This window comes from Moellerella wisconsensis (assembly GCF_022592395.1).
Classification (GTDB): Bacteria; Pseudomonadota; Gammaproteobacteria; order Enterobacterales; family Enterobacteriaceae; genus Moellerella; species Moellerella wisconsensis.
The window spans coordinates 3,344,941-3,402,611 of record NZ_CP093242.1; the positions used below are offsets into that span (position 1 = coordinate 3,344,941).

Genomic DNA, 57,671 nt, shown 5'->3' on the forward strand with positions numbered 1-57,671 from the left:
ATCACGTTCTGGGTCTAATCCGGTCATTTCCAGATCGATCCAAATTAAATTGTTCTCATTTTTGTGCATGATATATCCTAACTTCACTCAGGCTAGTTTAGTGTATGATAACGCTTTTAACATCGCTCTGCGATAAGCCAAGAAACGAATCAACTCAACCAATAATTTATTCAACAATATTTATTCAACAATAGAAGAGAGATCAGGTGGCTAAACAGAAACTGTCAAAAGGCCAGCAGCGCCGAGTGCAGGCCAACCATCAACGTCGATTAAAGAAACCGAAGAATATCGAGATTGATGATAACCAACTCGGTGAAGCACAGGAAGGACTGGTTATTAGTCGTTTCGGGCAACACGCTGATATTGAGGCAGAAGATGGTAGCATACAGCGTTGTAACCTGCGCCGAACAATTTCATCATTAGTGACTGGTGACCGCGTTGTCTGGCGCCCAGCATTGCAAGTACAAGAAGATCGTCGCGCCTATGGCGTCGTCGAAGCTGTCCATGAACGTCATTCCGTTTTAACTCGCCCAGATTATTATGATGGGTTAAAACCTATTGCCGCCAATATCGACCAAATTGTTATTGTGTCAGCAATTTTACCCGAATTATCGTTAAATATCATCGATCGCTATCTTGTTGCCTGTGAAACGTTAAATGTCGAGCCGATTATTGTGCTCAACAAAATTGACTTATTAGACGCAGAAAATCGTCAATGGGTTGGCGACTTAATGGATATTTATCGAGAAATTGGCTATCAAGTGATCGAGGTTTCTAGTCATACTGGCGAAGGAATGGAAGCACTCACTAACACATTAGTAGACAAAATATCGGTTTTTGTCGGCCAATCTGGTGTCGGTAAATCAAGTTTGCTCAATACACTGCTGCCCCAAAATGAAAAACCAATTGTGGTCAATGATGTCTCTGATAATTCAGGATTAGGCCAACACACGACCACCACCGCGCGTTTATATCACTTTACCCAAGGTGGACAGGTTATAGATTCACCGGGTGTGCGTGAATTTGGGTTATGGCACTTAACCACGGAACAAGTCACCAAAGGATTTGTCGAATTTAGAGATTATCTGGGCAGTTGTAAATTCCGTGACTGTAAACATCTTGACGATCCGGGCTGTGCTCTTCAGTTAGCGGTGGAACAAGAGAAAATTTCTGAATCACGCTTTGAAAACTATCATCGAATACTCGAAAGTATGGAAGCTGTTAAGCCGCGTCGTAACTTCACCAGTACCGAGAAATAATTTATTTAAAAAAATAGTTAATTAAATTAAAGGGTTACTTCCAAAAATTATGACTTAAACAGTTATAAACAAAGTAGGTAAGTAATCACTATATTTTAAGCTAATGACTTAAAATAAGGGCAAGTATTACTCTGAAATTAGCCATAAACGGTGAACTTATTATTGAAACTAGCCCCAACAACTGATGTTATTGTCATAGCGATAACATCAGTTTTTATATGATAATTTAGATTATTTAAACACCATAGCCTAATACCGAAAGCGCAGGTACAATGTGTGCCTTTTTCCTGATTTCCACCCTAATTATCTGAGGTTAACGTGCTGGACAAATTGAAGATACGCTTACAGTATTTATTACCAAAACAAGGACTTACTAGCTTAGCTGGCTGGTTCGCGAGTAAACATGCAGGAAGCATCACTCAATTAGCGATCAAACTGTTTGCCAAAGTTTATAAAGTTGACATGAAGGAAGCGCAAAACAGCGAATTTAGTGCCTATCGCAGCTTTAATGAGTTTTTTGTTCGTCCGTTAAAATCCGACGTAAGACCAATTATCGCCGGTGAAAATACATTAGCCCAGCCTGCCGATGGCGCAGTTAGCCAATTTGGTCGTATTAATGACGATCAAATTTTTCAGGCCAAAGGTCATTATTACAGTACCGAAGCTTTGTTAGCGGGTAATTACTTACTTGCTGAGCATTTCCGTGGCGGTGAGTTTATTACCACCTATCTTTCACCTCGCGACTATCACCGAGTCCATATGCCTTGTGATGGTGTATTGACTGAAATGATTTATGTTCCGGGAGATCTCTTTTCAGTTAATCCGCTCACTGCAGCTAATGTTCCCAATTTATTTGCCCGTAATGAACGACTAATTTGTGTCTTTAATACTGAATTTGGTCGAATGGTACAAATTTTAGTCGGCGCAACTATTGTAGGCAGTATTGAAACCGTATGGAGTGGCTGCGTGAATAATACCCGCGAAGGGATTATTAAACGCTGGGTTTATCCAGATAAAGGTGCTGAAGATGCTGTTTGCCTGAAAAAAGGACAAGAGATGGGACGCTTTAAATTAGGCTCGACCGTCATTAACCTGTTTGAAGCGGATAAAATTACCTTTAATTCCGCATTAATGCCCGGCTATGCCACTCGTATGGGTGAATTATTAGCTGAAGCCAAGCATCCCATAGCTCAAACTGAGTTTGAAACCACTAAATTGGTTCAAGAATAGTCTGGCTAATTTGTCAAGGAGCTCCTTATTGTGCGTTTGATTATCAGTGTTTTTATCAGCCTGTTGATCGTCTTCTCGTCTAATGCGGCGACTAATTCTGCTCTAGACGAAAACCTGCTCAAGCAGGAGCTCAAATCGCTTGAATCGAGTAAAAACCCCAAAGATATTGAAACGGCTCAAGCGATACAAGGCGCCTTAAATTGGCTGTCTGACGCCAAAGAATATGATGCCAAAGCCAAAACATATCAGGAAGCAATTGATAACTTTCCTACTATCGTCAAAACCCTCAGAAAAAATATTCTGAATGAACCTGATCAGCCGCCACGTATTGCTGAAAATATCAGCTTAAGCGAACTGGATCAGCGAATTATACGCATTAGCAGCCAACTTCTCGATCAAAGCCGACAAATACAGCAAGAACAAGATAGAGGCCGAGAAATCAGCGAATCGCTCGGCTTACTTCCACAGCAATTATCAGAAGCTCGTAGGCTATTATCTGACGCTACAAATCGCGCACAGGGACTCAGTTCTTCAGGCACTCCACTATCCGAAGCACAGTCTTCAATGGCTCAAGCCGAAGTAAGCGCTCGCAAATCAAAAGTTAATGAATTAGAAATGGCGCAACTTTCTGCCAATAATAGGCAGGAAATTTCACGCATGTCGCTTGAGCTGTATAAAAAACGTTATCAGTTACTTGAATTAGAATTACAGCAATTACGCGATTATCAGAATAATCAGCGCCAGCAAAAAGCCTTTTTAGCCCTCGAACATACCGATATGCTCGCAGAACAAGGTGAATTAACGCCTTTTCTGAAAAAACAGCTTGAAATCAATCGTACGCTGTCTCAGGATTTGACAGAGCAAGCCAAACGAATGAGCAGCATTACTAAGCAGCAAACTGTTGCCTCTGCCAATATTCAACAAGTCAAACAAGCGCTCAGTACTATCAAAGAACAGGCGCAATGGCTAAATGGTTCCACCACATTAGGCGAAGCATTAAGAACTCAATTATCTCGCTTACCAGAGATGCCCAAGGCACAGCAATTAGATAAAAATATCATCGACTTACGGGTTGAACGATTAAAGTTCGAAGATATGCTAGAAGGCATAGATAAATATGATATTGCCCAAAAAGAACAAGAAAGCGCCTTAAATCCAGACCAAATTCAGGTATATAAAGATTTACTAAATACTCGCAAAGAGTTACTTGGATCATTAATCTCAGGTTACGATGCTGAAATATTAGAACTCACTAAACTCAAAGTCGCGACCAGTCAATTAACTGATGCACTAACTGAAGTCAAAGATGCAACTCATCGTTATATGTTCTGGGTGCCCGATGTTTCGCCGGTTTCACTCAATTATCCACTATTATTTGCCAAAAATATCACTCAGCTGTTGTCGTTAGACACACTTTCGCAATTAACCAGTGCGATTAAGGTCATGCTGACCACTCAAAATACGTTTCTCTATTTACTGGGCTCACTGATCCTCGTTATTTTCAGCATCAGTACTCGCAAACATTACCAGTCATTCTTAGACCGCTCGAGCATGCGGATTGGGAAAGTGACACAAGATTATTTTTATTTAACCGTCAGAACCGTCTTTTGGTCAATCATTGTCGCCTTGCCTTTACCCATGCTGTGGTCGGCTGTTGGCTATGGTTTACAAAGTGCATGGCAAGACCCGATGGCTACCGCTATTGGTTATGGTGTCAGTGCGACAACACCCGTTTTATGGTTATTTATGATCAGCGCCACTTTTTCGCGCCCGAACGGGCTATTCATCGCACATTTTGGTTGGTCAAAAGAGAGCGTAAAACGCGCCATGCGCTATTACCGCTTAGCTATCTTCATGATTGTGCCATTAATGATGGCGCTAATTACCTTTGAATATTATAGCGACCGTGAATTTGCGCCGACGATTGGGCGTTTCTGCTTTATTCTCCTTTGCGTTGCATTAAGCTTAATTACCAATAACTTGAAACGGGCTGGTGTGCCTCTTTATCTTGATAGGCATGGTTCCGGCGAAAACTTTATTAATAGCGCCTTATGGGGCATGTTGTTGGTTGCGCCTATATTGGCAGCCTTTTTCTCTATACTGGGCTACTATTCAACGTCTCAGGCACTATTAGGCCGCTTAGAAACCTCGGTAGCTATCTGGTTTGTGCTGTTAATTATTTACCATATCATTCGTCGATGGATGTCGATTCAGCGACGAAAACTAGCTTTTGACCGTGCCAAACAACGACGTGCCGATATGTTGGCCAACCGCGCCAAAGGTGATGAAGACAATATTCATAGCGCCAGCGGAGAAGGCTCTATCGATATTGAAGAAACCGTAATTGATTTAGATACCATCAGCGCGCAGTCGCTGGGATTAGTACGTTCTATTTTAACGATGATAGCGCTGGTTTCATTAATCTGGTTATGGTCTGAATTACACTCCGCATTTTCCTTCCTTGAAAATATCCGCCTATGGGATGTAACATCCAGTGCCAACGGCGTGGATACCATTCAATCGATTACCATGGGTTCTATTTTTATCGCTATATTGGTAATAATTATTACCGCTCAGCTAGTCAGAAATTTACCGGCACTGCTCGAATTAGTCTTACTGCAACATTTAGACCTCACTCCGGGGACAGGCTATGCCATTACCACGTTAACCAAATACAGCATTACGCTGATAGGTAGCATTGTCGGTTTCTCATTACTCGGAATAGATTGGTCTAAATTACAATGGCTTATTGCTGCAATGGGGGTCGGGTTAGGCTTTGGTTTGCAAGAAATATTTGCCAATATTATTTCTGGATTAATGATCTTATTCGAGAAACCGATTCGTATCGGCGATACTGTGACTATCCGTAATTTGACCGGCAGCATCACTAAAATTAATACCCGAGCGACAACCCTAACCGACTGGGATAGAAAAGAAATCATTGTTCCTAATAAGGCTTTTATTACCGAACAATTTATTAACTGGTCGTTGTCCGACAATATTACCCGTATAGTCATGACTATTCCTGCGCCGGTAGAGGCGAATAGCGCACAAGTCACAGAAGTGCTGCTTACTGCCGCTAAACGTTCGACGATGATTTTAGATAACCCGACGCCTGAAGTGTATTTGGTCGACTTGCAACAAGGGATCCAAATCTTTGAATTACGTGTATTTGCATCAGAAATGGGACACCGTTTACCCGCCCGCCATGAGATCCATCAAAACATTTTAGCTGCCTTTGCCGAACAAGGTATTCCATTACCATTCCCGCCATTCCAAGCCCGAGTGGATGTGACTGAAAATAATAGTCATACGAGCATGAATATCTCAGCGAGATCAGCGCCACGTAAGAGCGGAGATCTATAATTTTAGTTATAACTATAAAAATAAAAGACTAAATAGAAAAATAGATAGAAAAATAAAGATATCAGTGGTTCAGATTAAAGATGAGTAAATATTCTGAACCACTCGATATATAACGTAAATATAGCTAAAAATAAAAATAATTGGACATAACCCAGTGAATGAATTAGATCAGACAATAAAATTACGTATTATTCAATTAGAACGAATCGCTTCTATTTTATTCTTTTTACTTCCACTGGTTATTTTATTGATTATAGGGAAAATATTTGCTAACTATATTTTATATTTATGGCAGGGATATTGTCTTCTTTATATTTTACTTTATAGATATACAATCAGAAAACTTTCAAATCATCATGAAAAGATAATGATTCGGAGATATAGAGAATATAATCGATTTTATCGTCTTAGTTGGGGATATATTATTTTATCAGTGCTTTTTATGATGGGATATTACTTTTACTCTAACTAGTATCCAGATTTAAATTGGACTAGCAAATTTATAAATTAACTCAGGCAGAGGTCTATTTTAGATTGCCTGAGTTATAAATTTATTTATCCATTTTTCCATAAGAATTAATATAGCGTGTAGCAAGAGCTTGAGCTTTATTTAATTCACTGGCAGTCAGTTGTTTTTCTATTTTTTTCTGTAATCGACTACTTTCTTTATTTCCATTATCTATTGCTACGGCTAACCACGCATAAGCCTGAACTAAATTTTTCGTTACACCTTTACCTTCAGCATACATACCGCCGAGACGATCTTGTGCTTTACCATCATGCTGTTTTGCCGCTTTACGGTACCAAAAAACAGCTTTTGTATAATCTTGATCAACGCCACTGCCGGTTGAATACAGTTGCCCCATTTGAAACTGAGCAAGATCATAGCCACCTTGAGCCGCTAATTTAAACCAATAAGCCGCTTTTTTAAGATCTTGAGTGACACCTAATCCTTGAGCGTACATCATCGCCATATTGCTTTGTGCACGAGTATTGCCCTGTGCCGCTGCTTTCTCGTACCAACTGATAGCCTGCTCATAATCCCTACGGACACCAAATCCATTCACATACATAGTACCTAATTTAAACTGAGCTTCAGCATTTCCTTGCTCACCGGCTTTTAAATACCATTCGGCAGCTTGTTTAGTATCTTGAGAGACCCCTGTACCCGAGAAATAGTTTTCACCGAGCTGAAATTGCGCCTGAATATTACCTTGTTCCGCCGCTTGTTTTAATTGTTCTATCGTCTGTTCGGGTTTAGGTGGAACTGCAATAGCATTGAATGAAAATGAACTAAAACAAATCGAGCCAACAAATAACGCTAAACATAACTTTTTCATTCAGTAAAAACTCCATCAATAAATCAAAACGACCACCTAAATGACAATCTGCAGCTAACTCCTGAAATAGACTAAGCCTAAATTTAATTCTTTAATAGTCAAATTTCATTTCAATACATTACGAATAAGAAAATTTACTTTATTTAGTTTTCTACTATTTGTAATAACGCCTATTTTTACCGCTATAATCCATAAAAATGAATTTTATTATTCCGTAAAGAGTTAGATATCTGCAGCTATCAACCATTAAACACGATTCTCTGAATAAATAACAATCGATAAATCCTAAATATTACTTACTTTTGTTATTCTAGCAGCTAATACACAGGAAATTATTCAATAAACCTGTGTATTAGCCTATTATCGGCTCAGTTAAGTTACACCTTAACGTGATAAAGTTTTTGCAGATAATCAGCGACTGCGTCATCTCGATTTGAGCCTATCACTTCCATATGTGGCAGAATATCTTTCAGCATTTGATGAGCATTTTCCATGATACAGCCTTTACCTGCCATTTCTAGCATTTCACGGTCGTTCATACCGTCACCAAACGCAATACAATCAGATAATTGATAACCTTCTAATTCAGCCACTTGCTTTAATGCACGCCCTTTAGAGACCCCTCCTGCCATAATTTCTAGACAGTTTCGCAAAGAGAACGTCACATTGACTCTCTCTTGCCAACGCTCTTCGATCCGTTGCTGCAATGCCACTAAAAGATCATGATCTTCACTGGTAAAATAAACTTTGCATACTTCAGAGGTATCAAAATCACGAGGATCGAATAACTTATAATTAAATACCGATTCTTTAAAAAACTCTTTTTGTTCAGGACTTTCGCGATTGATCAACCACTCATCACCTCGATAGTAATTAGTCAAAATCTCAGGATGTTCAAATTCAATTAAACACAGATCTTGGACAATCTCAGGCTCGACATTATGGCTAAAGATCAATTCACCTTGTGCATTATGTACTCTCGCACCATTGGATGTGATCATATACGCGTCAATTTCTAACCCATCTCTAATTTGCCCGACATCTATATGATGACGCCCTGTAGCAAAAACAAAGTGAATACCTTGTTTTGTCAATAATTTCAGGGTTTGTTTAGTCAAAGGGGTTAGGTCATGGTTCGGTGATAACAATGTACCATCTAAATCTGAAGCAACTACTGGATATTTCATGCATTTTTCCTAGCTAACTTAAAACTGATCAAAAAAATCACAGATTGAATTGAGAGCCATCGCACGCAATGCGTCACTTTCAAACAAGATTTCATGATGAGCCCCTTCAATAACTAAAGGCATTTTTTCATCTCTTCCTGTTTGAGCCGCCCGTCTCGCATCACAAAAAGCCATCAGCTCACGGTTACTGACGACTTTATCTTCACTCGCTAGCAAGACCATGAGCGGCAGATCAATCTCTCCGGCTTTAGCTATCAACTGCTTACCAATCGCAAAACTTTCGCGGATCCAATGGTATGTGGGACCGCCTAAACGTAACTCAGGATAATCTGCGTAATAGCGTAAATAGCGCCGATAACGCTCATAACTGTGGGTTAACACATTAATCAAGTAGGGTAATGGCTGCCATTTGCCGGTAGAAACCGCATAATCGTTACGAATAGCTGACCGCGGTTCTGCTCTTTCAACAATAAAATTAGCCAGCCAGCCTGGTAGTGGCAAATTAATCCCAATCATTGGTGCACACAATGCAGCCGCATCAAAAGTAATACTATCACGCAGCAAATAGCCGCTGAGAATAGCCCCCCCCATTGAATGCGCAACGGCAAAGCATTTGAGGTAATGCCGACATTTAACTTCTAACTCAATAAAAGTCTGAAAATCATCAATATAGTCACTAAATTTTTCAACGTGCCCTTTTTGCGGATCTGCGAGCATACGACCAGATCGCCCTTGCCCACGATGATCAATAATAAAAATATCGTAACCAAGATGGAAAAAATCGTAGGCTACTTCTGGATATTTAATATAGCTTTCGCTTCTACCAGGGGAGATTACAATGGCTTTATTATGCGATGAATTAATAAAACGGACATAACGGATGGGTATATTATCAATGCCAAGAAATTGGTCTTCTTCGCGTTGATTCCAAAAGTCTAAAAGAGAACCATTAGTAAAAGCAGAAAATTGCGTTTCTCGGGTTAACCAACTCTCTTTTAAACTTTCTGCATTCATTCTATCTTCCTTTATTCATCATGCCCTGCTAAATGATCACGGATTAACACCATAAATGAATCACCGAAGCGCTCTAATTTACGCTCTCCAACGCCATTTATTAATAATAATTCAGCTGAAGTTGTTGGACAATGCTCTGCCATTTCAATCAGTGTCGCATCATTAAATACAACAAACGGCGGAATATTATCTTCATCGGCTATCGACTTTCTGAGTTTACGCAGTTTCGCAAATAATTTCTTATCATAATTACCTTGATAGGTTTTATTATTCTGATTACGCGTTTTGACCGATAATACTCGAGGTACTGCCAGTTGCAATGGAACTTCACCCCGCAAAACAGGCCTCGCTGATTCAGTCAGTTGTAACGCAGAAAAGCGCGATATATTTTGAATAATCATGCCACGATGAATTAATTGGCGTAAAATACTTACCCAATATTCATTGGTTTGCTCTCGACCAATGCCATATACCGGTAATTTATCATGACCTAATTCTCGAATACGTTGGTTATTTGAACCCCGTAATACTTCAACGATATAACCGATACCAAAACGCTGCCCAACACGATAAATGCAGGAAAGTGCTTTTTGTGCATCCACTAAACCATCATATTGTTTCGGCGGATCAAGGCAGATATCGCAGTTATTACAGGCTGTTTGTCGATTTTCACCGAAGTAATTTAATAAAACTAAGCGGCGACAAGTTTGAGCCTCAGCAAAAGCAGTGATTGCATTTAATTTATGCCGCTCAATATCTTGCTGCATCCCCGGTGTTTTTTCTTCTAAACAACGACGTAACCAAGCTAAATCAGCAGGATCATAAAATAATATAGCCTCTGCAGGTAGGCCATCTCGCCCCGCTCTGCCCGTTTCTTGATAATAGGATTCTATATTGCGAGGAATATCAAAATGAGCCACAAAACGCACGTTAGATTTATTAATACCCATACCAAAAGCCACAGTAGCAACTACCACCTGCAAATCATCTTTTTGAAATGCATCTTGTACCCATTCACGCTGCTGAGTTTCTAATCCCGCATGATAGGCGGCAGCACTCAAGCCGCGTTTCTGTAAACGCCCGGCAATTTCTTCTACTTTGTTGCGGCTATTGCAATAAACAATACCTGATTTACCTTTTTGCCCTTTAATAAAAAACCAAAGTTGATCTAAAGGTTTATATTTTTCTACTAAGGTGTAACGAATATTAGGGCGATCAAAACTACTGATATGAACCAAGGGCGAGCGCATTTCTAACAAGCGAATAATATCACTGCGTGTTGTATCATCAGCGGTAGCGGTTAATGCTATCACTGGCAAATTAGTGAAACGGCGTCTTAATTGACCTAAAGCACGGTATTCAGGTCTAAAATCATGCCCCCACTGGGAAATACAGTGGGCTTCGTCCACCGCCAATAAGCCTAAATTCCAGCTTTCGAGCTGATCTAAAAAATTGTCTGTCAATAATCGTTCAGGGGCGACATACAATAAACGTATCTTTCCACTACGGCAATTATCTAAAATTTCACGTTGCTGTAGCGATGTTTGTGTTGAATTAAGATAGGCTGCATCAACGCCTTGAAGCGTTAACTGATCCACTTGATCTTTCATCAAAGAAATTAACGGAGAAACCACCAGCGTCAACCCTTCTCGTACCAACGCCGGAATTTGATAACACAGAGATTTACCGCCCCCCGTTGGCATGATGACGAGACAATCCTGATTATCCAAAATAGTTCGAATAACGTCTTCTTGTCCGGGTCTGAAATGTTGATAACCAAAAGTACTATTTAGTACACTTTCCGCTAACAACAGAGAGTCAATAACTTCTGCGGTCGACACGCGATTCCTCGAATTACACCAGTGTTTATGCCCTATCGGCAAAAGAAAGAAAACTAGCAGATATCTTGCTCAGCCAATAAGATTGTTCAGGCTATCATGGCTAAATACCACGCAAGTATTTATATTGATTAGCTATATTGCTTAGATATATTTATTAAATATATTTCTTAAATATATTGTACAGCACCATTATTCAGCGCTTAAAGTGAATCAATTAAGATGAATTAAGCCAGATAAAAATATCACAATGAATAAATAACACCCCAAAACAACCACTTTATTGCCTGCTAATATGATAGCGGCTGAGCACTTATCAGTTTGATACAAAAATGCTACGCGCCTATATAAGCATCAACGCCCATAATAGCCTCGGTTACCTCACTAATGAGGTTGAATCTAACACAAAAATCCCGCCTATTCACATCTTAATCCCCGCCAATCCCCAACCTATACAGTTGGAGATTAAGCGGATTTTTACTTACATTATATCATTCAACATGATGCCGAGGCCGATTCGGGTTTGACGAAAATTGTAATCAATCATCGATTCGCCATAACCGCTGAATAACTGGCTATATAAGCGCACATGTTTAGTCAGCGGATAGCTCCACCCTAACTCTGCTGCCCCATAACCGGTATTCCAGTTATACCGGCTGGTAACGGTAATGACGTTCTTATCATCCAATGCATAGCCGACTTTTAAACGATAATAACCCATGTATTTATTAATATCGGGATTATCATCACTACCACGGCTCTCGTTCAATCGATACCATGGTTTTAAATCGACCTGCCAATCACCCTTTTGGGCCATAAAACGCGCATAAATACGATTCCAGCTACGAGAGGTAGGATCTGATCGACCATTTGATTCATGGTTAAAACCTGTTTCAATTTCACGGAAAGTCCAACCAGCAAATTGATAATCCGTTAACCAGCCAATAAATAATTGTGGTTCATAATTGGTTTCACGGAACGGCGATGACTCTTTTTTATTACTGAGCTGCCACCAAGAACGCTGTGTATAGGATGCTGCTAATACAGAGTTATCCCCCGCAATACCACGCCACAGAGGAAATGCCAGGCTCAGTTGAAATTTAACTTCATCATCGAGGGCATCTTTGCCCCAATCATAACTCTTAATCGCCTGTTTATTTAAATCTGAGGTATAGGTATAAATAATATAATTCGACTCATAAGGATATAAAACAAATGGATTATCATAGTTTTGCATTAATCCTGAAAGAATACTTCCTCTGATCATTGTCGAATTATTAGACGTTTGGGGTTGATCAGTCTCCTGATCAGGGTTTTGTGCAGCAAAGAGGACAATCGGCCAAAACAGTGCAACACTGATTAAATTCCGTAACGCATGCATCCTTCACATTCCTATTCATCACAAAAATAACACTTGTATATGCATTCATTTTACACATAAACATTGAGATATATCGAATATTTATTATCCAAAGAAAATTAAGTTTAATCATACAAAGACAAAAAGATTATCAAATGCTAGGTTTATGTTAATAATTGCTACCAAAGGTTAACAAACATGCACAAAAAAATTTATACGTTAGAACAAGCTACCCAACTGATGAGCGATGCCTTTATCTATAAAATGCCATTTAATCAGCTAATTGGCATAAAACTTATGCGACTAGAAATGGATTTTGTTCAATTAGCGCTGGATAATAAAGCCGAATTAATTGGCAATTTTAGTCAGCAAATATTACATGGAGGCGTTATTGCTGCCATTTTAGATGTTGCCGGAGGAATGGTATGTATTAATCAACTGCTAACACGCATTGAACCGTTATCTCACGAGATGATTATTGACCGTATGTCACGTATGGGAACGATTGATTTGCGTGTTGATTATTTGCGTCCTGGCCGTGGGAATAAATTTATCGCAAGCGCCAATATTTTACGTAATGGCAATAAAATATCCGTTACCCGCTCTGAACTACATAATGATAAAAATCAACATATTGCTAGTGCAACAGCCACTTATTTAGTCGGATAACAGTAAATTTATACTTATAACTTGAATAATAGTATGAGACTAAATAAGCACTAATAAATATAAAATAGAAATAGTCACTAGCGTAATTAAAACACTTGTAAATTTAACTGCCCAATGTCACATTATCAACTCATTAACTGGGGTTTATCGCAGCCCATCTTTCAGCGATCAATCAATATTTGGTCTTTCGGACTTTTTCTAATTATCAGAGTTAATAATGAGCCAGCAAAACACAACCAAAGGCGTATTATGTGCTTTAGGTGCCTATTTTATCTGGGGTATTGCCCCGATTTATTTTAAAAGTATCCAACAAGTTCCCGCAGAAGAAATCCTGACTCATCGTATTATTTGGTCATTCTTTTTTATGCTGGCATTACTCACCGTGACGAAACATTGGTGTTATGTTCGTCAGGTTATTAAACAACCTAAAAAATTACTTGTTTTAGTCATTACCGCAGTAACTATTGCTACTAACTGGTTGATTTATATCTGGGCGGTGAATAATGGGTATATGTTACAAGCCAGCTTAGGTTATTTTATTAACCCGTTGGTCAATGTATTATTTGGTATGTTATTTTTGCATGAACGTTTTCGTCGTATGCAATGGGTTGCCGTCTGTTTAGCCGTGACTGGTGTGTTAATCCAATTGTGGCAATTCGGCTCAGTGCCTATTATTGGCTTAAGCTTAGCATTCAGTTTTGCTCTTTACGGATTATTACGTAAAAAATTGGCGATTGATGCACAAACCGGCATGATGTTTGAAACTCTCTGGTTACTACCTATTGGTGTAATTTATCTGCTCTGTTTTGCCGACAGCCCAACCAGTAATATGTCACTCAATAGCTGGAATTTGAATCTATTACTCATTGCGGCGGGCATTATCACCACGGTTCCTTTACTATTATTTACGGAAGCGGCTAACCATCTACGCCTATCAACACTGGGATTCTTTCAGTATTTAGGTCCAACAATTATGTTTTTATTAGCCGTATTAGTATATGGCGAACATGTCACTACCGAATTGTTAGTCACCTTTGGATTTATCTGGTTTGCATTAATTCTATTTACTTTAGATGCTCTATATACCCAAAGAAAATTACGTAAAAAATAATCTTTATTATGTATCTCTCTCTCATTCTGTCGATTATTAATCCATTATGAGAGAGATTATATTAAAAACATCAATACTATTAATGTTTTAATATTTAATGTGTTTAATGGATTTAATTAAATAACAAATTGTATTAAATCTAATATCAGAGACTGATTCAAAATTAATCTTAAAATTTACAATGTATAATCAAAACAATAAGATAATTAATTTATCACTCTAAAAATATAATTAACTTAATAAATTAGTTTTTATATCTTAAGCTTACTCATAATTACGATATAAATAATTTACTTTCTTTTCATTTAGTTATAAAAAATAATGGCTAATTATCGACTAACTTCTATCTTATCCTATGATTTATAACATAAAGTTTTTTACTTGTTGTTATAAATAATTAATTGCTTAAATAGTATTAGGTCTTTATATTGTACGCCGATTGCATCCACCCCAGCGGATGGTGATGGTCCGTTTCATCACTGACGTTTCATTAAAGTGCGCACGAGGATTTATAACAAATTTCTGGTGCGAGGTTTTCTGAAATTGGTTGCAGTATCGGTTTTAACCTAGTGAATTTGAATCAAAATCAATAGGCAACCGTATCTATCTTTTAAACCATTGTGTGGTATTTATTGCTTAACGTTATATCGCTATAACGTTGGTTATATTGCTGCATTTTAGCTTCACTCCGCCTGTTTTATTCAGAAAGAGTTGATACGTTTTAAGGCTTTTGGGAAGGGCTTATAAATGCAACAGAATAACGTTCACATGAAGCGTGTACTCACCACGCCTGCATTAGTATTTTTCGGATTAGCCTATATGGTGCCACTCGGCATTTTTACAACCTATGGGCAAGTCACGGTACTAAGCGAAGGTCATCTACCTATCGCTTATATCATTACTCTCTCTGCGGTTCTATTTACCGCTCTCAGCTATTGCCGTATGACCCATGCATTGCCACTTTCTGGCTCCGCATATTCTTACGTACAAAAAACATTTGGCGGTAATCTCGGTTTTGTGGTTGGTTGGGCACAATTACTAGATTACTTATTTTTACCCATTATTAATTATATTGCTATTGGTATTTTCGTTCATGAAGCCTTTCCGGCAATACCAATGAGCGTTATTATTTGCTCAACGATACTGATTGTAAGTGGTTTAAATATTCTGGGGATCCGTCTCGTTAACTCAATGAATATGCTGATTATTTTTATGCAATTAGTATTCATCGGTATATTTTTATATTTAAGTTTTAAAACCTCATTTACCTTAGATACCGAGGCTTTACTGGCACCTATCACCGTGGCGTCAAATCAAATGTCTGGTGTCTTTGGCGGTGCCGCGATCCTCTGTTTAGCTTTCTTAGGATTTGATGCTATCTCAACCATGGCAGAAGAGACTAAAGATGCACGCCGAGCATTACCAAAAGCGATTCTATATACTGTATTTATCGCGGGTGCCCTATTTATTATTATTTCTTATAGCGCGCATTTAATTTATCCGCTATGGCAAGATTTTATTCCTAACCCAGATATTGCTAGCTTAGCGGTAATGGAAAAAGTTGGCGGCGCAATGATGGCTTCCAGTTTTATTACGGCCTATGTGATTGGTGTATTCGCCTCAGCAATGACATCTCAGGCTAGTATTGTGCGCATCCTGTATGCCATGGGTCGTGAAGGCGTATTACCTCGTCCTCTGTTTGCCTATTTGCATCCACGCCTTAATACCCCAGTATTCTCGATTATTTTTGTCGCGATAGCCTCATTATTATCATTGATTCTTTCATTAGGCATGGTTGCATCAATGATTAGCTTTGGTGCATTAATTGCCTTTACTTTTGTAAATCTGACGGTAATCAAACATTTCATTATCGATAGTAAAGAAAAACTTACTGCCAAACAGTATGTTACTTGCTTCATACTGCCTTCGATTGGTGTACTGCTGACTCTTTGGCTATGGACTAGCCTTGACCGCGAAGCCTTTACGGTTGGATTAATCTGGCTCGGAATTGGCGTGCTTTATCTTACATTACTCACACGAGGTTTTACTCGAACACCGCCGGCAATTTCTGATGATGAAGTTAATATGATTATTAATTAAACATATTATCAAGTTATTACTGCGGAAGAGCGCACCACTCTTCCGTTGTTTTTTCTCTCGGCATAACTATATAGCCTTTAGCATAACTATATAGATAATGATGCCGCTTATTATGGATTGGTTGCAAAATGAACAATAAAGTTGCAGATGTTATTTATTTCAATGGTTATATTTATACTGCTGACCAACAAAATACCGTTGTTGACTCTATCGCTGTTGCAGATGGTTATATCCTCGCTTGTGGCAGCGCAGAGCAATTACAGCGTTATGTCGGACCAGAAACCGAGAGTATTGATCTCGAAGGTAAAATGATGATGCCCGGTATCATTGATGGCCACATGCATCCCTTCTGGGGAGGTGTACAGTTATTTGGCTGTCATCTAAATTATGAATCGCTGACTATCGATGAAATATTGCAACGGGTTCAATCTCACTTAGATAAAGATCCACGTACTGGTGAAAATGACTGGCTCAAAGTTACGGCATGGTTGCGTCAAGGAATGCTACCAGCAGGTATTGATATGTATCGTGAAGATATGGATCGATTGAACACCAAACGCCCTGTCGTCCTATTTTCCAATGACTGCCATACTTTGTTAGCAAATAGTCGAGCTCTAGAATTACTTGGTATCACCAAAGAAACACCCACTCCACCGGATGGTAAAATTGGCAAGCATCCTAATGGAGAGTTAAACGGAATTTTAGAAGATGCTCCAGCTATGCGTGCAGCAGACAGCATTCCGTCTATTCGAGATGATCAGGCCGTAGAAGTCGCTGAGTTGGTTCAAAAAGTATTAAATCAGCAAGGTGTCACTACGGTCATGGATGCTCGTGTTTCAGAGCAGCAATTAGCCGCTTTTGCTGAATTACAACAACGCAACGATTTAACGGTTCGTTTTCAAGCCGCTCGGGAAATTACTCCTGATGAAACGCCGGATATAGCATCCGTAGCAGCAGCGGTCGATAAAGCCGTTGCATTCGCTAAACAATGGCACCAAGCAGAATGGACGCCAGCACCGGGTATTGGTCTGCGAAATATCAAGATGTTTGTCGATGGTGTTTTACAATATCCAACCATGACAGCCTCTTTATTGGCACCTTATCGCGTCAATAAAGGCTCAGAAACACAACCCGATTGGCAAGAAACTGACAACTATGGTGACCTTTATTTCACCGCTGAAATCTTAGATGAACTGTTAGAAAAAATTGCGGCCGCAGGCTACGATCCGCATTTGCATACTGTTGGCGAAGGAGCAATTTCGATTGTATTAGATGCGATTGAAAAAATGCGTATTGCACATCCAGAAAAAGATATTCGCCCTGGTCTCGCACATAATGAATTAGTTAATCCTAAAGATTATCAACGATTTGCTCGGTTAGGTACGATTGCTTGTCTATCATTTCAATGGGCCGCACCGACACCTGAGCTGTCTGAATTTGAGCGCAATATGGTTGGCGAAACCCGATTTCAAGACCTTGAGCCTATCGCCAAATTTATTGATGCCGGCGCAACAGTCGCTTTTGGTAGCGACTGGCCAATCGATGATTTCGATGAATGGTATGATTTGAAGGTAGCAGCAACACGTCGAGGTCATGATATCGATGGAAAAAAAGCGCCTCGGCTCGATACTGATCGCAATTTAACTGTGACGGAAGTTTTGCGTGCAGCAACCATTGATTCAGCTTATGCCCAACATCGAGAAGAGGTGATTGGTTCGTTAGAGCCAGGCAAATTTGCTGATATGATTATTTTGGACCGCAATGTGTTCCAAATTCTGCCTGATGATATCGCTAACGTTAAAGTACTTTGTACGATTGTCGGTGGTAAAACAGTACATATTGTTCATTAATTTGTTACTGATATAAATTAATTAAATCGGATGATGCTATTACGTAGATCATCCGATTTTTATGTATAAATCTAAAAAAACTTATTACTTAAATAATAGAGCTGAGAATAATAGCCCCTGTACTTCTCGCTGGCTCAAAACAAGAGATTGCTGGTTTGGAAAGATCCATTGAATGTTCTCCCTTCGATATATAACTCATTTGATCGACAGAAAAACCTGATATTTGATTTTTTAGCATCTCATTATGATCAGCGATATTATTTTTATTAATAATATTAGATAAATTATAAACTGTCTCTTGTATTAGATGTATAAGATTTTGTTTTGCTATTTTTTCAGCATCAAGCTCAGCTGAATAATTATCTTCAGAGATTTCCTCAATAAATTTAACTCGCTTTTCTAACTCAGGTAATTGGCTAATATAATCTTCAGTATCATTGTAATGTGCTAAATCGTTAGAAACACTTTGACTAAATTGCCGATATTTTTCATTATCGCCACTTCTTTCACTATAAATTGACATCAGTGCATCACTTTTAATCAATAAACGTTGAGAACGCAACTCTGTTGTACTTACCTGCCACTCATAAAGTTTTAATTCAAAACTATTTTGCTTATTATAAATATCTTCAAATAACGTAATTATATTTTTAGGGATTTGATCAATATTCATATCAGCGAATGATATGGTTTCATTCGCTTCGATCATCATTATTTTATTAAAATAACGTTGATCAATAAAGTTTTTATGAGCAACAACATCATTTAGCTCATTATTTATCACATTTATATTTTTCTCTAAATTAATTAGTTCCATTACTGTATATGGAGAGTTGCTCTCAGGAATTTTTGCTAATTCAGCTAATGGTATTCCTCTTTCAATATCTGCCTCCATATATTCTCTACTATTATTCACTCCATTCATTATGGCAATATCAATTGATTTCACTAACATGTCTACTAGATTAGTATATTCATCCGCATTAGCATTCTCAAAATAATTATTTTTTATATTATTTAATTCATTAATTGAATCCACTAATGTTTTTTTGTATTCAAAATATAAATCAGATAACACAGGAAATTGATGCTTAGCCGTAGAAACTCTAATTTGCATATCAATTTCTTGATTTATTTCATGATTATCTTTATTATTAATATCCATATTTATTATATATCCTTCTATAGTTAAATTTAATGAATAAGAAAAAGCGACATAAATAAAAAGAGTAATATATAATTAAACTAAAATCATAACCAGAATGGAAACTAATTATGTGTAAATTAAAGCCATAATCTATATTAAATAATAACTTATATTCTAATTATAAAAAATCAATATTATTAATACTGTTTGAAAATAAAATTAAAAATTAATAAATAGTAGATATTAAAAACAAAAATTATATGAAATTATAATTCAACATTTAAAACAAACAATCTATTGAGTATTATATTGGCATAGATATGATAAAAATTACACTATCAACACTCTGATTATCACAATAACTTATATTATTAATTAAATAATCAACACCAGAAGTATTTATTGCATCACTACTAAGAGTGAACTCATCATCCAAAATATTTGATTGCATATTATAAAGACTCATCTTTATTATCTCGTTTATAGATTTTTGACATAATACAATGATATAAGATTTCTATTATTAGATAGTCCATTACCTAAAATATCTCCAGTTTGTATACACTATTACTATAAGTTAGTTTCATAAGTTAATTGTTATTTAATCACTTTTATTATTTATATTAATTTATTAGTAATTTTCTAACAATAACTTACTCCTCATATAATACACATTTACTTCTCCGATAATCTCCTTCAATAAGGAGTTTGAACATTACTAGAGAATCAAAAATAAAACAATAAGCTTTAGCTGTAAATAGGCTGAATAAAAAGCCCACCTCTAAATAAGAGGTGGTAATAGGCTAATTAATTTATCTTGTTATAAATGAAAAATTAAAATACTTTTTGACTGAGGAACCAGCCCGCAATACTACAACGTTCTATATTTGTTGGCAGAACTTCATGAGGGAAATCTTCTGACATAAATATCACTAACCGGCCACCGATAGGATCGACGGTCGCTAATTGCTGATCATCATTATTGAACATGGCCAACTCACCACCATCACCCAGCTGCCAAAATTCATTTAGATACAGTACGGTAGTTACTTTACGTAGCCCTTTACCTTGAAAATTATCACAGTGTTTTTTATAAAATGCCCCCTGTGGATAACGGCAATAGTGCGTTTCGAAATCACGTAAACCGAGATACAACTGCCGATTAATGAGTTGCCTTAATTCTTCCATTTTATCCATATAAAGGGCTATTGGTTCACCCATCTCAGGCTCTAACCAAAGAGTTTGATCACCACGGATATTTTTATTCTCTTGTAACTTCTCACCATTACCAATACGTGCATCAGTAAGCTGCTGCGGAATAGCCAGCTTGATTTCCTGCACTTGTTTCAAACTCAAAAAATCGTCCCAGATATACCAGCCCTGAGTCGCTAAAGCGTCAATTAAATGTTCAGATTTCATGATAATTTAACCTTCAGTTAAATGGAGTGATTTTATACTTCACAAACTGGAAAATATAAAATTAAAAACTTAAATCGCAAGGATTAAATTAGCATATCAAGAATAAAGTTAAATCATAGGTCGGATTATAGGCATAGCTTAAGCTAAGAAATTATCAGCTAAAAATAGGTCAGTGAAATAAGAACAATATTAAATAGATAGCCTCAAAAAAAGCGTGAATAGAGCAGAGTGATAGATAAGATTCAACGAGAATTGATAAATATATTGAAAAAATTAATCTTGTTGTAAAGAAAAAATACAGGGATGCCACGGCGATGATAACCCTACCACCGCGGCATAATGCAGCATATACAAAAAAGAATAAATATATCTAACCGATAAGAGAATAGTTTAAACGATTTCTAATCTCGCATAAGCCGCCACCAGCCATTTAATCCCTTGTCCTTGAAAAGCGACTTGCAATCGGCAATGCTCACCGCTGCCTTCCAAATTAATAATTGTGCCCTCACCAAATTTAGCGTGCATAACGCGTTGTCCTAGCGCATACCCACTATCATTGCTGCTAATTGGTGTCCCTAAGCGCTGATGATTTACAGGGCGTGAAACCGTAGCGCGTAGGCGTACTTCCTCTATACAGGCTTCAGGCAATTCGCCAATAAAACGAGAAGGACGGTGATACACTTCTTTGCCATATAAGCGTCGACTTTCAGCATAAGTGATCGTCAATTTTTCCATCGCGCGAGTAATCCCAACATAAGCCAAACGACGTTCTTCTTCTAAGCGGCCACTTTCATCCAATGACATTTGGCTGGGGAACATTCCTTCTTCAACACCGACCATAAAGACCACCGGAAATTCAAGACCTTTAGCAGAGTGTAATGTCATTAACTGAACAGCATCTTGATTAGCATCTGCTTGGCTCTCGCCTGATTCTAATGCTGCATGGGATAAAAAGGCCTGTAATGGCATTAAATCTTGATCTTCATCTTGATAGCTGAAATCACGTGTTGCATTAACTAATTCTTCTAAGTTTTCAATACGAGCTTGAGCTTTCTCGCCTTTTTCTTGCTCATACATCGCGCGTAGCCCAGAATCGTTAATGACTCGATCTGCTTGTCCGTGCAGAGGCAGTTCTTGCGTTTCTGTAGCTAAGGCATCAATTAACTCAAGGAAACGTTCAATGGCTGCGGCGGCTCGGCCACCAAGTATTTGTTCCCTAATTAAATATTCGCAACTTTCCCATAATGTTAATTTTTGCGCTCTAGCTGTTTGTCGAACCGTATCTAATGTACGCTCACCAATCCCACGCGTTGGTGTATTAACAACACGCTCAAACGAAGCATCATCATTACGATTAGCGATTAAGCGCAAATAAGAGAGTGCATCTTTAATTTCTTGACGCTCAAAGAAACGTTGGCCGCCATAAATTCGGTACGCCATGGCCCCTTGGATTAAGGCTTCTTCCAGTACTCGGGACTGAGCATTACTGCGGTATAAAATCGCGCAATCACGCAATGCTCCACCATTTTCATGCCACTGGCGGATTCGGCTCACGACATAACGCGATTCGTCTAATTCATTAAAAGCGCAGTAGAGAGAAATCGGCTCGCCATCGCCGCCTTCGGTCCATAAATTTTTACCTAATCGATCGCTATTATTCGCAATCAAAGTATTAGCGGCTTTCAAAATATTATTGGTTGAACGATAGTTCTGTTCAAGGCGGATAGTCTCCGCTCCCGGAAAGTCTTTCAAAAAACGCTGAATATTTTCAACTTGCGCACCACGCCAACCATAAATAGATTGGTCGTCATCCCCCACTATCATTACTTTACCTGTATCACCCGCCAATACTCTAATCCAAGCATATTGAATACTGTTAGTATCTTGAAACTCATCTACCAAAATATTGGTAAAGCGTTCACGATAATGATTAAGAATATGTGGTTTATTCAGCCATAATTCGTGGGCACGTAATAATAATTCAGCGAAATCAACTAACCCAGCACGATCACAAGCTTCTTGATAGGCTTGATAAACTTTAAGCCATGTTGATTCGACTGGGTTTCCATAGCTTTCGATATGCTGCGGGCGCAGACCTTCATCTTTTTTCCCATTGATGTACCACATACCCTGACGTGGCGGCCATTGTTTCTCGTCGAGATTCATCGCTTTAAGCAATCTACGGATCAATCGATATTGATCATCGCTATCGAGAATTTGAAAATCTTGGGGTAATCCAGCATCCATATAATGCTGGCGCAATAAGCGGTGGGCAAGACCATGAAACGTCCCAATCCACATACCGCCTTCGCTACTGCCTATCAATTGATTGATACGATGACGCATTTCTGCGGCTGCTTTATTGGTGAACGTCACCGCCATGATTGAGAACGGCGAAGCATGCTCTACTGACATCAGCCAAGCAATACGGTGTACCAAAACACGGGTTTTACCACTGCCCGCCCCCGCCAATACTAGGAGATTAGTTCGTGCTGCAGCCACTGCATCACGCTGTTTATCATTTAGGCCTTCGAGCAGATTAGAGACGTCCATAATTACCATCAAAGCAGTACAGCAGTATAAAACCACTGTGGATTTATCCAGAGAAAAGAATTATAACAGCGTCAGCAGAGAAGCCAAATTTGAAATTTCAATATGCGGAACTAACCGGCTCTCTTTTTCTGCCATTAACGTTTTATTGTCCATATTTATCCAGCACGCTTGCATACCGCTGCGGATAGCACCTTCGATATCGGTCTGTAAATTATCCCCTATATGCAAAATATTGTTGGCAGGAATATTTAATTTATCTGCGGCAGAGCAATACATATCACAATATGGCTTAGAGCGACCATCTGGGCCGGCTTTCAGAACAAACTGAAAATAATCATTTAAACCGCAAGCGGCAGGTTCTGCATTACCGTTAGTTATCGCCACTAAAGGAAGTTTTTCTGCTAATGCCGCTAATGTGGTATGCGTCGATTCCGGCACATTAATCTGATTACGCCAATAAGCAAAGTGAGCCATGATGTCATCCGCGCCTTGAATTGCTTGTTCTCGAGAATAACCGTAATGACACAGCATCATTTTTGCGGCTTGCCAACGCCATTCCGTCACATCATGATAAATATTGGCGTCTTGCTCGAGCAAGATCTGTCGATACGCATCGAGATCGTCATGATTAAATTGAGCAAAACGTAGATCAAATTCACGAATAAATTGCAAAACTTGCCGCTCAGTTTTTTCAATCACGGGATGGTTATCATACAACGTATCATCCAGATCAAACGTCATCGCTTTGATGGGGGCCAATGGTCGATAAAAATGCATTAAGATTTCTCCCTCTTTGCTCTGGGGTGAGCGACATCATAGACATTGGCTAAATGTTGGAAATCAAGATGGGTATAAATCTGAGTTGTTGACAGATTTGCATGTCCCAATAATTCCTGCACACCCCGTAAGTTGCCACTCGATTCCAAAATGTGGGTCGCAAATGAGTGACGAAGTTTATGGGGATTAATATGGCTATTCACACCCTGCTTAATACCCCATAGTGCAAAACGTTTTTGTACATTTCGCGCTGACATTCGTCGCCCACTCTGAGTAGAGACAAATATCGCATCATCTTCTGGCTCATATAATTCACGCATTTCAAGCCACTGCGTTAACCAGTTAACCGCCGTCCGCCCCAAAGGAACTTTGCGCTCTTTGCTGCCTTTCCCCATCACCCGGACTTCACCCGTTGAAAGTGAAACATGCGAGATGTCTAAACCAACCAGTTCAGAGAGACGGAGTCCCGCACCATACATAACTTCCAGCATCGTGCGATCTCTAATCGATAAGGGATCGCCTTGATCAATATTGAGTAACTGAGCGATTTCATCAACATCCATATTTTTCGGTAACGGTTTTTTTGCTTTTGGAGCCCGTACCGCTTTTACTGGATTCGCGGTTAATTCGCCTTGCTGTACCATCCAATCACAAAAACTGCGCAATGCAGATAAACGCAATGCCATGCTGGCAGATTGTAATCCTGCTCGTCGACTTTTCGCCGCAATATTACGTACGATCGGGGTATCCATTTTTGCCCAATCGTCAATTTTCATCTCCACCAGCATTTGGATCACCGTTGCCAATTGACGGCGATAATTAGTAATCGTGACCGCACTTAAACGTCGTTCAACTCGCAAATATTGTAAATATATCTCTGTTTTTTCTGCTAATTGCTCATGTAGTTGGCTACTCATAATCGAGAGATCCATTTCGACAATAAACGCGGCAGTAATTGTGCCAGCTTTTCCAACATCACCGTCCCCATTCCTGCCTGATAGTGCTGTCTATCTCGGCTTGTAAAAATGAGTACGCCTAACTCACCACAAGGGCCGAGTAACGAAATAGACACTGAACCTACATGCATGGTATTTGGCAGTAGTAACAGTAATTCCGAGCCGTTTAAACTGCCTAAATACGTTTTCTGCTCACCAAACCGTTGCAGGCGAATAGCGTCAAATTGAGGTCGATGAAGAACTAAATCTTGGGCATCAAGCGGCGCAGATAAATTCCACCGATCACTAAATAGTCGTATCGATGCACTAGATAAACCTAAATATTTCGCCCAACGGTTTAATCGATTTAACATTTCACTCAAACTACCGGCTGTTGCCAACTCGATGATTAGCGCTAATAGTTGATCAAATAACTGCTGGTTTTCTCTCGCTTGCTCGACGATAAACAGAATATCTTGCTCTAGCTGCTGCAGCTGAATACGCTGCCGATTCATAATCCATTCAGGTAATGAAACTGCGCCAATCACCGGATGCGGTACCTTCATTTGTTCAACTTGCAGGGCATTACGGAGAAAAAACTCCGGATGGTTTTGTAAATACTCCGCTACCGTCTGATCATCAAGATCAGCGGACACGCTGAGCTTTACATCTATTTTATCCATCATCGACCTCTTATTAACGCGCAAACGCCAAATAAGCTAGCAACATCAACGTTAGAACGCGATTATTGGGCTTAAATTTGTATAACGCCATCATATACATGAGTCGCGGGTCCTGTCATAAACAATGGTGTCCCCGGCCCTTCCCAACGAATTTCTAGTGATCCACCGGGTAAATCGACCTGTACATTATCGCTGAGCAGCCCCTGCTGAATACCAATCGCGACAGCCGCACATGCACCACTGCCGCATGCTTGGGTTTCTCCGGCACCTCGCTCATAAACTCGTAGACGAATATGACTCGGATTAATCACTTCCATAAAACCAATATTTGCTCTTTCAGGGAAACGTTCATGGCTTTCAAGCGCTGGACCGATTATTTCAACTTCGGCGGTAGTAATACTTTCAACTTGCACTACACAATGTGGATTACCCATCGATACAACACCACATAATACGGTTCTTTCTTCTGCTCGAATAATATAGGTTTTTTCTACCTTTACCGCGCGAAATGGTACTTTTTGGGGTTCAAATTCGGGTTCCCCCATATTGACACAAACATTATCGTTATCAGTAATATTGAGGGTCATACGCCCTGACTGGGTACTAACTTTAATTTGACGCTTATTAGTCAAACCTTTTAAGCGAACAAAGCGAGCAAAACAGCGCGCACCATTCCCACACTGTGCGACCTCACTTCCATCCGCATTAAAAATACGGTAATGAAAATCAAGTTCAGGATCGTAAGGCGCTTCGACCAATAATAATTGATCAAAACCAATACCTGTATGTCTGTCGGCTAAACGACAAATTAATTCTGGTGAAAAATAAACGTTTTGAGTGACGCCATCGACCACCATAAAATCATTGCCTAAACCATGCATTTTGGAAAAGTGCATATTATATCGCTCCGTAGAAACAACGCATTGTTTGGACTAATTTTTTATATTGCTATCATCTGATAGGCTTTGAGACGACGTTGTCTGCGAGCTATCGGTAGCATGGGTCGTTTCTAACGATTCAGGCGGAGAATAAAGCGGCCCTTTTAAACCACAACCAGAGAGAGAAAGTACTGCCATAAGAGCTAAAAATCCGCACAATTGTTTTTTCATTGTCTTTTTGCCTGTAATACTTGCATCATTATCCCCTATAATCGCTACCATGCGGACGAAAAGCAAATAGGAATTTAACTGATGAACGATACTGAATTCCATCAATTGGCCGACCAGTTGATGCAACAACTCGAAGAACAGCTCGATAATTACCTGGGTGATGCGGATATTGACTGTGAAACTAATGGCGGTGTAATGACACTCAGCTTTGAAGATGGCAGCAAAATTATTATTAATCGCCAAGAACCATTCCATCAAATTTGGCTAGCAACTCGTCAAGGCGGCTATCATTTTAATTATCAACAGCAACAGTGGATATGTGATCGTTCAGCAGGAAATTTTTTAGATATGCTTTCTGAGGCGGTAAGTGCTCAATGTGGCGAGAAATTCACATTTAATCACTAATTCTAGTTTTACACATTCAGGAAGACATAATCATCCTCCTGAATGTGTTTATTTAATCGCGGTTATTCTTTAAATTAAATAATGACTTTGATACTAATTATGCATTGAGCATACATCGGAATAATGTTTGTTTAATCGCCCATCGTCGCTGTTTACCTGCTCAGTAACTAATGCCCAAGCACCGCCAGCAAACGGAATGACTTGATTATGCCCATTATTTTTAATGATTTGATAAAATTGCGGTAAATTAAAATTAATGAAATTAGCACCATAGGTAAAGCGATCGTGTGATGAGGAATAAAAACGACTGACATCACGGACCAGCTCTTCTTTACTGCCTTCACAATGCGAGTAAATTTCCACGCGATTAGCCTCATCAAGCACATAAATATTAAAACCTTTGCCATCGTCGGTATTCTCAAAAAAGAATTGAACAATCCCTTCACTGGCATAACCATCAACTACCGCCGGCAAATGATGCGTCTCTTTGGCATTTAATTTTATCGGTAAGCCATGCAATTTATTATGCGAAATTGCCCCATAAAACTCGACCGCATTTTCCAATTTTTGTACCGAAACATTAAGCCGCTCGAAAAATAATCCCCACATTTGCCCGGCGATACGTAACGGTTTAAAACGCCCTGGATCATGCCGATTACTGGATAAACGTAACTCAACACACTCTGAAATTAGCTGCTGTACACGAGTTCGGATCAATCCACGTAAATGCTGGCTATAACAAAAAACTTCAACCGAATCAGGCGGAGAAGCATCTTGATGCATTTTCCCTAAAATTGTTTTTAACGCCTCAAGCATCGATTGCTCTCCGCTAAAATGCAACGTCCTAACTTCATTCCATGAATTACGATATAACAAATCGATACTGCCAATAAGGCACTGCTGAGGGTCACCAAAACTAAAGATATCTAACTTACGGAAATCAAAATGTACCACTTGGTTAGAAAATTCTTGCGTCGGATCTTGCTCTAAATTGACGATAATCGCTAAATGTCGAATTTCACACGGGCTATACAATGCCTTCGGTGTCGGGGCAGGTAAACGGATTGGAAAATGGCTCGAAACATCATCGATGAGTTCCAGTAATTTTTGTTTATCGCACTGAGACTGCCCATGATGCATATATACCGTTGATGACTCGGTTAATAAGCCATTAAAATAAGTCCATGCCACCAGTTTATTTAAATAACGATTATATTCTAGCGGTTGATGCCCAATAATTGTCTCAATCCCCGGCGCCTGATTATATAAATACCATCCACTGCGATTAGCCCTACCCGGAGGCACATAAATAAAAGTAAGATGATTTTCAGACAGATCCGGTGATATTTGTGGATTTACTAATGTCACTTTGCCCGGTAATGCTTCGAAGGCAGCATACAGTTTACGGGTCAGCACGCCGATATCTTGCGGGCTAGCGCTCACACTTAAATTATTGCGACGAGCAAAACGGATCAAGTTACGATAACTCTGCATCATGGTATCAAGCAATTCATTATGCGCTTCACGCACCCGCTCTATTTTCCATTGATGACGTTCATCAAGAATATTTAGCCGCTCTTTATCCCAACCCCATGATTCGACAAGCTGGCTTAAAATATGGCGACGCCAACCTGAGCAAGCATTTTGTGTTTCTTTGGACAGTTTTTCACAAACTTTAAGATAAAAACAACGTCGAATCAGATCAAGGCGGGTAAAGTCATGAATTTCAGTAAGATAGCGTGTAACTCTATCAAGCATTAAACAATAAGAATCTAAGCCATAACAAACGATTTCTCCCGCATGTAAATGCTGCTTAAATTCTAATCCCAGTAATTTCCCGGTCGGATAATCCCAAGAATAAGATTCTAATAAAATACTTTTTAAAACGGCCTTATAAGGTGAATCTACACTCTTATAGAGTTGCCACAAGCTTGCGCCGAAGTATTCCTCCGCAGAAAGTTCACCTAATCCGCCTAAATCTAACCATTCATTAGGAGCCAATACGCCTTGTGCGTACAGCGACATAACGTATTCATCATAATTATTTTCTTCTTCGACCGGCACCATTGTCCATAATAAACGCTTACCCGCCATACGTACTGCGGTGCGATAAAATTCATCAAGTAATAATATATGCTGGGTTGAACCACAATCTTCACCACCAAGATGGCCGCTCGCATGATGACGAAAACGATTTTCATCAATCAAAAATATAGTCACTTCAATGCCTAAAGAGGCAGCCCATTGCTCAATTAAGCTACATTTTTGCTGTAGTCGCTGTTTTTCTTCATTATCGAGCCAGGAAGGATGACAAACCCAAATATCTAAATCGGAGCAAATACTTTGGCCTATAGATGAAGTGCTGCCCATAGAATAGATACCAGTAAGTGGTAACTCACCACTCTCTGTTTGATGAATAACTTCACACGGCAAATATTTTTCAAACTGATTAAGCCAACCAAGTTGATGTGCATCTGGAGAGAAGTAACAAACACCATGAGGTACATGCCCTTCAATATAGCCAGGAAGCATAGGATGGTGATAATGAAACAAGACAGGCAACAGGCTATAGACTTGTTGAAAAGCCTCACTCATTGAGGATGTCGCCCGCTCTAACCGAAGTTGGTTGATTGCATCCAGTCTCTGCTTTAATGTTTCAATATAGAGGTACAAGAGTCTCGCCTGATTTGAACCAATCGTTAATGAAAATACTGGGGATATCAATCTATTAGGGACCACCCCCAACATCTATTAGGGATACTACTCCCCCAGCTCCCAACAAATATATCCGCTATACTTTTCAAACTCACATTATAGATGTACTTGCTGACGCCTATTATACGAAGCTCATGATTAATCCTATAGATTAGCCGGTCTTCCAATTTTGCCTTGCAGCAACTCGAATGAATTTGGATATAATAGTTTTTAGAAGTTTTTCAAATGAATTGTCGGAAACGTGATCAATCTAACACCTTGCATCAAAAGGGTAAAGTAGATCACACTAATATTTAACGTTCATTTTTTAATCGGCATGGTTTTCAACATATTGTATAAAAAGACTTTTTATTTTTTAAATAAGCTAATACCCTTTGTTTTATAAGGGAAAGTTTAGCGGGTGTTGTGTTACACCACCGTAATCTTACTTATATCAAATTGACTGAAAAGCCGCGGGACACCATAGCTTGAACGATTCACTTATTTTTTAATCTGACTGCAATTAACGTCATAAAAAAATCGCACATTTGGCTAAAAAGATTACTCGTGAGCTAAATCGTGAGCTAAAATAATTACTGCTGACAACAAAATTAAACGATTTAATAAAAGACGAATAATTCCCTTTCGATAAATCATCATGTTGGCATAATAAAAAATTCAAACTACACCCAAACTACACCCAAACCACGCATTATCACGCACCAAACAGTGACTAAACACAAACTCACGCGCCTGTAACTAGAAAAATAGGCAGCAAAATGTTAAAAGTAATACTAATTTTACGGTTAATTCCTGGCTTAACTTGAGCCTGAGTATAAAAAAATGACATCAAACAATATAATTCGCATCGCTACTCGCCAAAGCCCACTTGCTATGTGGCAAGCGATATATGTAAAAACACAGTTAGAACAAGCTTATCCTGACTTAGTCGTGGAACTGGTTCCTATGGTGACAAAAGGCGATATCATTTTGGATACTCCGCTAGCCAAAGTAGGTGGCAAAGGATTATTTGTTAAAGAACTCGAATTAGCCTTACTTGAAGGACGGGCTGATATTGCCGTCCACTCGATGAAAGATGTCCCGGTCGAATTTCCTGAAGGGTTAGGATTAGTCACTATCTGTGAACGTGAAGATCCACGAGATGCGTTTGTTTCTAATCAATATTCATCACTTGAACAACTCCCCATTGGTAGTATCGTCGGCACATCCAGTTTACGCCGCCAATGCCAATTAAAAGAACAGCGCCCTGACCTTCAAATTCGTGATTTACGCGGTAATGTCGGTACTCGCTTGGGTAAACTAGATAATGGCGAATATGACGCTATTATCTTAGCGGTTGCCGGTCTTAAACGCTTAGGGCTAGAGGATCGTATTCGCCAAGCAATGGCGCCAGAAATCTCATTACCAGCGGTCGGGCAAGGTGCAGTTGGTATTGAATGTCGTCTGTCAGATAGTCGTACTCAAGCACTGCTTGCAGCCTTAAACCATTCAGCCACCGCTGTCTGTGTAGAAGCAGAGCGAGCCATGAATATGCGCTTAGAAGGCGGTTGCCAAGTTCCTATCGGTAGTTATGCTATCTGGCAAGGTCAACAACTTTGGTTGCGTGCGTTAGTTGGCGCGCCTGATGGCCGCACAATGATCCGTGGAGAACGCACATTTAGCCCAGATCAAGCTCAACAAGCTGGTATTTCGCTAGCAGAAGAATTACTCGATAAAGGCGCTCGTGAGATCCTTACCGAGGTCTACCAAGGAAATGCACCAAAATGAGCATCTTAGTGACCCGGCCTTCTCCCAATGGAGAGCAGCTGGTGGAACTATTAAAAACTCAGGGGCTAACAGCCTATCATGCCCCATTAATTGATATTATACCGGGAAGTGAACTGCCCAACTTACCCACAAAGCTTGACCAGTTAGAATCTACGGATTTAGTATTTCTTTTGTCCAAAAATGCTGTCTGGTACGCCAATTTAAGACTGCAGCAAGCGGGACTGAGTTGGCCAGATAAGCTATCCTACTATGGTATAGGCGGTTCGACAGGCAAGATGTTTCAGCAAATCACTGGCCGAACTATTGTTTGGCCTGAGAACGGCGAAACGAGTGAAATTCTGCTCGCCCTGCCAGAATTACAATTTCTGGAAGGTAAAAAAGTACTGTTATTACGGGGCAATGGCGGAAGAGAATTATTAGCTTCTACCTTGCGTTCGCGTGGAGCCTACATTGATTATTGTGAATGCTATTCACGCCAAGCGATCAGCTATGAAATATCGCTATTCAATGTCCAATGGCGAACAAAAAATATTTCAACCATTGTAGTAACCAGTGGGCAGCAGTTAAACCTACTGACACATTTAATTGCTGATAATTATCAAGATTGGTGGCATACACGCCACTTGTTAGTTGTCAGTCACAGAATCGCCAACATCGCCCATGATATGGGATGGAAAAATATAGATGTGGCTAACAGTGCAGATAATAATGCTTTATTAAACGCATTAATTTCAACCGACATGGGATGCTAATTTATGACGGAACACAATAAATCTACTGAGACGGATAATCACAAAGAGACAACGGATATCGCCAACGAGCATACCCAATCTACGTCTCGCACAAAAAAACGTTCTGGCTTAGTGGGTAGCGCTATCGCTATCGCAATTATTATCATTATTGGCGGTGGGCTTTATTATACTCACCAACAAAATATTCAGTTAGCTAATGAAAATAATGACCTCAAACAACAAATGAGTGATTTAATCGAGCAACAAAAAACTGAAAAAATGCGCTTAGATGATCTTCTCAGCGCTCATTCTGCATTGAATGATAAAACGAGCGAATATCAGAGACAGTTAGACCGACGTATGCAGGAACTACAAGCGCATGTCACCGCACTTTCTAGTTCTGACGTTAAAAACTGGCTGATTGCTCAAGCTGATTTCATGGTGAAAATGGCCGGTCGTAAACTGTGGAATGACCATGATCCCGTTACCGCGGCGGTATTATTAAAAAGTGCCGATTCAAGTTTAGCGGAGATGAATGACCCAAGTTTATTAGATATTAGAAAATCAATTAATAATGATATCAGTAAATTAGCCACTATTAATCAAGTTGACTACGACGGGATAATTCTGCGCCTAAATCAGCTAAGTAATGAAGTTGATAATTTACGTGTCGCAGATATTCACCGTGATGATGCCATGATGGATGAGGATAATGGCGAAGTTTCTGGCGATATTTCAGACTGGCAGCAGAACTTATCGCGTAGTTGGAAAAGCTTCACCAATAATTTTATTACGGTTCGTGCACGCGATGGCTCAGAAACCCCTCTGCTCGCACCAAATCAAGATATTTATCTGCGTGAAAATATCCGCTCACAATTATTAATTGCAGCTCAAGCTGTACCGCGTTATCAAGAACAAACCTATAAACAATCATTAGATCAAGTTTCTACTTGGATAAGAGCCTATTTTGATGTTGAGGATCCAGCGACTAAAGCCTTTCTTTCTGAAGTAGATACTCTTTTAAATCAGCATATTGCGGTAGAAATGCCAGATTCACTAGAGAGCCAACCAAAATTAGAGAAGGTGATGCAAACTCGCGTCCGTAGCCTACTAGCCCAAGCCTCAGAAAGCGTACTTCCTGAGACCAAACAGCCAGAAGCGCAACCGACAGAGCCTCAGCCTAGCGAAAAAACACCGATAGAGCCGTCTACAGAGAAAAGTACTGACCGACTAGCAAAACCTACTCACTCGGCCACACAGGAGAGCTAATTAATGATTAAAGTCCTGCTCCTTTTTATCATCCTGATTGCTGGCATTATTTTGGGACCTGTTTTATCAGGTCACCAAGGCTATGTGCTTATTCGAACTGATAATTACGATATCGTCACCAGTGTTACCAGCTTAGTTTTATGCTTTGTCCTACTGCAATTTATTTTGCTATTCATTGGCTGGTGCTATCGACGTTTTGTCAGCACAACCTCTCGTACTCGTGGTTGGATATCCGGGCGCAAATATCATAAAGCCCATGATCAAACACAAAAAGCACTACTGAAACTAGCAGAAGGTGATTTCAAACAAGTTGAAAAATTAATGAGTAAACATGCTGATTATTCACAACAGCCGGTCATTAACTATCTGCTTGCCGCCGAGGCCGCACAACAACGCGGGGATGAATATCGTACCCATCAATATCTTGATCGCGCTGCTGAAGTCGCCGGTAATGAACAATTACCCGTTGATATAACTCGGGTAAGGATTCAATTAGCTGAAGGCGAAATTTTTGCGGCCAGAACCGGAGTCGATAAACTGTTAGATAAAGCCCCTCGTCATCCTGAAGTTCTGCGCCTTGCTGAACAAGCATATCTGAAATCAGGAGCTTATCAGGCTTTAATTGAATTATTACCAATTATCGGTAAAGAAAAAATTCATACCGATGATGAGTTAGAAACGCTGCGCCTTAAAGCTTATAAAGGTTTAATGAATCAGTGTATGGCCGAAGATGGCAGTGAAGGATTAACTCGATGGTGGAAAGCACAAAGCCGTAAAGTCCGTCATGAAATAGCCCTGCAATCGTTTATCGCCGAGCATTTAATTGAATGTGGCGATCACGAGGGTGCACAAAAAATCATCCTCGATGGGCTAAAACAGCAATACGATGAACGTTTATTATTACTTGTTCCACGGATAAAAACCAACCACCCTGAAGCGCTGGAAAAAGTCTTATTACACTTAATTAAGCATTCAGGCGCAACACCATTATTAAACAGTACGCTGGGACAGATGGCATTACAACATGCTGAATGGGAGAAGGCAGAAAGCTACTTTAAAGCCGCGTTAGCACAGCGTACCGATCCGCATGATGCTGCTTGGCTAGCGGATGCTCTCGATAAACTGAAAAAACCAGAAGAAGCGGCAAAAGTACGTCAAGAAGCATTAATACATACCTTAAAGAAAGAACGTGAATAACCTCAACAATATATGTTGAGAGTATTTTTAGCTCTAACCCGTGACTTTCTACAAACGCTACATTGATATGTAGCGTTTTTTATTACAGCGCCCACAAAATAACCGCACAGATAAATCTTTCTAAAAATTAAAGAACAAAAAATAAAAATCTATTTAGTGATAACGTTCTCGAAAATAACTGTAAATAATCAGACGCACGTCAAAATAAGATGTTCCTTGAATAGTGACATTCACTTATTATTTCAATCAAAAATCAATTCAAACTAGAAAGATAGCAATACGATATTATTAATACTATTTGGAATAATGCCGATATCAAACAAGCTGTATTTCTTTATGTTATAAACGATTTATTTAGTGTAAAACTAACAGTATGATTTACAATCAACTATACCCAATATATTTAACTATCAGGATACCGGCATGAATGTAATTCGTACACTATGGCGATGGATAATCTCCTCAAAAGGCAGATTGCAGGCTTTCTTTGATCTGCTATTACTTATCCTCTCCCCAATTATTTTTGTCCCTTTAATTGCATCTAATTTAGATGCATTAGATAAAGGCTCATTTATTATTACTTTAGTTATCCTGTGTTACATTCAAATTACCCGTTGGTTTACCCACTGGTTTTGTAATCGTAAGCACAAAGTATAATATTCAAGATTATTATATAGCCAGCGAATAGAGAATTATCCGCTGGCATTATCTACTCTTTTTCCTACCAAGAATTATTACTCTAAAATTGTGCCGTATGTATTATTTTGTATAAAAAACTATTTTCTTCATTTATTTTTAACTAAAAATTAGGCAAAAAAAAACACCTACCAACAGGCAGGTGTATAAAAATACAATCAGGTCTACAGACGGGTGGTGCCTCACTCAACGTTACGTCCACTGGCTGATGAAAAGATGGCTAATCTTACTCATCTATATTGGACAATAGGCACCGATAATCGACTCTGCATCATCCCCGGCTTTATGAAGCATTGGCTGTCATAATAAATAGGATGAGCATCTACATCAATAATAATGCAGTAATCATGCCAACTTTCAAAAATAGAGAATATAAACCTTATTGATTAATTCTTATGCCTAATCCTAGCGCTGGCACTCTAGTTATGCGTTTATTCAGTACTCACATATTAACCCGCAAATAAAAATATTCTTTTCACGAAAGTATCAAGTAGATAAGTGTCTCAATATAGCGACGCTTAAATAACAATTAAAAAATACCCTTAAAAATCAATAGGTAAAGTGTCTCCAATTTGAGACAATTAATAATAAATATATAATAAAATAGCGACAATAATAATTATTCTTTTAATAACAGCATGTTACTTATGGCGCAATCATCAATCTTTTGCTCTCCTTTACTAAACATAAATAGACGACTTTTAGCCGTAAATCGTATTACAAATAAAAATAATTCCATCACAGAATAAGGTAAATACTTATTAGGAGAAAAGATTGGATCTAAGAAAGGGATAATGCGGGTTAATATGATTACACCCTTTGGATAGGATACAATCGAAATAAAGAAAAAATAATTCAATAACGTAAGCAGCTATAATGAATAGAATATAACGAATAGGATAACCACGGATGCAATTACTGAGTAATAACTAAATAGCAAAAACCCCGCTATAAGCAGGGTTCTTAAATTTGGTCGGCGAGAGAGGATTCGAACCTCCGACCCACTGGTCCCAAACCAGTTGCGCTACCAAGCTGCGCTACTCGCCGATTTATAGTGTTTTATTGGGAATAACACTTTACAACTTTATACTACACATGCGCTCAATTTTTTATGGTGCGAAGGGGGGGACTTGAACCCCCACGTCCGTAAGGACACTAACACCTGAAGCTAGCGCGTCTACCAATTCCGCCACCATCGCAAGGCATCATAAAAAATGGGGTGGCTAATGGGGCTCGAACCCACGACAACTGGAATCACAATCCAGGGCTCTACCAACTGAGCTATAGCCACCATAACTTTACTTTTAAAGCTTAGTTATCATTCTACTACATTTTACTGCATGCAACAACGATTTATCAGACCGTAGCTAGACACACTTCAAAAGTGGTGCGCCCGACAGGATTCGAACCTGAGACCTCTGCCTCCGGAGGGCAGCGCTCTATCCAGCTGAGCTACGGGCGCTTCACGCCGTTGCGGATGAGGATAGTACGGATTTATGCCCCTGCTGTCTAGTGCTTTTTAAAATAAAATTACTGTTTGCTCTAGTTTTGTTCATTTCGTCGATAAAGAGAGCAATTATGCCCTCTTTTCTCGCTTTAAACAGATTTGAGCAGACAAAATAATCGTAAAAATTTTAATTTTTTCGATTTATGCCGCGAGTAATAAAATACATGACTGAAACAATAGACAGAAAAATACCTCCCACTATCAATGATAGTCGAGTATCAGGATTTAATGCCATACCAACTAATACGCACACTAAGAAAAGTAACGTAAGGTAGTTAACCCAAGGGAAGGCTATTGATTTAAAAGGATGCCCGACTAATTGAGCTTTATTTTGCTGACGAAAACGTAATTGGCTGGTTAAAATAACAAACCACGGCACCATCCCCGGAAGAACACTGGCACTATAGACGTAAATAAATACCGACTGCGGATCAGGAATAATATAATTTAAGCTAGACCCTGCAATTAAACACAGAATCGTTATCCCTACACAACGCGCAGGCACTCCATTCGCTGTAACTTTTAATAATGAGGCGGGTAACTGTTTATTTTGAGCCAATGCGTAGAGCATCCGACCGCCGCTATACATCCCACTATTACATCCCGAGAGCGCGGCCGTTAATACCACAAAGTTAATCACAGCAGCCGCAGAGACAATCCCCACTTTAGCAAATGTCATAACGAATGGGCTGCCTTGATGGCCGACTTCCGTCCAAGGGAACAGCGTGACAACAATAAAAATAGCACCGACATAAAAAATCAGGATCCGCCACAAAATATTGCCAATGGCTTTACGTAAAGTAACTTGCGGATTTTTAGCCTCACCCGCAGTGATCCCAACTAGCTCAACGCCTTGATAAGAAGCCACAACAATACAAAGAGCAAATAAAAAACCTTTCCAGCCGCCGGCAAAAAATCCTCCGTGTTCGGTTAAATTTGCCAGCCCTATAGGCTCAAAATTATTCCCGATACCAAAGAATATTAATCCTAATCCAATCAATATCATCACAATGATGGTAGTGACTTTAATCATCGCAAACCAAAACTCTAATTCGCCATACAATCTTACTGCCGCTAAATTAGCCGCAGCAACTAACGCCACAGCGATAATAGCAAATATCCATTGTGGAACATCAGGGAACCACAATTCTGCATATACACCAATTGCTGTAATTTCGGAGATACCGACAGCTACCCACATAAACCAGTAGCCCCAAGCCGTTAAACATCCCCAAAATGGGCTGAGATATTTATGGCCAAACGATGCGAAGGATCCCGTCACTGGCTCTAGAAAAAGCATTTCGCCCATGGAGCGCATAATGAAAAAGACAAATAAGCCAGCAATAATATAGGCCAGTAATACTGATGGACCAGCCCATTTTAAGGTACTTGCTGACCCCATAAATAGACCTACACCAATAGTCCCTCCTAAGGCAATAAGCTCAATGTGTCGGGCTTCCAGCCCTCGTTGTAATCCCTGTTTTGGCGTCGTCATGATTTCCCCTGTCATTGATAACGATGGATCAAAAAATCGATTAATTAAAATAGTGTTATTTATCTAAAATTATTCAATATGCATACAGTAATCTGCAAAATAAATCTAACGGCATAATTAATATGCTCAGTGATTATTAGAGAGACACCTAAATATCAACATATTGATGTATAAAAGGTAAATAAAGAATAAAACATCTCTAACGCTGGCATTTCATGCTATCGGTATCTATTCAGTTGCTGGCATTATTTCGCGTCTATTTAAGCACAGATCAGTGTTAAATCTAAAAAATAGACATTTATACGATTATTATTGATATTAAAATGCCTTGAATAGACAAACATTAGTCAAAAATAGCAATCGCTAGAGACAGTTTTCAAGGATTATAAAAATATTTGCCGCAGGTGACCAGACATAATGCCAGCCACCTGGGTTAGAAAAGCCGATTACAGCTTACCGCTGTAATAATAACCGAGGAATTTTAATAGCTTCAATTGGCGGCGCAAACGACTTGGCTGTGAGAGTAGACGATATAACCATTCTAATCCCATATTTTGCCAAATTTTCGGCGCACGCTTAACATGTCCAGTAAACACATCGTAGGTTCCACCAACGCCCATATAAAGCGCATCAGGCTGCACAATACGGCAATCGCGCATTAACAGCTCCTGTTTAGGTGACCCCATCGCAACTGTAACAATTTTCGCCCCACTGTCCTTTATACGCACAAATAAGTCATCCCGCTGTTCTGGCGTAAAATATCCGTCTTGTGAGCCAACGATATTCACTTTCCACTGCGCCCGTAATTTGCGTTCAGTTTCAGCCAATATTTCAGGTTTTCCGCCGACTAAAAATACGGGGGTTCCTTCTTGCCCTGCGCGCTCCATCATCGCTTCCCATAAATCTGCACCCGCGACGCGAGAAACCTCAGCGGTCGGATATTTACGACGAATAGCGCGAACAATACTAATACCATCGGCATACAAATATTCAGCTTGACTCAATAAGGTGTTGAGCGCCGGATCATTTTCTGCGGTTAATACTTTTTCAGCATTGATAGCAACCAACGTTCCTGTTTTCACGCTGCCATCAGCAAATAAATAATCTAAAAAATGAGCCATGTCTCTGAATCCCCAGATATCATGACCACGGATCGTATATTTAGGGATATTTGACTGTTGCATAAAATTCCTTATCTATTCAAATAGCGCTGATTTTTCAAATAATTAACGGTATGCATCCGGATAAGCCCTGCACTTTCAAATAACCAATACAGCAGCTTTGCAATCACCAGACAAGCGCCAAAAACTAAGCAGAAAAATACCACTCGTGAAACAAAAGAGTCGACGCCTTCACGCGCCAGTACAATAATATTAAAGATAGCTCCAAAACAAAATGCCTGTAAAATCGCTGACTTATAGCGATTAGATTCATTCCGTCCCATTTCATAGAGCCAATCAAACCATTTAATAATTAATCCTACTGCTATCGCCCCCAACGGAATAAAAAATACGCCGCCCATCACGACTAAAGAGCCTATTAAGGTCGGTGAAATCGCTAAACCAGAGTGGTTATTTAACACTTCCCAAGTAAAATAATTAGCCGAATTGAGGACAATATCCGGACGTTCAGGCCATAACCAACTAGGAATAAAGACATAAAAGTCGCGGATAATCGGAGCTAATCCTTGAAAATCAATTTTGTCATAATTATCCAATAGTAAGCCCAAGTTCTCCCACGGTGAAAATGTATCCCGTGTCAGATAAAGGAAGGTATAAAAGGCTTCTGCACCGCTAACATCTAGTCCATAGCGTTTTAATGCTAACCAAAACATCCCGACAATCCCGGCGACTCCTGCCGCAGCCAGCATCCATAGCGTGATCCAACCTCTGACAATCCCAATAAACAAAAATAATGCAAAGGCGATAATAATATTTGCGCGCGTTCCCCCAACAATCACATAAGTCAGAAAACCAAAAGCGACCGTACTACACAGAAAAAATAACCAGCGCTGTTGGGTTGGGCGTAAGAAATAGATCACTAACATCGCGGGAATGAAAAAATAAAAAAAACGTTTTAAGGCAACGCCGGAAACCTGACTGGAAAATATCTGGCTATAAGATTTTAATTTAAAGAGTAAAAAACCGTTCTGCATAAAGAATATGCCGACCGTAATAATAGCCACCAGCGCCAATAATAAACACGTTAAATTGGTCTCCACTCGGTTCATTGTAAACAATGGCCGCCGGGTATGAACCGAGGCTTTGCATAGCCTAGTTTTATAAGTAACGTAATAAATGGCATAGAAACACGTCGATGCGAGCAATGCGTATAACAATGATTCAGAGGGAACTACTGCGACATCGAATTGAAATACCAAGGCACAAGTTAATGGAAATCCAAAATAGAATGTCAATAAATACAGCATAGAAAACAATACGTTGAAATTAAAACGAACGCGACGGAACTCCTGATAGGTCAGCACTCCAATGAAGATAATCGCGATTAAATAGACCAATGACAGACCACCAAGTTCAGCCAGCGTCATGCTGTCTCCTCCATCAACTGAAGCAGGTCTTTCCAGCCATCAATAAAGTTAGGCGCAAAAAAATCAATATGCTGTTTATCCAGCAGGTTCATCTGTCGCTGCGCTTCATTAATTAACGACTCAGACAGCTCATCGCCATAAAATAGTACGGGAACATTTTGAGCGGTAAGATCTTGCCAGAACGAATTTTTGCGGCTAATGACAAAAGGTACGCAAAATTGAATTAGCAGACACAATGTCCCCACGCCTTGCTGGCGATCAAAAATAAAATAGCCTAGTTGGCAGCGCTTTAATAATTCCAAATACTCAGAAAACGGCATTTTTTGTTGCAATATTTCAACATTTTCTGACGGAAATAATTCATGGGCAGCTTGTGTTACTTGCTCAATATAGGGCTGATTATTCTCCGGATATCCCATTGGGACAATCACATGCGCTTTATTGCCAAACTGAGTTTTTATCGCTTTTAAGGCTTCAATATGGCGATTTGAATGATCGCCTGAGTTACCTAATAATATAGTAATTTTGTCTTTATTCTCGCACACAGGAGCGGAATCTAAGGTTAATGCGGGGTCCATACGCGTCGGAAAATACAATACGCTCGACGGAATATTAGGATTACGCTGCATAAAATAACTGAGATCTCCGCGAGTCGCACAGACATGCCCCACACGTTTTTGCGCTAAACGTCGGATAAAATAGAATAATCGAAACTTCAAAGATTTCGACTCTTCATATAAATCAGCCCCCCAAATATGCCACCAAAACTGATGAGATCTGATTTTTCCGCATAGCAGCGCTATCCATATCAATGCGTTAAATTGACCATGAAAGAGAAAACGGCACGATTGATTCGATTGAGCTTGGGCAATGACAGCCTCCGCAATCGACTTTTTATCCTCAAATAATTCAATCTGCAAGGCAGGAAATGATTGTGCTAGCGTTTTATCGCGGCTCACAACCTTAAATATAGGCTTTTCTAACCCGGCTAATTGATGGCAAAGCACATCATTAAAATAGGTCAGTACCGTTTGATTATGATGCGGGATATTGGATCCCAAAACGTGAATTAAGGTTGTCATGCTCGCCTACGATAAATCAAAAATACGCTACAACAGAGAAGGAAATAAATGATATAAGTCGCCATATAGGCCTGCGCTGCACCGAGTGCCCCATGCGCGGGAATTAACCAATGCGAAAACGCCGTCAATAAAATAAATTGGCTAACTTCAGCCATGACATAAAAACGTAATGCCGCCTTGGCTATCACCAAATAACCAAAAACATAGGAACCGACTTTAAGAACATCACCGACCAGCTGCCAAGCAAATAAATCTCTCATACCGTTAAACTGGGATGAGAACAACAGCCAAATAGCAAAATCTCGCAGTAACCACACCATGAAACTGGCTAGCGCTACCGCCGGAAGTACAAATTTTAAGGATTTAATAATCTCAGCAGAAATCTCTGTTTTTAACTGCAAACGCGACAAAGTAGGTAATAAATAGACTGAAAATGAGGCGGTAATAAATTGTAAATAAGCATCAGAAATACTGCTTACGCCTTGCCATAAACCCACTTCATCCCAGCTATAACTCTTCGCTAATAGATTCCGCATCATGACATAAGCTACCGGCAACGTAGCCGAAGTCAGCAGCGCCATAAGAGTAAATTTGCCTAAGTTAGTGGCAATGGCTCTCTCCCATGCAGGTTTTAACATCGACAGAGCAAATTGCTTACGCTTGATAATTAATAATCCCGCAGGTAAAACCACTAATGCGGGTACTAAAGCCAGACCCGCTAATGCGCCTTCATATCCTCCGAGGATAAAACACAAATAATAGGCAATCACACCCACCAAGCTACCAAAAATAATCGCTAAGGCGTTACCTTGCGCATCACGGAATCCTTTCAAGATCGCCAAAAAATAGTTGGCATAGGCAATGCCCATCTGAACAAAGGCGACCACTTGAATCACCTTTTGATAATCATTATGGCCAAATAATGCCACGCTAATCGAATCAGTAAAAATCAGGAAAATGAGCGCTAATAGGGTAGAAAACCCTAAAATAATGGTTGAGGATGTGCCTAAAATTGCCTGTAATTTATGCGGGTCTTGATGATGTTCGGCGACATATTTGGTCACGCCATTGAAAATACCCGCGCCAGACAATACGCCAAGTACTGTAATTAATTGCCGAAAATTACCCGCTTGCCCTACGCCACTCGGGCCAAAAGACACGGCCAATAATTTAACCACTAATAGCCCTACCCCAATTTTGATCAGGGTAGAGCCCGCAGTCCAAATCGATGCTTTTGCTAATGACATATTAGGCAAAGAATTGTTTAATATGAGAAATTACAGTTTGCTGTTCATCATCAGTCATATTGTAAAACATCGGCAAACGGACTAAACGATCACTTTCACTAGTGGTGTAACGGTCTTCGCCATGAAAACGACCAAATTCTTCACCCGCAGGGCTAGTATGCAGTGCAACATAATGAAAGACGGTCAGCACATCATGCGCTTTCATATAATCGTTAAAAGCCGTGCGCTGTTCAATATCGCGTAGCTTGATATAGAACATATGGGCATTATGCTGTAAGCCTTCAGGAATGATTGGTAAAGCTAATTTTTTAGCCTCCGCCAGCGGCGATAAGGCATCATAATAAGTTTGCCATAATGCTAAGCGACGCTGATTAATTTTATCAGCCTGCTCTAATTGGCCCCACAGGTAAGCCGCCTGTAAATCTGATAATAAATAGCTTGAGCCAATATCGCGCCAAGTATATTTATCTACTTGACCACGGAAAAATGCGCTACGGTTGGTGCCTTTTTCACGGATAACTTCTGCGCGAGCAATCAACGACGTATCATTAATTAATGTCGCCCCACCTTCACCACCGGAAGAATAGTTTTTAGTTTCATGGAAACTGTAGCATCCGATATGACCTATCGTACCTAATGCCTTACCTTTGTAAGTCGACATCACTCCCTGAGCAGCATCTTCCACCACAAATAAACGGTGTTTTTCAGCGATAGCCATGATGGTATCCATTTCACAAGCTACACCCGCGTAGTGAACTGGCACAATAGCGCGAGTATGCTCAGTAATCGCAGCTTCAATTTTCGTTTCATCGATATTCATTGTATCTGGACGAATATCAACAAAAACAATAGTCGCGCCACGTAAAACAAAAGCATTTGAGGTTGAAACAAAGGTAAAACTTGGCATGATAACTTCATCGCCAGGTTTAATATCCAGTAGGATCGCCGCCATTTCTAATGAGGCTGTGCACGAAGGGGTTAATAATACTTTCGCACTATTAAAATGTTGTTCCATCCACGCTTCACAGCGCTTGGTGAATCCACCGTCACCACACAGTTTGCCACTAGCCATGGCATCTTTCATATAGTCCAGTTCAGTACCAACAACCGGCGGTTTATTAAATGGGATCATGTTGCCCTCTATATAACCAATAAGCGGTAGCCGCTATCTGTGCGCCGCTTCGTGTGTAAAGACGCAATGCCGCAAGATTACTAATTTGGGTCGCAACGTTTAGCTGTTTCTTTTGGTGTTGCTGACACCACTGTAATGCTGCTGACATCAATTTTTTGCCAATACCTTGATTTTGAATACCCGGCATTGCTGCTAATAAACCTATACGGGCGGTATCGTCATCGATATGCCGAAGGGTGACAAATCCGGATAAATGCCCCGTGGGATCTTTAATCAATAAACAGATATTATCAAAGGTTCCGAGCACTGCTTTTTCGAGCCATAGCGCATAAAAACGCCCGCTATCACTGGCCTGATACCACGGTTGACGGAAACGACTATTTACAAACACCCGTTCCGCGGCTTGACGCAATACTGGAATATGCTCTGCTTTCGCTACCGCAATGGTGTATTTATCGCCAAGCTGCTGATTATCAAACGCTGTATTTAAATAAGCATTTTCTGTGCCAACCATTAACGAAAAATCAACTTCACCTTCAACTAAGACAAAATTTAGCGCCGCAACGCTATCTAAAATATCTGTACGATCGGCAGCAATTTTGGCTTGTACGATGGCATAACTCGCCATTTGCTGTGATAACACAGCAAAGTTTGTCGGCTGGGAATGACCATCTGAGAAATTTAATCGTGCGGTTGGCAATGAAAAAAAATCAGATTCCCAAGCTAATGGCTCAATACTGACGTGGACGGACATGCAGAAGATCCAATAAATACTGACCATAGCCAGTTTTTTTCAACGATTCAGCTGACGTCCGCAGTTGCTCATCAGTCAACCAACCATTACGCCAAGCGATTTCTTCTAAACAAGCCACTTTAAAACCTTGGCGTTTCTCGACCGTTTGTACAAAGGTACTCGCCTCAATCAAACTATCATGAGTGCCGGTATCAAGCCATGCAAAACCACGACCGAGCAATTCAACATCTAATAGCCCTTTATCGAGATACATTTGATTTATCGAGGTAATTTCTAATTCACCACGATCAGAAGGTTTGACTTGCTTAGCAAACTCAACGACCTGATTATCATAGAAATATAATCCGGTAACAGCCCAATTTGAACGTGGTTTCTGAGGTTTTTCTTCAATCGATAAGGCGTGAAAATCATCATCAAATTCAACCACACCAAAACGTTCTGGATCCATCACCTGATAACCGAACACCGTTGCTCCGGTTTGACGCGCCGCTACTGATTTCAATTTGGGACTAAAAGAGTGACCAAAAAAGATATTATCGCCTAAAACTAAACAGCAGCTATCACCATTAATAAATTCTTCGCCAATAATAAATGCTTGTGCTAAACCGTCCGGTGAAGGCTGCTCCGCATAGCTCAATTCAATACCAAATTCTTCGCCATTACCCAGCAAACGCTTAAACATCGGTAAATCTTCTGGCGTAGAAATAATCAATATTTCACGGATCCCTGCCAGCATTAATACTGACAATGGATAGTAAATCATAGGTTTATCATAAATTGGTAATAGCTGTTTGGAGATCCCACGGGTTATCGGATGTAACCGCGTACCAGAACCGCCTGCTAATATAATGCCTTTCATGTCAGCCTCTGCCTTATGGTCGTAACCCAGTTTTATTCTAAGCTCGCTAATCTTTAACTTAGTGGCCTAATCCCAAACGTTCTCCGGCATAAGAACCGTCAAGAACGCGTTGCCACCAGGTCTGATTATTGAGATACCACTCCACCGTTTTACGGATCCCCGACTCAAAGGTTTCTTGCGGACGCCAACCTAGTTCATTAGCAATTTTATCTGCATCAATGGCATAGCGCATATCATGTCCTGGACGATCAGTCACATAAACAATCAAATCACGATAATTTGCTATTCCTTGCGGTTTTTCAGGACACAGTTGTTCTAATAAATCACAAACTGTATTAACCACATCAATATTACGACGCTCATTATGACCGCCGATATTATAGGTTGAGCCCGGTTCTGCTTGAGTGACCACTAAATGCAATGCACGCGCATGGTCTTCAACGTACAACCAATCACGAATTTGCTCGCCTTTACCGTAAACTGGCAAAGGTTTTCCTGCCAATGCGTTCAAAATAATCAAAGGTATTAATTTTTCAGGAAAATGATACGGTCCATAATTATTTGAGCAGTTGGTGATCATGGTCGGTAAACCATACGTCCGATGCCAAGCACGAACCAAATGATCGCTCGAAGCTTTTGAGGCTGAATATGGGCTACTCGGCGCATACGGAGTAGTTTCAGTAAACAGCCCGTCGGGCCCATCTAAATCACCATAAACTTCATCGGTAGAAATATGGTGAAAACGAAACGCAGCTTGTTGTTGCTCGGTCAATTGAGACCAATAACGGCGTGCGGCTTCTAATAAAGTGTAAGTTCCTACAATATTAGTTTCAATAAATGCTGCCGGCCCATCAATTGAGCGATCAACGTGACTTTCTGCGGCTAAATGCATCACGGCATCTGGCTGATATTGATTAAAAAGGGTATCTAAAGCTGCCGCATCGCAAATATTGACAGATTCAAACGCATAGCGTTCGCTTTGAGCAACAGAAGCCAATGACTCCAGGTTTCCCGCATACGTCAGACAATCAACCACAATGGCCATATCTTCAGTATTTTCAATAATATGACGAACAACCGCAGAGCCGATAAAGCCGGCTCCTCCGGTAATTAAAATGCGTTTCAATGCCAAACTCCTTTGGTATCAACAATCCACTCTTGCTTCAGCTGTGACCGTGGGATCGCTTTAAACTGCGAATGATCCACCAGCATCAGCAGAACATCAGCATCATTAATGGCGTCTTCGATTGAAACCAGTTCGGCAATCCCTTTCAAAGAGCTAGGTAATTGCTTAATATTTGGTTCTACAGTATACGTTTTACCGACATGCCACTCTGCAACCATTTTAGTAATGTGCATTGCTGGGCTTTCACGCAGATCGTCAATATTGGGTTTAAATGCAAGACCAAAACAAGCGATTTTAACTTCGCTGGCTTTTTTATCTGTTTTCGCTAAACAATCAGCTACCGCCGCTTTAACCTGATCGACGACCCAAACCGGTTTGCCATCATTAACTAGACGTGCCGTGTGGATTAAACGTGACTGTTTCGGGCTTTGAGCCACGATAAACCAAGGATCAACTGCGATACAATGCCCACCAACACCCGGGCCTGGCTGTAAGATATTGACGCGAGGATGACGATTAGCCAAACTTATCAGCTCCCATACGTTAATATCTTGTTCCGCACAAATGAGAGATAATTCATTAGCGAATGCAATATTAACGTCGCGAAAACTGTTTTCAGTTAATTTACACATTTCCGCCGTTCTGGAATTAGTAATAACACATTCGCCTTCGAGGAAGATTTTATATAATTCGCTAGCACGTAAAGATGATTTTGGCGTCATCCCACCCACGACGCGGTCATTTTTAACTAATTCAATCATCACCTGACCAGGTAATACGCGCTCAGGGCAATAAGCGATATCGATATCTGCTTGTTCGCCCGCTTGCTGAGGAAAAGTTAAATCAGGACGAGCGGCCGCTAACCATTCAGCCATTTGCTCTGTCGCGCCAACCGGAGAGGTTGATTCCAGAATGATTAAATCGCCTTTTTTCAACACGGGGGCTATCGATTCTGCTGCTGATCTAACATAAGCTAAATCTGGTTGGTGCTCACCTTTAAATGGCGTTGGCACCGCAATTAAGAAAGCATCAGCCGGCTGAGGTTTGTTATAGGCTTTTAAGTTACCGGCTTCTACCGCCGTTTTCACTATCTTATCTAACTCAGGCTCAACAATATGGATTTTTCCTTGATTAATGGTATCAACCGCATGCTGATTGACATCTACACCAACCACTTGCTTGTTGCGGGAAGCAAATGCTGCCGCCGTTGGTAAACCGATATAACCAAGGCCGATAACAGAAATAGTTTCAAAACTCATAATTTCACCTGATTGTTTTTTAGTGCATCAAGAATACGCTGACAAGCATGACCATCCCCATAAGGGTTATGGGCGCGGCTCATCTCATGATATTCCGCTTCATCTATCAGTAACCGATTAACTTCGTCAACAATTTTACGGGTATCTGTACCCACGAGGCGGACTGTACCTGCCTCAACAGCTTCTGGACGTTCCGTAGTATCGCGCATCACCAGAACGGGTTTACCCAGCGAAGGCGCTTCTTCCTGAATACCACCTGAATCCGTCAAGATCATATAAGCATGATTCATCAAATAGACGAACGGCAGATATTCCTGTGGATTAATCAAAATAATATTATCAATACCATGCAAGATACGCTGAACGGGTTCACTCACATTGGGATTTAAATGCACCGGATATACAACTTGGACATCGGGATGCTCCTGAGCAATCTCCGCTAATGCGTGACAAATACGCTCAAATCCTCCCCCGAAACTTTCACGTCGATGGCCTGTGACTAAAATCATTTTTTTGTCTGGATTAATGAAGGGATACTGTGATTCAAGTTTATTAACAATTGTTTTATCTAACAATACTTTATCTCGAACCCACAGCAATGCATCGATAACCGTATTGCCGGTTACAAAAATATTTTCGTCTGCGATAGACTCTTTTAATAAATTATGCCGAGAATTTTCGGTCGGAGCAAAATGATACATCGCCAAATGACCGGCAATCTTACGATTTGCTTCTTCTGGCCAAGGGGAATAAAGATTGCCTGTGCGTAATCCTGCTTCTACATGACCGACAGGAATGCGATGATAAAATGCCGCTAAACTTGTCGCCATGGTTGTTGCAGTATCACCATGTACTAAGACAACATCCGGTTTAAAATCAGCAAAAACCGCTTTTAAACCGGAAAGAATACGGCAAGTAATATCAGTTAAATCTTGCCCTGGTTTCATAATATTAAGATCATAATCAGGCATGATCTCAAAAAGTTGCAAAACTTGATCCAACATTTCACGATGCTGAGCCGTAACGCATACTTTTGCTTCAAAGGCCTCGTCGTTTGCTAACGCATGCACTAGCGGAGCCATTTTTATTGCCTCCGGCCGTGTACCAAATACAGTCAACACTTTCACACTGGCTCTCTTATTTTTATCTATAGCAGTTATCTATCTGCTTATGTTATGTAATAAATACTATTACTACGAAGCTGACAGACAAAATCTGTCAGCTTTAATTGTACTCTATAAGGATGAAGATGATAGAACTCAAGATTGACGGCGGCGTGTTAGCGCAATCCCGCAACCAACCAGCCCACCAATCGCTCCCCACATCACCATTAAAAAGGCGCGACGCGGACTATCGCGTTTGACTGGATCTTCTGGTGTGCGTAAATAACGATAGGCTTGGAAATCATCATTTAATGTTGGGCCAACACTCAACGTAGATAACATGGCAATATTCTGATCGTAATCTGCATTATATTCTGCACCTGTAGCTTTCAGCGTTTCAATCTGAGCTTGCAATAACGGCATCCCCATCATGAACAATTTTGAATCCGGTAACTCATCGAGTGGTGCGGAACTTTGATTCCGTGAAATACCCTGTTTTTCTGCAACTTTCAATGCTTGTTCCAACGTATTTAAACGTCTTTCATAAGCGGCTTTAGCCACCATATCTTCACGTTTAACTAATGCTTTCATCGATTGAGTTTTCGCTGCCCAAGCCCCTTTAATTTCATCATTTAGATTAGTCACCGCACGCTGATTAGCATACTGAATATAATCACGCAGTAGCTTATTAGCTTCAGGTGCACTTTCTGCAATTAATCTGATGCTGTCGTTTAAGGTTTTAGCTCCATCAGCTTGGACATATTGAATATTTTCAATTAACTCATCCAATAATACGGCATCTGCTTTAACATCATTTTCCTGACGTTGCTTATAATAATCTGAATTCAACCAAAATTGACGACGGGTATCATAAGAACCGGCTTGTTTAGCAAACTCTTGGTAAGCTTCATTCGAGATTGAGGGTAACTGAGCTTCCGGTAACGCATTGATCCGCGAATCTAAATTGCGTAAAAATTGCTGTTGAGAATAATAACTTCCCAAATTATTTACCGTAGGAAGATCAGTAATAGCGGTGGCACTCCATTTTTGCTGCATGAAGTAAGATGCAGTCAGCGCAACTGCAGCGAAAAGAACCGCAAACGCAACGATCCATATCTTTCCTTGCCATAAAGTACGCACTAAACCCCGAATATCCAATTCAGGCTCCAGTGATGGCTGGTGCTGATTAGGTTGTGTTTCTGAATATTTCACTGCACAAAACCCCTGCTTTTAGTTTGTCGTCTATCGAACTGTATTACGACGCATGCGACGTCTAGCACGTTTTATAAAACGTGCGACTTTCCAAGCTCGTTTGATACAGTAACCATACATAATAAATACAAGCAAAAATAATGCCAACATCACCCATTCAGGGATAAAAGTTAATCTTTCACCCACAATACCGATAATAGCTAACAATGCGGCAGACAGCGTAATCAATACAAATGCACCACGTGAAGAGAAACCTGAACGCATAATTAAATGATGGATATGTTGTCTATCTGGAGAGAACGGGCTCATTCCTTTACGGATACGTCGATACATAATAGCAACCATATCCATCAGAGGAATAGCAATCACCCATAATGCTGTCACCGGATTAATCGGATGCACTGGTTCTTGAGTTGATGCAACAAGTATCCAAATAATAGTAAAACCAATCAGGGTACTCCCGGCATCTCCCATAAATACTTTGAAACGACGACCGAGTAAGCCAAGATTAAGGAAGATATAAGGAAGGATAGCGGCAATAAAGGAAAAACACCAAAATGCTAATGCATGATTACCACTCTGGTACAGTAAAAATCCAAGTGCGCCGAAAGAAACACAAGATAGTCCACCTAACAAGCCATCGATCCCATCGACCATGTTAAATGCATTAATAGCAGCCCAAACAGCAAATAAGGTAACAATATAACCAAATGGACCCAGTACAATTTCCCAAGGACCAAAAGCATGACCCAGTGTTTCAAGTTTTAAGCCCGCCGCAGACATCATAACAACCGCAACTAAGGCTTGTACCGACGCCCTAAACTTAACACTGATATCAAACCTATCATCCAGCGCACCAATAAATACTAATGCACCAGCACAGGCAATATATAACCATTTATGAGGAATATATTCATTAGTTATAATAAATGCGAAGCAAACACCAAAAAATACCGAAATTCCACCCACTAAAGGAATTAATCCTTGATGTTTCTTTCTAAAATTAGGTTTATCTACTAATCCTATTTTTTTTGCCACGATACGCGCAATAAAAATAAATACTAAAGTAAATAAAAAAACGTAAAAAAGGTTAGTCATAAAGTATACGGTATTCACAATTGAACTCTCTTATCTTTTTATATTTCATCCAGATATTGTTTTGGATTTTTTATCGAAAATCTATCTTATATGGTAAAACGATTATCTGTGGTCATATCATACTTCCAAGCAGGTCAACTATAAGATGAATCTTTAATAAAAAACCCACACCCTAATAAAATCAATATATGAATAGACGACAGCCATACTGGCTTAAACAACATAGAGATTTTATACCGAGTTAAATAATTATTTCACCTAAAAAATAATAATAGCGATATTATACTGAATTAGATAATTATTCATGCCATAAAAAAAATAAGCACCATTAATTAATGGTGCTTATTTATAATAAATTAACTTTTCTGTTACCAACGATTATGCGCGTTTCATGAAATCAAAAAACTCTTCATTGGTTTTGGTCATCGCTAACTTATTAATTAGGAATTCCATTGCATCAATCTCACCCATTGGATGAATGATTTTACGCAAGATCCACATTTTCTGTAGCTCATCAGTGGTAGTTAGTAATTCTTCTTTACGAGTACCAGAACGATTATAGTCGATAGCTGGGAAGACACGTTTTTCAGCAATTTTACGAGATAAATGCAGCTCCATATTACCGGTGCCTTTAAATTCTTCGTAAATAACTTCATCCATTTTAGAGCCTGTATCTACCAATGCAGTTGCAATAATAGTCAAGCTACCGCCTTCTTCGACATTACGAGCCGCACCGAAGAAACGTTTTGGACGATGTAATGCGTTAGCATCCACACCACCGGTCAATACTTTACCTGATGAAGGGACAACGGTGTTATAAGCACGAGCTAAGCGAGTGATTGAATCCAAAAGAATAATGACATCTTTTTTATGTTCAACTAAACGTTTAGCTTTTTCGATGACCATTTCAGCGACTTGTACGTGACGTGCAGCAGGCTCATCAAATGTAGAAGCGATAACTTCACCTTTGACCAATCTCTGCATTTCCGTAACTTCTTCCGGACGCTCATCAATCAGTAACACCATCAATACGCAATCAGGATAATTGTTGGCAATATTAGCTGCAATATTTTGCAGTAACATTGTTTTACCGGCTTTTGGTGGAGCAACAATCAAACCACGTTGACCACGACCGATCGGTGCCGCTAAATCAAGAACTCGAGCTGTTAAATCTTCTGTTGAACCATTACCACGTTCCATACGCAAACGGTTATTAGCATGAAGAGGTGTTAAGTTTTCGAACAGGATTTTATTGCGGGCATTTTCAGGTTTGTCGTAGTTAACTTCGTTAACTTTTAGTAGGGCAAAATAACGCTCACCTTCTTTTGGTGGGCGAATTTTTCCTGCTATGGTATCACCGGTACGGAGGTTAAAACGACGAATTTGGCTGGGAGAAACATAGATATCATCAGGGCCTGCAAGGTAAGAACTGTCTCCGGAACGGAGGAATCCAAATCCATCTTGCAATATTTCCAGGACGCCATCGCCGAAAATATCTTCCCCGCTTTTCGCATGCTGCTTGAGGATTGAGAAGATAATATCCTGCTTTCTCATACGGGCTAGGTTTTCTAGTCCCATAGTTTCGCCGAGTGTAATCAATTCAGATACTGGCGTATTTTTTAATTCGGTAAGATTCATAATGGTGGGTTCTTTAACTCGGGGTGATTCTCGAACTATGAACGTAAATAAGAGGTAACTTTATCGCTACCCATCTCACTTTACATCTATAAACACTTGGTCGTACAGCGAGGTAATCTATCAGCTGAACAACAAAGCACAAATTCATTTCATCGTTCACAATGCGAAACAGTAACAATGCAAACTAATAGTGTGTTTAGCCAAAATAATTTCAAGGTATTATTAGAAACACTAACGATATTAGCAATACTTTTTTACAGATTAGGACTAAATTCTAGCTCAAGGTCGCATATTTCAGTCGGTTGTTAACAGCACAGATCAACCACTTCTTATGCTGATTATGCCAATCGAACAACATACAACGCTTAACAGACAGTGTATTGATTAAATACTAGGCGATACAGATAAATTTGTATTGTACCTAGGCAGATACACTATTTAATTAAACTATGAATTGTTTGATTGAAATCACTGGAGCTGTGTAGGGCGTCTGGCGTTTGTTTGCATCGGGACAACAACGAGAAACCTCATAATTTTTAGCAGTAAACATAACAAAAATCAATGAGTGATGCGCCAGATAACAAGAAAATCAGACCGACAAGAATGATGCAACTAAGATCATTCACACAGGCGCCATACGAACATGAGATAGTGAGGCTAACTTATCACGCTTCTTTGCGAACGTCTAGCGGCTATAATACAAAAATTATAAACCGCCAAACGTGCTGCAATATCGATTAACTAGATTGCATTTCTCATTGTATCTTAGGTTGCTGAAGATCAATCTATTGATAGTCTAATTATCCAAACTATTTATCCAAACTATCTAAGCAAATAAATCTATTGACTTAATTAGGGTTGATTATCATCAGAGACGAAAGAAAAACACTGAGAGCAGTTATACACAACAAACAATCTTTCATATCATTTATTTGATAACTACTTATTATATAACCACTATTATTTATAGCGGTTATATTTATAACAACAACTATCGGGCTTACAGGTTTTTATCTAAAAACTCTTTTAACTGAGATTTTGATAATGCGCCGACTTTAGTTGCCACAACATTACCGTCTTTAAATAACAATAAAGTTGGGATACCACGGATACCAAATTTTGGTGCGGTCGCCGGGTTTTCATCAATATTCAGTTTTGCAATGGTAAGTTTGCCTGTATATTCTACAGCGATCTCATCAAGAATTGGTGCGATCATTTTACAAGGGCCACACCATTCTGCCCAAAAATCTACTAATACAGGTGAAGTTGCTTTTTGAACTTCGTTCTCAAAACTTGCATCGGTGATATAAATTATTTTATCGCTCATGTTGTACTCCAGAGAATCATCTTGTGCCGACTTAGTGTAACATTAATTTACAGCAGTATGCTTTATTTCAAAGGATACACTTTCGTAAATCAACAGTTAACTGATATTCTAACATACTATGAGTAAAGCACACTTGACAGAAAAGAAGTTTTCCGACTTCGCCTTACACCCCAAGGTCATTGAAGCACTTGATAAAAAAGGCTTCAATTATTGTACACCGATTCAGGCGTACACCTTGCCTTTCACTGTCGAAGGCAAAGATGTTGCGGGGCAAGCGCAAACAGGTACTGGGAAAACGCTGGCATTTTTAGCGTCGACATTTCATTATTTGCTAACACACCCAGCTAAACAGGGACACAAAACTAATCAGCCGCGTGCGCTGATTATGGCGCCAACCCGTGAATTAGCCGTGCAAATTTATTCTGATGCGAATGAATTAGCGGCCTACACTGGGCTAAAAATGGGCCTCGCTTATGGCGGTGATGGCTACGATGAGCAATTGAAAGTGCTAGAAAAAGGCGTTGATATTCTCATTGGTACCACGGGCCGATTGATCGATTACGCAAAGCAAAATTATATTGATCTTGGCGCAATTCAAGTCATTGTACTTGACGAAGCTGACCGTATGTATGACCTCGGATTTATTAAAGATATTCGTTGGTTATTCCGCCGGATGCCAGCAGTGACAGAGCGAATGAACTTATTGTTCTCCGCCACATTATCTTATCGTGTTCGTGAGCTTGCATTTGAGCAAATGAATACTCCTGAATACATTGAAGTCGAGCCGTTGCAAAAAACCGGTCATCGAATTAAAGAAGAGCTATTTTATCCTTCAAATGAAGAAAAAATGCGTCTTCTGCAAACCTTAATCGAAGAAGAATGGCCTGACAGATGTATTATTTTTGCAAATACTAAGCACCGCTGCGAAGAAATCTGGGGACATTTAGCCGCCGATGGTCATCGCGTAGGCTTATTAACAGGAGATGTAGCACAGAAAAAACGTCTACATATTCTGGAGCAATTTACAGCAGGAAGCCTCGATATTCTCGTTGCGACCGATGTTGCGGCTCGTGGATTACATATTCCTTCCGTGACGCATGTGTTTAACTATGATTTACCTGACGATTGCGAAGACTATGTTCACCGTATTGGCCGTACTGGCCGCGCAGGTGAAAGTGGTCATTCCATTAGTTTGGCTTGCGAAGAATATTCACTAAATTTACCGGCGATTGAAACCTATATTCAACATTCAATTCCAGTCAGTAAATATAATAGTGATGCATTATTAACCGACCTACCCGCGCCGAAACGTCATCATCGCGCACGTCCTAACGGACAGCGTAGAGGTAATAATGTGCAGCGTCGCCATAATGGACCACGCAATCCCCGTAAACGGACGAGCTGAGTAACCGGTATGCTAAAATCTTCTTCTCTTTATGCTGCGATTGATTTGGGTTCTAATAGCTTTCATATGCTTGTCGTTCGCGAAGTTGCTGGTAGTATTCAGGTGATTTCTCGGGTAAAACGCAAAGTGAGGCTAGCCGCAGGCTTAGATAAAGATAACGTTCTTTCTGAGCAAGCAATGGAGCGCGGTTGGCAGTGCCTAAGACTATTTTCAGAACATTTACAGGATATCCCTGCATCTCAAGTGCGCGTAGTTGCTACTGCAACATTGAGAATAGCCAAAAATGCAGATATCTTCGTTGAAAAAGCGAGCAAAATACTCGGAAATACGATCAAAGTTATCCAAGGAGAAGAAGAAGCTCGCTTAATTTATCAAGGCGTAGCGCATACGACAGGTGGTCCAACTCAGCGCCTAGTCGTTGATATCGGTGGCGGCAGTACAGAATTAGTCACCGGTACCGGAGCCAAAGCATCTCAACTGTTTAGTTTAGAGATGGGCTGTGTCACTTGGCTTGAACGTTACTTTAGCGACCGAACACTAACGGCGGATAACTTTGCTAAAGCTGAATCTGCTGCGCAGCAAATTATAATGCCTGTTGCGGAGCAGTTAATACGCCATGGCTGGCAAATCTGTGTCGGCGCATCAGGCACCGTCCAAGCAATTCAAGAAATTATGATAGCTCAAGGAATGGATGAATTAATTACCCTTCCCAAGCTGCAAGAATTAAAACGCAAAGCGATTGTCTGCGGTAAACTTGAAGAACTCGAAATTGAAGGACTGACCTTTGAACGCGCATTAGTGTTTCCAAGTGGATTATCCATTTTAATCGCAATTTTCAAAACTCTGAATATTGAAAATATGACACTTGCCGGCGGTGCCTTACGTGAAGGTTTAGTCTACGGCATGCTAGATTTGCCGATTGAACAAGATATCCGAGCTCGCACATTACGCAATATTCAGCACCGTTTTCAAGTTGATATTGAGCAAGCCAATCGCGTTAAACAATTGGCTGAACACTTTTATCTACAGGTCGCCAAACCTTGGGGACTCGATCAGCGCTCACGCGATTTATTATCCAGCGCTTGTGCGTTACACGAAATTGGTCTTAGTGTTGATTTCCGTAAAAGTGCAGAGCATGCAAGTTATCTACTA

General features: G+C 39.9%; 45 protein-coding genes and 4 tRNA genes (2 of these 49 only partly in view). 15 read left to right on the forward strand and 34 right to left on the reverse strand.

Going from position 1 to position 57,671, the window contains the following annotated elements; translation table 11 throughout:
• Positions 1–69, reverse strand: partial view of an oligoribonuclease gene (gene orn / locus MNY66_RS14615; protein WP_047254961.1) — the 5' end (the start) only. It extends 477 nt beyond the left edge of the window; 69 of the gene's 546 nt are visible here — the first part of the coding sequence; its start codon is at positions 67–69; its stop codon lies beyond the left edge, outside the window.
• A gap of 137 nt (positions 70–206) precedes the next feature.
• Between orn and rsgA the strand changes: the two genes are divergently transcribed.
• From rsgA to mscM, 3 genes are all read left to right on the forward strand, one after another.
• Positions 207–1,259, forward strand: a complete 1,053-nt coding sequence (rsgA, locus tag MNY66_RS14620; protein ID WP_241501137.1) for a small ribosomal subunit biogenesis GTPase RsgA — start codon at positions 207–209, stop codon at positions 1,257–1,259.
• Between the two features lie 318 nt (positions 1,260–1,577).
• Entirely contained in the window at positions 1,578–2,489 is a 912-nt protein-coding gene (gene asd / locus MNY66_RS14625; RefSeq protein ID WP_047254959.1) for an archaetidylserine decarboxylase, read from the forward strand.
• Between the two features lie 30 nt (positions 2,490–2,519).
• Positions 2,520–5,855: a miniconductance mechanosensitive channel MscM gene (gene mscM, locus MNY66_RS14630; RefSeq protein ID WP_047254958.1), complete on the forward strand. Its 3,336-nt coding sequence runs from the start codon at positions 2,520–2,522 to the stop codon at positions 5,853–5,855.
• A gap of 551 nt (positions 5,856–6,406) precedes the next feature.
• Here the strand turns inward: mscM and MNY66_RS14635 are convergent.
• The 5 genes from MNY66_RS14635 to pldA form a co-directional block, all read right to left on the reverse strand.
• Positions 6,407–7,195 (reverse strand): tetratricopeptide repeat protein, encoded by a 789-nt coding sequence (locus MNY66_RS14635; RefSeq protein ID WP_047254957.1) that lies wholly within the window; start codon positions 7,193–7,195, stop codon positions 6,407–6,409.
• Between the two features lie 377 nt (positions 7,196–7,572).
• Complete coding sequence (gene yigL / locus MNY66_RS14640; RefSeq protein ID WP_047254956.1) at positions 7,573–8,382, reverse strand: sugar/pyridoxal phosphate phosphatase YigL; 810 nt, start codon at positions 8,380–8,382, stop codon at positions 7,573–7,575.
• Between the two features lie 18 nt (positions 8,383–8,400).
• Positions 8,401–9,396, reverse strand: a complete 996-nt coding sequence (gene pldB, locus MNY66_RS14645) for a lysophospholipase L2 (RefSeq protein WP_047254955.1) — start codon at positions 9,394–9,396, stop codon at positions 8,401–8,403.
• Between the two features lie 11 nt (positions 9,397–9,407).
• Positions 9,408–11,237 carry an ATP-dependent DNA helicase RecQ gene (recQ, locus tag MNY66_RS14650; RefSeq protein ID WP_047254954.1) on the reverse strand — a complete coding sequence of 610 codons (1,830 nt, stop codon included), beginning with the start codon at positions 11,235–11,237 and terminating at the stop codon, positions 9,408–9,410.
• Positions 11,238–11,715: 478 nt separating this feature from the next.
• Entirely contained in the window at positions 11,716–12,615 is a 900-nt protein-coding gene (gene pldA / locus MNY66_RS14655; RefSeq protein WP_047254953.1) for a phospholipase A, read from the reverse strand.
• 177 nt (positions 12,616–12,792) lie between these two features.
• Between pldA and MNY66_RS14660 the strand changes: the two genes are divergently transcribed.
• From MNY66_RS14660 to MNY66_RS14675, 4 genes are all read left to right on the forward strand, one after another.
• Positions 12,793–13,263 carry a thioesterase family protein gene (locus tag MNY66_RS14660; protein ID WP_241501138.1) on the forward strand — a complete coding sequence of 157 codons (471 nt, stop codon included), beginning with the start codon at positions 12,793–12,795 and terminating at the stop codon, positions 13,261–13,263.
• A gap of 217 nt (positions 13,264–13,480) precedes the next feature.
• The gene (gene rarD, locus MNY66_RS14665; protein WP_047254951.1) at positions 13,481–14,374 is read left to right on the forward strand and encodes an EamA family transporter RarD; all 894 of its coding nucleotides are present in this window, start codon (positions 13,481–13,483) and stop codon (positions 14,372–14,374) included.
• A gap of 747 nt (positions 14,375–15,121) precedes the next feature.
• Positions 15,122–16,474 (forward strand): APC family permease, encoded by a 1,353-nt coding sequence (locus tag MNY66_RS14670; RefSeq protein WP_047257375.1) that lies wholly within the window; start codon positions 15,122–15,124, stop codon positions 16,472–16,474.
• Between the two features lie 128 nt (positions 16,475–16,602).
• A complete protein-coding gene (locus MNY66_RS14675) occupies positions 16,603–18,324 on the forward strand; it encodes an amidohydrolase (RefSeq protein ID WP_047257374.1) in 1,722 nt (573 codons plus the stop codon).
• An 88-nt stretch (positions 18,325–18,412) separates the two neighbouring features.
• On the opposite strand, the gene MNY66_RS14680 is transcribed toward MNY66_RS14675, so the two are convergent.
• The 8 genes from MNY66_RS14680 to lptM form a co-directional block, all read right to left on the reverse strand.
• Positions 18,413–19,489 carry a hypothetical protein gene (locus MNY66_RS14680; protein ID WP_047257373.1) on the reverse strand — a complete coding sequence of 359 codons (1,077 nt, stop codon included), beginning with the start codon at positions 19,487–19,489 and terminating at the stop codon, positions 18,413–18,415.
• Between the two features lie 816 nt (positions 19,490–20,305).
• Positions 20,306–20,890, reverse strand: a complete 585-nt coding sequence (locus tag MNY66_RS14685; protein ID WP_241501139.1) for a 2OG-Fe(II) oxygenase — start codon at positions 20,888–20,890, stop codon at positions 20,306–20,308.
• 390 nt (positions 20,891–21,280) lie between these two features.
• Complete coding sequence (gene uvrD, locus MNY66_RS14690; RefSeq protein WP_241501140.1) at positions 21,281–23,443, reverse strand: DNA helicase II; 2,163 nt, start codon at positions 23,441–23,443, stop codon at positions 21,281–21,283.
• Positions 23,444–23,503: 60 nt separating this feature from the next.
• Positions 23,504–24,220 (reverse strand): 5-amino-6-(5-phospho-D-ribitylamino)uracil phosphatase YigB, encoded by a 717-nt coding sequence (gene yigB / locus MNY66_RS14695; RefSeq protein ID WP_047254914.1) that lies wholly within the window; start codon positions 24,218–24,220, stop codon positions 23,504–23,506.
• Positions 24,220–25,137, reverse strand: a complete 918-nt coding sequence (xerC, locus tag MNY66_RS14700; RefSeq protein WP_241501141.1) for a tyrosine recombinase XerC — start codon at positions 25,135–25,137, stop codon at positions 24,220–24,222. The genes yigB and xerC overlap by 1 nt, the downstream gene beginning before the upstream one ends.
• Positions 25,134–25,838 carry a DUF484 domain-containing protein gene (locus MNY66_RS14705; RefSeq protein WP_047254912.1) on the reverse strand — a complete coding sequence of 235 codons (705 nt, stop codon included), beginning with the start codon at positions 25,836–25,838 and terminating at the stop codon, positions 25,134–25,136. Before MNY66_RS14705 ends, xerC begins: the two co-directional genes overlap by 4 nt.
• Before the next feature lie 71 nt (positions 25,839–25,909).
• Positions 25,910–26,734, reverse strand: coding sequence for a diaminopimelate epimerase (gene dapF, locus MNY66_RS14710; protein WP_047254911.1), 825 nt, complete (start codon positions 26,732–26,734; stop codon positions 25,910–25,912).
• A 36-nt stretch (positions 26,735–26,770) separates the two neighbouring features.
• Complete coding sequence (gene lptM, locus MNY66_RS18100; protein WP_047254910.1) at positions 26,771–27,049, reverse strand: LPS translocon maturation chaperone LptM; 279 nt, start codon at positions 27,047–27,049, stop codon at positions 26,771–26,773.
• On the opposite strand from lptM, the gene cyaY reads away from it, so the two are divergent.
• Positions 27,029–27,352: an iron donor protein CyaY gene (gene cyaY / locus MNY66_RS14720; RefSeq protein WP_047254909.1), complete on the forward strand. Its 324-nt coding sequence runs from the start codon at positions 27,029–27,031 to the stop codon at positions 27,350–27,352. The two genes, lptM and cyaY, sit on opposite strands and share 21 nt — an antisense overlap.
• Positions 27,353–27,445: 93 nt before the next feature.
• Here cyaY and MNY66_RS14725 read toward each other — a convergent pair whose 3' ends face one another.
• Positions 27,446–30,025 (reverse strand): class I adenylate cyclase, encoded by a 2,580-nt coding sequence (locus tag MNY66_RS14725; protein WP_047254908.1) that lies wholly within the window; start codon positions 30,023–30,025, stop codon positions 27,446–27,448.
• An 864-nt stretch (positions 30,026–30,889) separates the two neighbouring features.
• Between MNY66_RS14725 and hemC the strand changes: the two genes are divergently transcribed.
• The 5 genes from hemC to MNY66_RS14750 all read left to right on the forward strand — a co-directional run bounded on the left by hemC (position 30,890) and on the right by MNY66_RS14750 (position 35,688).
• On the forward strand, positions 30,890–31,834 hold the full coding sequence (gene hemC, locus MNY66_RS14730) for a hydroxymethylbilane synthase (RefSeq protein WP_047254907.1): 945 nt from the start codon (positions 30,890–30,892) through the stop codon (positions 31,832–31,834).
• On the forward strand, positions 31,831–32,586 hold the full coding sequence (gene hemD, locus MNY66_RS14735) for a uroporphyrinogen-III synthase (RefSeq protein ID WP_241501142.1): 756 nt from the start codon (positions 31,831–31,833) through the stop codon (positions 32,584–32,586). Before hemC ends, hemD begins: the two co-directional genes overlap by 4 nt.
• 3 nt (positions 32,587–32,589) lie before the next feature.
• The gene (gene hemX, locus MNY66_RS14740; protein WP_241501143.1) at positions 32,590–33,834 is read left to right on the forward strand and encodes a uroporphyrinogen-III C-methyltransferase; all 1,245 of its coding nucleotides are present in this window, start codon (positions 32,590–32,592) and stop codon (positions 33,832–33,834) included.
• 3 nt (positions 33,835–33,837) lie between these two features.
• Positions 33,838–35,031 carry a protoheme IX biogenesis protein HemY gene (hemY, locus tag MNY66_RS14745; RefSeq protein WP_053907141.1) on the forward strand — a complete coding sequence of 398 codons (1,194 nt, stop codon included), beginning with the start codon at positions 33,838–33,840 and terminating at the stop codon, positions 35,029–35,031.
• Positions 35,032–35,454: 423 nt separating this feature from the next.
• Complete coding sequence (locus MNY66_RS14750; RefSeq protein WP_047254903.1) at positions 35,455–35,688, forward strand: hypothetical protein; 234 nt, start codon at positions 35,455–35,457, stop codon at positions 35,686–35,688.
• 1,009 nt (positions 35,689–36,697) lie between these two features.
• Here the strand turns inward: MNY66_RS14750 and MNY66_RS14755 are convergent.
• From MNY66_RS14755 to trxA, 19 genes are all read right to left on the reverse strand, one after another.
• Positions 36,698–36,774: transfer RNA gene (locus MNY66_RS14755), tRNA-Pro, on the reverse strand.
• Between the two features lie 65 nt (positions 36,775–36,839).
• A tRNA-Leu gene (locus tag MNY66_RS14760) sits at positions 36,840–36,926 on the reverse strand.
• Positions 36,927–36,942: 16 nt separating this feature from the next.
• Positions 36,943–37,018, reverse strand: a tRNA-His gene (locus tag MNY66_RS14765).
• A 94-nt stretch (positions 37,019–37,112) separates the two neighbouring features.
• Positions 37,113–37,189: transfer RNA gene (locus MNY66_RS14770), tRNA-Arg, on the reverse strand.
• Between the two features lie 172 nt (positions 37,190–37,361).
• Positions 37,362–38,729, reverse strand: coding sequence for a bifunctional threonine/serine APC transporter ThrP (gene thrP / locus MNY66_RS14775; protein WP_047254902.1), 1,368 nt, complete (start codon positions 38,727–38,729; stop codon positions 37,362–37,364).
• Between the two features lie 446 nt (positions 38,730–39,175).
• Complete coding sequence (gene wecG / locus MNY66_RS14780) at positions 39,176–39,913, reverse strand: lipopolysaccharide N-acetylmannosaminouronosyltransferase (protein WP_053907143.1); 738 nt, start codon at positions 39,911–39,913, stop codon at positions 39,176–39,178.
• A gap of 8 nt (positions 39,914–39,921) precedes the next feature.
• Positions 39,922–41,277, reverse strand: a complete 1,356-nt coding sequence (gene wzyE, locus MNY66_RS14785; RefSeq protein WP_047254900.1) for an ECA oligosaccharide polymerase — start codon at positions 41,275–41,277, stop codon at positions 39,922–39,924.
• Entirely contained in the window at positions 41,274–42,359 is a 1,086-nt protein-coding gene (locus tag MNY66_RS14790) for a TDP-N-acetylfucosamine:lipid II N-acetylfucosaminyltransferase (protein WP_053907144.1), read from the reverse strand. Before MNY66_RS14790 ends, wzyE begins: the two co-directional genes overlap by 4 nt.
• Positions 42,356–43,606 (reverse strand): lipid III flippase WzxE, encoded by a 1,251-nt coding sequence (wzxE, locus tag MNY66_RS14795; protein WP_047254898.1) that lies wholly within the window; start codon positions 43,604–43,606, stop codon positions 42,356–42,358. Before wzxE ends, MNY66_RS14790 begins: the two co-directional genes overlap by 4 nt.
• A gap of 1 nt (position 43,607) precedes the next feature.
• Entirely contained in the window at positions 43,608–44,738 is a 1,131-nt protein-coding gene (rffA, locus tag MNY66_RS14800) for a dTDP-4-amino-4,6-dideoxygalactose transaminase (protein ID WP_053907146.1), read from the reverse strand.
• On the reverse strand, positions 44,725–45,492 hold the full coding sequence (gene rffC, locus MNY66_RS14805; protein WP_047254896.1) for a dTDP-4-amino-4,6-dideoxy-D-galactose acyltransferase: 768 nt from the start codon (positions 45,490–45,492) through the stop codon (positions 44,725–44,727). The genes rffA and rffC overlap by 14 nt, the downstream gene beginning before the upstream one ends.
• A complete protein-coding gene (gene rfbA, locus MNY66_RS14810) occupies positions 45,470–46,351 on the reverse strand; it encodes a glucose-1-phosphate thymidylyltransferase RfbA (RefSeq protein ID WP_047254895.1) in 882 nt (293 codons plus the stop codon). Before rfbA ends, rffC begins: the two co-directional genes overlap by 23 nt.
• Positions 46,352–46,409: 58 nt before the next feature.
• Positions 46,410–47,477, reverse strand: coding sequence for a dTDP-glucose 4,6-dehydratase (gene rffG, locus MNY66_RS14815; RefSeq protein ID WP_047254894.1), 1,068 nt, complete (start codon positions 47,475–47,477; stop codon positions 46,410–46,412).
• Positions 47,474–48,736, reverse strand: a complete 1,263-nt coding sequence (wecC, locus tag MNY66_RS14820; protein ID WP_047254893.1) for a UDP-N-acetyl-D-mannosamine dehydrogenase — start codon at positions 48,734–48,736, stop codon at positions 47,474–47,476. The genes rffG and wecC overlap by 4 nt, the downstream gene beginning before the upstream one ends.
• Positions 48,733–49,863 (reverse strand): non-hydrolyzing UDP-N-acetylglucosamine 2-epimerase, encoded by a 1,131-nt coding sequence (gene wecB / locus MNY66_RS14825; protein ID WP_047254892.1) that lies wholly within the window; start codon positions 49,861–49,863, stop codon positions 48,733–48,735. The genes wecC and wecB overlap by 4 nt, the downstream gene beginning before the upstream one ends.
• Before the next feature lie 132 nt (positions 49,864–49,995).
• The gene (gene wzzE / locus MNY66_RS14830) at positions 49,996–51,051 is read right to left on the reverse strand and encodes an ECA polysaccharide chain length modulation protein (RefSeq protein ID WP_047254891.1); all 1,056 of its coding nucleotides are present in this window, start codon (positions 51,049–51,051) and stop codon (positions 49,996–49,998) included.
• 30 nt (positions 51,052–51,081) lie between these two features.
• On the reverse strand, positions 51,082–52,149 hold the full coding sequence (wecA, locus tag MNY66_RS14835) for a UDP-N-acetylglucosamine--undecaprenyl-phosphate N-acetylglucosaminephosphotransferase (protein WP_156170973.1): 1,068 nt from the start codon (positions 52,147–52,149) through the stop codon (positions 51,082–51,084).
• 378 nt (positions 52,150–52,527) lie between these two features.
• Positions 52,528–53,787, reverse strand: coding sequence for a transcription termination factor Rho (gene rho / locus MNY66_RS14840; RefSeq protein WP_047254889.1), 1,260 nt, complete (start codon positions 53,785–53,787; stop codon positions 52,528–52,530).
• Between the two features lie 1,000 nt (positions 53,788–54,787).
• A complete protein-coding gene (gene trxA, locus MNY66_RS14845) occupies positions 54,788–55,114 on the reverse strand; it encodes a thioredoxin TrxA (RefSeq protein WP_047254888.1) in 327 nt (108 codons plus the stop codon).
• Positions 55,115–55,232: 118 nt separating this feature from the next.
• Here trxA and rhlB point away from each other — a divergent pair, with 118 nt between their 5' ends.
• Together rhlB and gppA are read left to right on the forward strand one after the other, a co-directional pair.
• Positions 55,233–56,519, forward strand: coding sequence for an ATP-dependent RNA helicase RhlB (rhlB, locus tag MNY66_RS14850; RefSeq protein ID WP_047254887.1), 1,287 nt, complete (start codon positions 55,233–55,235; stop codon positions 56,517–56,519).
• A gap of 9 nt (positions 56,520–56,528) precedes the next feature.
• A protein-coding gene (gppA, locus tag MNY66_RS14855; protein WP_047254886.1) for a guanosine-5'-triphosphate,3'-diphosphate diphosphatase crosses the window boundary here: on the forward strand, positions 56,529–57,671 show its 5' portion. Its footprint extends 366 nt past the window's final position; the window shows 1,143 of its 1,509 coding nt (coding positions 1–1,143); the start codon lies at positions 56,529–56,531; its stop codon lies beyond the right edge, outside the window.

Excerpts from the sequence above, each read along its gene's own strand:
- MNY66_RS14790 (WP_053907144.1), bottom strand. The coding sequence starts at position 42,359 with ATGACAACCTTAATTCACGTTTTGGGATCCAATATCCCGCATCATAAT.
- MNY66_RS14660 (WP_241501138.1), top strand. The coding sequence starts at position 12,793 with ATGCACAAAAAAATTTATACGTTAGAACAAGCTACCCAACTGATGAGC.
- pldA (WP_047254953.1), bottom strand. The coding sequence starts at position 12,615 with ATGCATGCGTTACGGAATTTAATCAGTGTTGCACTGTTTTGGCCGATT.
- MNY66_RS14680 (WP_047257373.1), bottom strand. The coding sequence starts at position 19,489 with ATGGATATTAATAATAAAGATAATCATGAAATAAATCAAGAAATTGAT.
- rhlB (WP_047254887.1), top strand. The coding sequence starts at position 55,233 with ATGAGTAAAGCACACTTGACAGAAAAGAAGTTTTCCGACTTCGCCTTA.
- MNY66_RS14635 (WP_047254957.1), bottom strand. The coding sequence starts at position 7,195 with ATGAAAAAGTTATGTTTAGCGTTATTTGTTGGCTCGATTTGTTTTAGT.
- xerC (WP_241501141.1), bottom strand. The coding sequence starts at position 25,137 with ATGAGTAGCCAACTACATGAGCAATTAGCAGAAAAAACAGAGATATAT.
- hemD (WP_241501142.1), top strand. The coding sequence starts at position 31,831 with ATGAGCATCTTAGTGACCCGGCCTTCTCCCAATGGAGAGCAGCTGGTG.
- rho (WP_047254889.1), bottom strand. The coding sequence starts at position 53,787 with ATGAATCTTACCGAATTAAAAAATACGCCAGTATCTGAATTGATTACA.
- rarD (WP_047254951.1), top strand. The coding sequence starts at position 13,481 with ATGAGCCAGCAAAACACAACCAAAGGCGTATTATGTGCTTTAGGTGCC.
- uvrD (WP_241501140.1), bottom strand. The coding sequence starts at position 23,443 with ATGGACGTCTCTAATCTGCTCGAAGGCCTAAATGATAAACAGCGTGAT.
- rfbA (WP_047254895.1), bottom strand. The coding sequence starts at position 46,351 with ATGAAAGGCATTATATTAGCAGGCGGTTCTGGTACGCGGTTACATCCG.
- pldB (WP_047254955.1), bottom strand. The coding sequence starts at position 9,396 with ATGAATGCAGAAAGTTTAAAAGAGAGTTGGTTAACCCGAGAAACGCAA.
- rffA (WP_053907146.1), bottom strand. The coding sequence starts at position 44,738 with ATGATCCCATTTAATAAACCGCCGGTTGTTGGTACTGAACTGGACTAT.
- MNY66_RS14670 (WP_047257375.1), top strand. The coding sequence starts at position 15,122 with ATGCAACAGAATAACGTTCACATGAAGCGTGTACTCACCACGCCTGCA.
- yigL (WP_047254956.1), bottom strand. The coding sequence starts at position 8,382 with ATGAAATATCCAGTAGTTGCTTCAGATTTAGATGGTACATTGTTATCA.
- MNY66_RS14750 (WP_047254903.1), top strand. The coding sequence starts at position 35,455 with ATGAATGTAATTCGTACACTATGGCGATGGATAATCTCCTCAAAAGGC.
- hemY (WP_053907141.1), top strand. The coding sequence starts at position 33,838 with ATGATTAAAGTCCTGCTCCTTTTTATCATCCTGATTGCTGGCATTATT.
- hemC (WP_047254907.1), top strand. The coding sequence starts at position 30,890 with ATGACATCAAACAATATAATTCGCATCGCTACTCGCCAAAGCCCACTT.
- dapF (WP_047254911.1), bottom strand. The coding sequence starts at position 26,734 with ATGCACTTTTCCAAAATGCATGGTTTAGGCAATGATTTTATGGTGGTC.
- yigB (WP_047254914.1), bottom strand. The coding sequence starts at position 24,220 with ATGCATTTTTATCGACCATTGGCCCCCATCAAAGCGATGACGTTTGAT.
- wecA (WP_156170973.1), bottom strand. The coding sequence starts at position 52,149 with ATGACTAACCTTTTTTACGTTTTTTTATTTACTTTAGTATTTATTTTT.
- MNY66_RS14705 (WP_047254912.1), bottom strand. The coding sequence starts at position 25,838 with ATGGATAAAATAGATGTAAAGCTCAGCGTGTCCGCTGATCTTGATGAT.
- MNY66_RS14675 (WP_047257374.1), top strand. The coding sequence starts at position 16,603 with ATGAACAATAAAGTTGCAGATGTTATTTATTTCAATGGTTATATTTAT.
- rffC (WP_047254896.1), bottom strand. The coding sequence starts at position 45,492 with ATGTCCGTCCACGTCAGTATTGAGCCATTAGCTTGGGAATCTGATTTT.
- thrP (WP_047254902.1), bottom strand. The coding sequence starts at position 38,729 with ATGACGACGCCAAAACAGGGATTACAACGAGGGCTGGAAGCCCGACAC.
- cyaY (WP_047254909.1), top strand. The coding sequence starts at position 27,029 with ATGAACGATACTGAATTCCATCAATTGGCCGACCAGTTGATGCAACAA.
- lptM (WP_047254910.1), bottom strand. The coding sequence starts at position 27,049 with ATGGAATTCAGTATCGTTCATCAGTTAAATTCCTATTTGCTTTTCGTC.
- wzyE (WP_047254900.1), bottom strand. The coding sequence starts at position 41,277 with ATGACGCTGGCTGAACTTGGTGGTCTGTCATTGGTCTATTTAATCGCG.
- MNY66_RS14685 (WP_241501139.1), bottom strand. The coding sequence starts at position 20,890 with ATGAAATCTGAACATTTAATTGACGCTTTAGCGACTCAGGGCTGGTAT.
- trxA (WP_047254888.1), bottom strand. The coding sequence starts at position 55,114 with ATGAGCGATAAAATAATTTATATCACCGATGCAAGTTTTGAGAACGAA.
- wzxE (WP_047254898.1), bottom strand. The coding sequence starts at position 43,606 with ATGTCATTAGCAAAAGCATCGATTTGGACTGCGGGCTCTACCCTGATC.
- wecG (WP_053907143.1), bottom strand. The coding sequence starts at position 39,913 with ATGCAACAGTCAAATATCCCTAAATATACGATCCGTGGTCATGATATC.
- hemX (WP_241501143.1), top strand. The coding sequence starts at position 32,590 with ATGACGGAACACAATAAATCTACTGAGACGGATAATCACAAAGAGACA.
- wecC (WP_047254893.1), bottom strand. The coding sequence starts at position 48,736 with ATGAGTTTTGAAACTATTTCTGTTATCGGCCTTGGTTATATCGGTTTA.